This window comes from Pseudomonas sp. RL_105y_Pfl2_101 (assembly GCF_963970585.1).
GTDB lineage: Bacteria > Pseudomonadota > Gammaproteobacteria > Pseudomonadales > Pseudomonadaceae > Aquipseudomonas.
Window position 1 is genome coordinate 57,004 of record NZ_CAXAPG010000006.1, and the last position, 55,424, is coordinate 112,427.

Genomic DNA, 55,424 nt, shown 5'->3' on the forward strand with positions numbered 1-55,424 from the left:
GCGATCAGGACTTCGAAGTCGTCCTTGGCGCTGAGGATCGAGGCCACGTGCAGGTTATTGGTGATGACCTTCAGGTGGTTGTGATTGAGCAGCGCCCGGGCGATGGATTCGGTGGTGGTGCCGATGTTGATGAACAGCGAGGCGTGATCAGGGATCTGGGCGGCGATGGTTTCGGCGATGCGTTGTTTCTCGTCGCGCATCTGATCGGCGCGCATGGCGTAGGCGGTGTTTTCCACGCTTGAATCGTAGGCGGCGCCGCCATGGTAGCGGCGCAGCAGGTTCACTTCCGCCAGCTGATTGATGTCGCGGCGGATGGTTTGCGGGGTGACGACGAATAGCTGCGCCATTTCCTCGATGCTGACATAGCCGCGTTCGCGGACCAGTTCGAGGATTTGCTGCTGGCGGGGAGGCAGATTCATGGGGCTTCCTTTGGGCTGCCATACAAAATTTGCCCATGATGCCGCAGGAATCTGCTCCCGACCAGTTTCAGAACCTTGTCAGGCTCTATTCAGCGTCTTCATGGGGTTCCCAGTCACGGGTGCGGCTGACCGCTTTCTGCCAACCGGCGTAGAGTTTTTCCTTCGCCTGCTCGTCCAGCTGCGGTTCGAATTCACGCTCGATCACCGCTTTGCCGCGCAGTTCTTCCAGACTGCCCCAGAAACCGCACGCCAGTCCGGCCAGGTACGCAGCACCCAGGGCAGTGGTTTCACGCATTTTCGGGCGCTCGACCTGGGTACCCAGGATGTCGGCCTGGAATTGCATGAGGAAGTTGTTAGCCACCGCGCCACCGTCGACGCGCAGGGCCTTGAGGCGTTCACCTGAGTCCTGCTGCATGGCGTCGAGTACGTCGCGGGTCTGGTAGGCAATCGACTCCAGCGCTGCACGAATGATGTGATCGACCCGTACGCCGCGGGTCAGGCCAAACAGTGCGCCGCGGGCATAGGGGTCCCAATACGGAGCGCCCAGGCCGGTGAAGGCGGGCACCAGATACACGCCGTTGCTGTCCTTGACCTTATTGGCGAAGTATTCGGTATCCAGTGCGTCGTTGATGATCTTCAGTTCATCGCGCAGCCACTGGACCGTGGAGCCGCCATTGAATACGGCGCCTTCCAGGGCGTAGGCGACTTCGCCGCGCGGGCCGCAGGCGATGGTGGTGAGCATGCCGTGATTGGATTTTACGGCTTTGTTGCCGGTGTTCATCAGCAGGAAACAGCCGGTGCCGTAAGTGTTTTTCGCCTGGCCTGGCTCCACACACATTTGGCCGAACAGGGCCGCCTGCTGGTCGCCGGCGATGCCACCGATGGCGATGCCGCTCTTGGTGCGGCCATAGATCTGCGAGGAGGGCTTCACTTGCGGGAGCATTTCGCGGGGGATGTCGAGGATGTCGAGCATCTTCGCATCCCATTCCAGCGAGTGAATGTTGAAGAGCAGGGTGCGCGAGGCGTTGGTGTAGTCGGTGACGTGGACCTTGCCGCCGGTGAATTTCCAGATCAGCCAGCTGTCGACGGTGCCGAACAGCAGTTCACCGTTGCGCGCACGCTCGCGGCTGCCTTCGACGTTGTCCAGGATCCACTTGAGCTTGGTGCCGGAAAAGTACGGGTCGGTGACCAGACCGGTGGTTTGGCTGATGTATTGCTCGTGGCCATCGCGCTTGAGCTGCTGGCAGATTTCGGTACTGCGGCGGCATTGCCAGACGATGGCGTTGTAGATCGGCCGGCCGGTGATCTTGTCCCAGACCACGGTGGTTTCACGCTGGTTGGTGATGCCGATGGCGGCCACCTGGTCATGGTGCAGGCCGGCCTGGGCGAGGGCTTCGACCATGACCGCGCTCTGGGTGGCGAATATTTCCATCGGGTCGTGTTCGACCCAGCCGGCCTGTGGGTAATGCTGGGCAAATTCGCGCTGGGCGGTGCAGACCACGTTGGCGTCACGGTCGAAGATGATCGCCCGCGAGCTGGTCGTACCCTGGTCGAGGGCAATGATGTAGTTCTTGTTCTGTATGTCGGTCATGTCGATTGCCTTGGGACGTAAAAGGAAGAAGCCACGGCGCAGGCTGGAGTGGCAGGAGCCTGCGCCGACTGTTTCAGGATGTTCTGGGCTTGCCGTCAATGGCCGGTTCTGCATCCTTTGTAGCAGTTATGGCGCTGGGCAGGTGCCGGGCAATCAAGCCGCGATAGGCCGCGGCACCGAGGCATGCACCCACAATCGGGGCAAAAATCGGAACCAGGAAGTAGGGGATGTCGCGTCCACCCGTGAGGGAAATTTCACCCCAGCCAGCGAAGAAAGTCATCAGTTTAGGACCGAAGTCTCGCGCCGGGTTCATCGCAAAACCCGTCAGCGGCCCCATGGAGCTGCCGATCACCGCAATCAGCAGGCCGATCAGCAGTGGTGCCAGAGGGCCACGGGGTAAGCCATTGTTGTCATCGGTCAGGGACATGATCACCCCCATCAGGATGGCCGTGATGATCACCTCCACGAGGAAGGCTTGGCCGGTGGAGAGCGCTGCGTGCGGGTAGGTGGAAAACACCGAGGCGAGTTCGAGGCTCGCTTCGGTGCCGCGGATCATGTGTCGGGACTGTTCGAAATCGAAGAATAGGTTGCTGTACAGCGTGTAGACCAGGAGGGCGCCGCAGAAGGCGCCAGCCACCTGGGAAATCATGTAGAGAGGCAGCTTGAGCTTTTCGAAGTCAGCGAAAATGCACAGGGCAATGCTGACGGCGGGGTTGAGATGGGCGCCGGAAATGCCCGCGCTCAGATAGATCGCCATGCTGACGCCGACACCCCAGATGAGGCTGATTTCCCACAAACCGAAGCTGGCACCCGCAACCTTGAGCGCCGCGACGCAACCGGTGCCAAAAAAAATCAGCAGGGCAGTGCCCAGGAATTCAGCCAGGCATTGGCTGGACAGGGATGGCTGTTGTAAAGCAGTTGTCATTCAAACCTCGGTTTTTTGTTCTTTTGCTGCGCCTTCGATAAAGCTCAATTGCGCGATCTCCACCGAGGCAGGATCCCCATCCTGATCTCGGGTTGCTGCTTGAGGCATGTGATACGACTTTCAGTTTCGAAAAAATATAGACAAGAAACGCTGGTGTCAAAGGTCGAAAGTGAACCATCGGTCACATTTCAACTATTCGTGGCGTGAATGACTCTTCCTCTGGCGGTGGGTCACCGCTACTCCTGACCCCCGTCCCAAGCCTTTTCGCTGGCGATGGCTTAGAATCCGGCCACTCTTTTTTTTTGATTTCCTTGCCAGGAGCAGTCATGACACCCGCGTTGGATCTGCTTAAGAAAGTGCGCGCCGAACATCGCATCCACAGTTACGAACACGATCCCAAGGCCGCGTCCTACGGTTTGGAAGCGGCGGAAAAGCTCGGGCTGGATCCGACGCAGGTGTTCAAGACGTTGTTGGCGGCCAGTGAGAAGGGTGAACTGTTGGTGGCGGTAGTGCCCGTAGCCGGAAGCCTGGACTTGAAAGGCCTGGCCCATGCGGCCGGGGTGAAGAAGGTCGAGATGGCCGACCCAACTGCGGCGCAGCGTTCGACCGGCTATTTACTTGGCGGGATCAGCCCGCTGGGGCAGAAGAAGCGCTTGCGCACTTTTATCGACAGTTCCGCACAGCCGCTCGTCAGTATGTTTGTCAGTGCGGGAAGGCGCGGCTTGGAAGTCGAGTTGGCGCCTTCGGTATTGAAGGCGCACACCGGGGCGACGTTTGCTGATATTGGGCGTGCTTGAATAAAGCCAGGCACGAGCAAGTCTCGCCACAAGGGTGTGAATGGCTAAGCTGTGCGTCAGTTCTTCCATCCCACGCTGTAGGGTGAAAATGCTGCTGATCTGTCACTGGATAAGCCGTGCCGCTGCCCCGGATACTGGCGCCTCAAGAAAAGGAGAAGTGCCATGCAGCTTGCGTTTCATCAGGTCGATGCATTCAGTGACCGCCCGTTCGGCGGTAACCCGGCGATGGTCTATCGACTCGACGGCTGGCTTGCCGATGACTTGATGCAGAAGATCGCCGCCGAACATAATCTGGCGGAAACCGCGTTTCTGGTACGTGAAGACCAGCATTGGCATATCCGCTGGTTCACGCCCACCACCGAAGTCCCGCTGTGCGGACACGCCACGTTGGCCGCCGCTTATGTACTGTTCGAGGTCTACCGCGAAACCGCCGAGCGGCTGGACTTCATCTGCCAGTCCGGTTCATTGAGCGTTACCCGCGAGGGCGATCGGCTGTGGCTGGATTTTCCGGCCGTCGTGCCTGCCGGGTTGGGGGCGTCCTTGGCCGTCCAGAGTGCCCTGGGTGTCGCAGCTGTGGATGTGCTGAGTTCCAATGAGCTGTTCGTGGTGCTGGAGTCGGAGCAAGCGGTGCTCGATTGCAAGCCGGACATGGCGGCCCTGGCAAAACTGCCTTGGCCCGGCGCTATCGTGACCGCGCCGGGGAGCAAGCATGATTTTGTCTCACGCTATTTTGCCCCGGCGATCGGGATCCACGAAGACCCAGTGACCGGCTCGACCCACTGCAGTCTGATTCCCTATTGGTCCAAGCGCTTGGGCAAGCACAGCCTGACGGCTTACCAATGCTCGAGCCGGGGCGGGGCGTTGTTCTGCCGGTTGGAGGGTGAGCGGGTGAAGATCGGCGGGAATGCGACGTTGGTGGCCAGTGGGACGTTGATGCTGGGGTGATGGTATTCCCTGCTGGTTTGCGCCCTGCAGGAGCTGGCGAAGCCTGCGATCTGTTGATCTTTTGATCTTTCGCTTGAGATTCAAGTGGCTGGGCAAAGATCGCAGCCTCGTTCCACTCGTCAGATCCTACAGGCTATAGCGCCGCACACCACTGTCCACCGGCGGGATGTGCGCCGCGGTGCTGCCCGAGGCCTGGAACAGCACCAAGTGTTCAGCGGCGACGCGGATACCGACACTGTCCCCGAGCTGATGGTCGGCGTGGCTGGGGAAGATCGATTCCAGTTGCGCGCCAGTCGGCAATTGCAGGCGATACAAGGTTGAAGCGCCCAGGAAGGTCTTGCCGACAATACTGGCGGTGAGCGGGCTGTCCGGTGCGTAGACGATATCGTCTGGGCGCAGCAAGACATCCACCGCACCGCCGATGGGCCAGGTGTAGGCCCGGTTACCGCGCAGGGTGCCCAACTCGGTTTGCACCGATTCCGGGCTGTCGAGCCGGCCGCGAATGAAGTAACCCTGGCCAATGAAGCTGGCGACGAATGGCGTCAGCGGTTCGTGATACAGGTTGTAGGGCGTGTCCCACTGTTCCAGTCGACCTTCCTTGAATACCCCGACATGGTCACTCACGGCGAAGGCTTCTTCCTGGTCGTGAGTGACCAGGATCGCGCTGGTGCCGCGGGCCTTGAGAATATCCCGCACTTCGTGGCTGAGCTTGCGTCGCAGCTCGCCATCGAGGTTGGAGAACGGCTCATCGAGCAACAGCAGTTGTGGTTCGGGTGCCAGCGCGCGGGCCAGCGCTACGCGCTGTTGCTGGCCGCCGGACAACTCATGGGGAAAACGCTTGCCCAGGTGCTTCAGGTTGACCAGTTCCAGCAACTCTTCGACGACGCGATCCTTGTCGGGATGCTTGCGAATGCCAAAGGCGATGTTCTCGGCCACGCTCAGGTGGGGAAACAGGGCATAGTCCTGGAACACCATGCCGATACGGCGTTTTTCCGGGGCGAGGGTGAAACCGGCACGGGAAATGGTTTCCCCGGCCAGTTGGATTTCACCCTCGTGCACCGGTTCGAAGCCGGCGATGGCGCGCAACGTGGTGGTCTTGCCGCACCCGGACGAACCGAGCAGGCAACCGATATCGCCGGCATTGAGGTGCAGGTTGAGGTTTTGCACGACCCGCTGGTTTTGGTAGCCGCAGGCCAGGTCATGCAAATTCAGCAGCAGCGAATGGCTCATGCGTGGTGATACGCCGGCTCGACAAGGAATTCGAGCAGTGCCTTTTGCGCGTGAAGTCGATTTTCTGCCTGGTCCCAGGCCACCGAGCGCGGGTCGTCCAGCAAGTCGAGGCTGATCTCCTCGCCACGGTGGGCCGGCAGGCAGTGCATGAACAGCACGTCGGCATCCGCCAGGTCGAGCAAGGCCCGGTTAACCTGGAGCGGCGCGAACAGCTTGAGACGCTTGGCGGTTTCTTCTTCCTGGCCCATGGAGGTCCAGACGTCGGTGCTCACCAGGTGCGCACCGGCCACGGCCTGTTTCGGATCACGCACAATGGTCACCCGGTCCCCGGCCTTGGCGAGCAGCTCGGCATTGGGGTCATAACCTTCAGGGCAGGCAATGCGCAGTTGGAAGTCGAATTGCATCGCCGCTTCTATGTAGCTGTTGCACATGTTGTTGCCGTCGCCGATCCAGGCCACGGTCTTGCCCTGGATCGAGCCGCGCTGCTCGAGGAAGGTCTGCATGTCGGCCAGCAACTGGCAGGGGTGCAGGTCATCGGACAGGCCATTGATGACGGGGACGCGGGAATGGGCCGCGAACTCGGTCAGGGTGCTGTGGGCAAAGGTACGGATCATCACGGCGTCGAGCATGCTCGACATGACGATGGCGCAATCGCTGACCGGTTCACCACGGCCTAGCTGGGTGTCGCGCGGCGATAGGAAGATCGCCTGGCCGCCCAGCTGGATCATGCCGGCTTCGAAAGAGATGCGGGTGCGGGTCGATGACTTTTCGAAGATCATCCCCAGCACGCGGTTTTTCAAGGGCTCGAACAGTACGCCGCGGTTACGCAGGTGCTTGAGCTCCACGCCTCGACGGATCACACCGAGCAACTCATCGGGCGTTAAATCCATCAGGGAGAGAAAGTGCCTAGCGCTCATGATTGACTACCTTTTTGTAACTGACCGCAGATGCTCAAAGCCTTGTTTATTCAAAAAACGGGCGAGACCTGCGGCAAAAGCCGCACGGGGCGACGAAATAGGGGAAGGCGCGATCTTATAATTAAATGTCGCGTCTTACCAATAGGGCTACGGTTTTTGGGGATTTCAGCGAGGCCATCCCGCGAATGCGATGGCATGTTCGTGGCCGGTTTCCTGACAGCAGCGACCCATTTGTACACTGGCGTTGCTTGGCTTGGCAATCAAGTGTGGCGGGCGTGCCATGGATGGAGGGCGTTTTACGCCGTGGTATCTCATTCTTTCGCTGGTCTGCCGGTGGTTGTGAAACATTTCCTAATGCAAAGGCCTGGGTTATAAATGAGCCACAGCGGCACAGGAGCCTGAAATGGATTCGAAAGAGCAACAATTGATGGAATTGCTGGGGCTGACTGCACGCTCGCTGACGCACCTGACGGCTTCGATGACTTCCATGTCATTCGAATTGCTGCGCAGCGATGATGAGGTGACCAAGGCCGCGGGCCGCCGGATGATCGATCGCATGGCCACTATCAGCAGCGGCCTCGATGAACATTGGCGGCTGATTGGCGAGCTCACGGGGGTGCCCATTGCTCAGGAGCAGGTGGAAACCGTCGAAGAAGTTCAGATGCTGGCGCCGCCTCCCGGCCAGCCTTGACGCGCTGTCATCGGTGGGCCTGATGCCCGGCAATTCACAGGACGAACGTCGCTGGCGCTGCCGGGAGTCACGCGCCATAGTTTTGTTCCCGCGGCCGAAAGCGCCCGCCACGAATAAAACAGAGACTGGCCATGACCAAGACTCTCCACCACCGTGCGTGCCACCTGTGTGAAGCCATCTGCGGCTTGACCCTCGAAACCACTGAAACCGACGGCCAGGGCATGGCGATCACCTCGATCAAGGGCGATGCACTGGACACCTTCAGTCGCGGTCACATCTGCCCCAAGGCGGTGGCCCTGCAAGATATCCAGAACGATCCGGATCGCTTGCGCCAGCCTATGCAGCGCGTTGGCAATGAATGGCAACCCATTGCCTGGGACGATGCCTTCGCGTTGGTGGCCGAGCGCCTGGCGGATATCCAGGCGCGCCACGGCCAGAACGCGGTGGCGGTCTACCAGGGCAACCCCAGCGTGCATAACTATGGGCTGATGACCCACAGCAACTATTTCCTGGGCCTGCTGAAAACCCGCAGCCGTTTCTCGGCGACCTCGGTAGACCAACTGCCCCATCACCTGACCAGCTACCTGATGTACGGTCACGGCCTGCTGCTGCCGATTCCGGACATCGACCAAACCGACTTCATGCTGATCCTGGGCGGCAACCCACTGGCTTCCAACGGCAGCATCATGACCGTGCCAGACGTGGAGAAGCGCCTCAAGGCGATCCAGGCCCGTGGCGGCAAGGTGGTGGTGGTTGATCCGCGCCGCAGCGAAACGGCGGCCATTGCCGACCAGCATGTCTTTGTACGCCCTGGCGGTGATGCTGCGATGCTGTTTGGTTTGCTCAATACATTGTTCAGCGAAGGCTTGACCCGAGACAGTCACCTGCCGGTGGACGGCCTGGACGAGGTGCGTGAGGCCGTCACCACGTTTACGGCTGAAGCCATGAGCCCGCTCTGTGCGGTGCCGGCAGCGCAGATCCGGCAATTGGCCCGGGACTTCGCCGCCGCGCCGTCAGCGGTGTGCTATGGGCGGATGGGGGTGTCGACCCAGGCGTTTGGCACGCTGTGCCATTGGCTGATCCAGGTGATCAACCTGGTCACCGGTAATCTTGATCGGGTGGGCGGGGCACTGTGCACCGAGCCGGCGGTGGATCTGGTGGCTACCACCTCGGGCGGGCATTTCAACCGTTGGCAGAGCCGGGTGTCCGGACGTCCCGAGTATGCAGGGGAGTTGCCGGTATCGGCCCTGGCCGAGGAGATGCTCACCGAGGGCGAAGGCCAGATCCGTGCGCTGGTTACCGTGGCCGGCAACCCGGTGCTGTCTACACCCAACGGGCGGCAACTGGAGCAGGCCCTGGACGGGTTGGCGTTCATGGTCAGCCTCGATTTGTACATCAACGAAACCACGCGTTATGCCGACCTGATCCTGCCCTCGACCTCGGCCCTGGAGAACGATCATTACGACACCACGTTCAACCTGTTCGCGGTGCGCAACGTGACCCGTTTCAACCGGGCGATCCTGCCCAAGCCCGAGGGCGCGCTGCACGACTGGGAAATCTTCGTCGGCCTGGCCAAGGCTTTTGCCGCCCGAACCGGCAAGGAACTCAAGCCGACCATGCCGCCGGCGCAGATGATCGATTTCGGCCTGCGTAGCGGGGCGTATGGCGACGCCTCGCCGCATAAGCTGTCCCTGACGACCCTGTTCGATCATCCCCATGGCATCGACCTCGGCGCACTCAAGCCCAACCTGGCTGCGCGCCTGAAAACCGAAAACCAACGGGTGCAAGCCGCGCCAGCGGTGATTCTTGCCGACCTTGCGCGCTTTGCCGCGTTGCAGGCGCCAAAACCGGATGAGTTGCTGATGATTGGCCGTCGCCATGTGCGCAGTAACAACTCCTGGATGCATAACTTCCATCGACTGGTGAAGGGCAAGCCGCGTCATCAGTTGCTGATGCACCCGGATGACCTCACCTATCGGGGCCTTGTCGACGGGCAACGGGTCACGGTCAGTTCGCGGGTGGGCGTCATCGAGGTCGAGGTGCTGGGCAGCCTGGACATGATGAAAGGCGTGGTCAGCCTGCCCCACGGCTGGGGCCATGCCCGGCCGGGCGTGCAGATGACCATTGCCAGCGGACAGCCGGGCTCCAGCGCCAACGACCTGACCGATGATTGTCAGCTCGATGAGTTGTCCGGCAACGCGGCGCTTAACGGCGTACCGGTGAAGGTGGCGGCTGCGTAAAATTGTCTCTGGAGCAGGTTCGGCTTTCCGTTACAATGCGTCACCGTGTCGACAACTTAAGTCGCAAAAGTTTTAAGCCGAGGTGCTCCATGGATATCATCGAAACGATTAAAGACCAGATTGCCAACAACACCATCCTGCTTTACATGAAAGGCTCGCCGAACGCGCCACAGTGCGGTTTCTCGGCCAAGGCTGCTCAGGCTGTGATGGCGTGTGGCGAGAAGTTTGCCTACGTGGACATCCTGCAGAACCCGGAAATCCGCGCCAACCTGCCCAAGTACGCCAACTGGCCAACCTTCCCACAGCTGTGGGTGGGTGGTGAACTGATCGGCGGTAGCGACATCATGACCGAGATGGCCGCTGACGGCTCTCTGCAGGCCACGATCAAGGAAGCGGTAGAAAAAGTGGCGGCGAACAAGACCGAAGCCTGATCTACACATTCGTATTCACCACGTAGGTTGTGGCTGAATGCGGACACACAGGGATAGGCAATAAAAAGCCCCGCCTCTCGAAAGAGGGCGGGGCTTTTTAGTGGCTTGCTTTCGGGGAAGCTTACTCTTCACCCATCTGCGATTGCAGGTAATTCTCAAGACCGACTTTGTCGATCAGGCCCAATTGGGTTTCCAGCCAGTCGATGTGCTCTTCCTCGGATTCGAGGATGTCTTCCAGCAGTTCGCGGCTACCGAAGTCGCCAACGCTTTCGCAGTGGGCAATAGCGGCCTTCAGGTCAGCATGGCCGGTACGTTCGATACGCAGGTCGCACTCAAGCATCTCGCGGGTGTGTTCGCCGATGTGCAGCTTGCCCAGGTCCTGGACGTTTGGCAGGCCTTCGAGGAACAGGATGCGCTTGATCAGCTTGTCCGCGTGCTTCATCTCGTCGATGGATTCGTGATACTCATGCTTGCCCAGTTTGTTCAGGCCCCAATCCTCATACATGCGTGCATGCAGGAAGTATTGATTGATCGCGACCAGCTCATTGGCAAGGATCTTGTTGAGATGCTGGATGACTGTAATGTCGCCTTTCATGATGAGGCCTGCCCTGTAATAGCTGTGTATAGGGCTGAGTTTGAGCCGCGCATTTACGAGTGTCAAACCTAAGTTATTGAATAATAAATGAAAATTAATCGGAATAAGAATGTTTGTGTTCCGCGTCTGGACGCTAAGCATTTGATTTACAGGCATAAAAAAACCGGACGCTGGGTCCGGTTCTTTGAAAACTGTTTATTACGCGTTATTACGCGGCGCTAAATTCTACCGGGTAAGGGATCGAGGCCTGTGCCGTTTGCACTTTGGCGAGGGTTTCACGAACCACTTCCTTGGCCAGGCAGGCACATTTGCCGCATTGGCTGGCTACGCCGGTGGCATGGCGGACTTCGCGATAGCTGCAGCAACCTTCGTAGATCGCTTCGCGGATTTGCCCGTCGGTGACGCCAGTGCAGAGGCATACGTACATAAGTAAGAACCGTCGCTGGTTGTGACTCAATTGGGATGGATCTTAATGTTAACGAGAATGATTGTCAAAGTTGTTTCTCAAGGTCTTGCGCCAGAGCGTTGCCAGGCTGACGAACGGTTTATCCAGGACGGCTGATGCGGCATGCAACCGGATGGCGATTTTTTGATGCCACCGAAAAACCGTTGAAGACAGTCCAAATGCGCGGTGTATGATGGTCGGCCCTTGCAAGCGGGTTCGTGTCACAGGGCTGTCGCCTGAGGGTGACAGGCTGGCCCGGACCTTGTTCTCACGCTATTACATCAGGAGATATCCAATGAGCGTACTCGTAGGCAAACAAGCCCCAGACTTCACCGTTCCAGCCGTCCTCGGCAACGGCGAAATCGTTGATAGCTTCACCCTGTCCTCGGCCATCAAAGGCAAATACGGCCTGGTGTTCTTCTATCCACTGGACTTCACCTTCGTCTGCCCGTCCGAGCTGATCGCACTGGATCACCGCATGGATGATTTCAAGGCGCGCAACGTCGAAGTGGTCGCTGTTTCGATCGACTCGCACTTCACCCACAACGCCTGGCGCAACACCCCGATCAACAATGGCGGTATCGGTCAGGTGAAATACACCATGGCTGCCGACATGAAGCACGAAATCGCCAAGGCCTATGATGTTGAGTCCGAAGGCGGCGTAGCCTTCCGTGGCGCGTTTCTGATCGACGACAAAGGCGTTGTCCGTTCGCAGATCATCAACGACCTGCCACTGGGTCGTAACATGGAAGAACTGATCCGTCTGGTCGACGCGCTGCAATTCCACGAAGAGCACGGCGAAGTCTGCCCGGCCAACTGGAAAAAAGGCGACAAGGGCATGACCGCTTCGCCTGAAGGCGTTGCTGCTTACCTGGGCGAGCACAGCGGCAAGCTGTAAGCGCACCCTGGCATAAAAAAACCGGCCCACGATGGCCGGTTTTTTTATGGGTGTGTAGGAGCTGCCGAGTGCAACGAGGCTGCGATTTTTCCTAAGCCAGTGAGTCCTGGGTGCAAGCCTAGATCAAAAGATCGCAGCCTGCGGCACTTCCTACAGGGCAGTCCCGCCTCGCCACAGCTGCGCTCTCTTAGTCGTCGAAATCCTGCCAGCCACCCATCTCTTTCCACCGGTTGACGATGCCGCAGAACAGCTCGGCGGTCTTCTCGGTGTCGTAACGGGCCGAGTGGGCTTCACGGCCATCGAAATCGATGTCGGCTGCCTGGCAGGCCTTGGCCAGGACGGTCTGGCCGTACGCCAGACCAGCCAGGGTCGCGGTGTCGAAGCTGGAGAACGGGTGGAACGGGTTGCGCTTCATGTCCAGGCGCGCGACGGCGGCGTTGAGGAAGCCCAGGTCGAAGCTGCTGTTGTGGCCGACCAGGATCGCTCGCTTGCACCCATTGGCCTTGAGCGCCTTGCGCACGCCACGGAAGATGTCGGTCAGGGCCGTTTCTTCGCTAACCGCCATGCGCAACGGGTGATCGAGCTTGATCCCGGTGAACTCCAGGGCTGCCGCTTCGACGTTGGCGCCTTCGAACGGTTCGACACGGAAGAAATAGGTGTGGTCGGGGAACACAAAGCCTTTTTCGTCCATACCAATGGTGGTCGCGGCGATTTCCAGCAAGGCGTCGGTGGCGGAGTTGAAACCGCCGGTTTCTACGTCGACGACCACCGGCAGGTAGCCACGGAACCGAGCAGCCATGGGGTGACGGGCGCCGCCCGAACCACCGTTGCCGTCCAGTTCGTCGTCGAAATGATCTTCACTCACGCGTTTTCCTCCAGCAGGCGCCAGCGCAGTTTTTCACCGGCGCGCAGCGGGATAACAGCCAGATCGCCGAGAGGCAGGCTGGCGGGGGCGGTCCACTCATCGCGGACCAGGGTAATACGATCGGTGTTCACCGGCAGGCCGTAGAAACGGGGGCCGTGCAGGCTGGCAAAACCTTCGAGTTTGTCCAGCGCGTTGCGCTGTTCGAACGCCTCGGCGTACATCTCGATGGCGGCATAGGCGGTGTAGCAACCGGCGCAACCGCAGGCCGCTTCCTTGGCGTGCTGGGCGTGGGGTGCCGAGTCGGTGCCGAGGAAAAACTTGGCGCTGCCGCTGGTGGCGGCGTCCAGCAGGGCTTCCTGGTGAGTGTTGCGCTTGAGGATCGGCAGGCAATAGAAGTGCGGCCGGATCCCGCCCACCAGCATGTGGTTGCGGTTGTATAACAGGTGATGGGCTGTAATGGTCGCGCCGACGTTGGCCGGGGCCTCGTTGACGAACTGCACGGCGTCGCCGGTGGTGATGTGTTCGAACACCACCTTGAGGGTCGGGAAGCGCTCCACGACGCGGCGCATGTGCTCGTCGATGAAGATTTTCTCGCGGTCGAACACGTCGACGTCGCCCCGGGTGACTTCACCGTGGATCAACAACGGCATGCCGACTTCGGCCATGGCCTCCAGCGCCGGGAAGATCTTGTCGATGCTGGTGACGCCGGAATCGGAGTTGGTGGTCGCGCCGGCCGGGTACAGCTTGGCGGCGTGGATGAAGCCGCTGGCCTTGGCCTCGCGGATCTCTTCGGGCTGGGTGCGGTCGGTGAGGTACAGCACCATCAGCGGTTCGAAGCGGCTGCCAGCCGGGCGTGCGGCGAGGATGCGCTGGCGATAGCCGTCGGCCTCAGCGGCATTGCGCACTGGCGGAACCAGGTTAGGCATGATGATTGCGCGCCCGAAGGTGCGCGCGACATCGGCGACGGTATGGGTCAACACAGCACCATCGCGAAGATGAATATGCCAGTCGTCGGGACGCAGCAGGGTCAGGCGGTCGGACATTGGGGGTCTTCCAGGCGGGTCAAACTGTGGGAATGCTACCGGAAAAGACCGATTCAGGCACCCGCTATCAAGTTCTGGCGCAACTTACCGATAGCTCCTACAGGTGTGCCACGAATCCGTGCAGTGCGCCGGACAGGCGTCATGCCCACAGCATGCGTCGATCTTTGTATAAAAGTCAGTGGAGCCTCCCGTGCGCCAGCGTTATCTAGCCTTGCTCAGTGTGTTTGCCAGCCTTCCCGCCATGGCGCTCACTTTCCAGACCCGTCTGGAGAGCATTGAGTGGACGGTCGAAGGCGACAAGTTCGAGTGCCGGTTGAGCCAGCCGGTCACTGATTTTGGCAGTGGCGAATTCGTACGCCGGGCGGGCGAACAGGCTACGTTTCGCCTCAAGACCTACAACCCGATGCTTGGCGGCGGTTCGGCAACCTTGCTGGCGGCCGCCGCACCGTGGCAACCGGGGCGGGGTGATGTCAACCTGGGTTCGGTCAGGATCGGTAGCGGTGACGTACTGTTCAACAGCTCCCAGGTCCAGGCCGGTCGCTTGATCAGTGGACTGATGGAAGGTCGCAGCCCTGTGGTGCGCCGCAACACCGAGGACGGGCGGGTTTCGGAAGTACGCCTGCTGCCGGTGCATTTCAGCAAGGCGTTCAATGACTACCAAGGCTGCGTGGCGAAACTGTTGCCGAAAAATTTCGAGCAGGTGAAGCTGACACATATCGGTTTCCCCGGCGAATCGGTCGAGCTCGATGCCCAGGCCAAGGCTCAGTTGCAGGTGATGCTCGACTTCATCAAGGCCGATCCGAGCGTCAATCATGTTGAGCTTGACGGCCACTCCGACAACAGCGGCAATCGCCTGACCAACCGTGAGCTGTCACGCCGACGGGCCCTGGCGGTCCAGGACTTCTTCAAGGCCAATGGCTTCCAGGAGTCGCAGATTACCCTGCGCTTCCACGGCGAGCGTTATCCCATGGTGCGGAACAGCAATGCCGCCAACCGTGCCAAGAATCGTCGTGTGGTCGTGCGCCTGGAGCGCGTGGCGCCGACCGAAGCGCCAGCACCGCAGGCACCTGCCGTGCAGCCCGCACCCACTGCGGCGCCTACCAAGGCTCCGGCGTCCACCGCGACGCCGGCCAAGTCACCCGCCGTCACGCCCGCTGGGACGACAGCGCGAACGTCCTGAGTCGATTTTTATCGTCGCACGCTCGACATAATCTGTCGCTTCGTCGTCATAAGCTGTCGCGCCCCTGTAAATTATTTGCGTTGGACGTTAGACTTCCCGGCTTTCCGTACAACCCGTGGAGTGATGGCATGGCGGACGTAAACAAGGTCGTTCTGGCGTATTCCGGCGGCCTGGACACTTCGGTGATCCTCAAGTGGCTGCAGGACACTTATAACTGCGAAGTGGTGACCTTCACCGCTGACCTGGGGCAGGGCGAAGAAGTCGAGCCTGCACGCGCCAAGGCCCAGGCCATGGGCGTCAAAGAGATCTACATCGATGACCTGCGCGAAGAATTCGTCCGCGACTTCGTGTTCCCGATGTTCCGCGCCAACACCGTTTACGAAGGCGAGTACCTGCTGGGTACGTCCATCGCCCGTCCGTTAATCGCCAAGCGCCTGATCGAAATCGCCAACGAAACCGGCGCCGATGCCATTTCCCATGGCGCCACCGGCAAAGGCAACGACCAGGTGCGTTTCGAACTGGGTGCCTATGCCCTCAAGCCGGGCGTGAAAGTCATTGCCCCGTGGCGTGAATGGGACTTGCTGTCCCGTGAAAAACTGATGGACTACGCCGAGAAGCACGCGATTCCGATCGAGCGCCACGGCAAGAAAAAATCCCCGTACTCGATGGATGCCAACCTGCTGCACATCTCCTATGAAGGCGGCGTGCTGGAAGACACCTGGACCGAGCACGAAGAAGACATGTGGCGCTGGACCGTCTCCCCGGAGAAGGCTCCTGATACCCCGCAATACCTGGAGTTGACCTATCGCAATGGCGATATCGTCGCACTCGACGGCGTGGACATGAGCCCGGCCACCGTGCTGGCGACTCTGAACCGCATCGGTGGCGAACACGGCATCGGTCGCCTGGACATCGTCGAGAACCGCTATGTGGGCATGAAGTCCCGCGGCTGCTACGAAACCCCGGGCGGCACCATCATGCTGCGCGCCCACCGGGCGATCGAGTCGATCACCCTGGACCGCGAAGTGGCTCACCTCAAAGACGAGTTGATGCCCAAGTACGCCAGCCTGATCTACACCGGCTACTGGTGGAGCCCAGAGCGTCTGATGCTGCAACAGATGATCGACGCCTCCCAGACCAACGTGAACGGTGTCGTGCGCCTGAAGCTGTACAAGGGCAACGTGATTGTGACCGGACGCAAGTCCGACGACTCGCTGTTCGATGCCAACATCGCGACCTTCGAAGAAGACGGCGGTGCCTACAACCAGGCTGACGCGGCCGGCTTCATCAAGCTCAATGCGCTGCGCATGCGCATCGCGGCGAACAAGGGTCGCAAGCTGTTCTGACCCTGATGACGTGAAAACGGCCTGCCATGAGCAGGCCGTTTTTTTTTGCGCTTTTTTTGTGTGTGGCCTTTGCTGCGGCGCTGCCCCCGATCGCTCATTCATCCTGTCCGCGCGTTGCCTGGTCTGCGTTGCTGTAGATGATGTACACGACGATGCTGGCTTGTTTCAAATGTCTTGATCGACAGGTCTCGATCGGGCGTTTCGATTGGCTGCATACGATACAGAGGGTGTCTGGTTCGCGCCTGCGTCGATGAAAGCGTATCACCAGCAGTGCGTTGGCCTCGTCCGTCCGACCTAGCTGTCGTTTGCGTCGACAGGGCGAATCATTCATGGACTTTATGAAGTGTTTGCTCTTGCTAAAATCCGACGGTGAATACAAGGAACGATAATTGAAGTTGAGCGTTATGAAAAAAAGCAGCAGTAGATAAAAAGGAAAGCTGATCAGGAACCAGAGATAATATTCACGATCCTGATCATCCAGAAAGGGCAGGGAAATCGCTGCGGAAGTTTCGGATAAAGTTGCGAATATGGCGATGAGGGTCATGGGGTTGGTTATGGTCTTCAAAGGTTTGTTCATGGTTAATGCTCATGGAGTGTTTGTGCTCGGTGAGTGGGTTGGAAAGTAGTTGTCCATGCCAAATAAAATATTGGCGCGGTCCAGTGGCTGCCCATGTTGGATGTCAGGTGCCTGAGTGTGTTTTATATATGATTCCCCCGCCCTAAGTGAGTGGAAGGCAGTTTTAAGAGTAAATAATTCAGTTACTTTCTATGAGTGAGGAGATTTTCAAAGGGTTGGCCATAGGTGGGTGTGGCGGTGAAAGAACGCATTGTTCACAGGGTTGTCGGATTGTTAAGAAAGGTCATTCCTTCTCTGTAAAAAATCCATGACACATTTTTTCTGCGGCGATTTGTAGGAATTTTCTGTATAGCTTGTAGGTTCTGTCTCTCGGTGCAAGTGTTCAGGGGGGGGCGGCATGCCAAGGTAGAAATGACTAGGCTATTGTGCGTGCTCTAAAAATTCGAACAGCGAAGTTGGATTTGCCCATGAATAAAGTGCTGATCGTGGATGATCATCCCGTCATTCGTCTTGCTGTACGTTTGCTGATGGAGCGTCATGGTTATGAAGTCGTTGCCGAAACCGATAATGGCGTCGATGCGTTACAGTTTGCTCGCGAACTTATGCCCGATATTGTCATTCTTGATATCGGTATTCCGAAGTTGGACGGATTGGAAGTCATTGCTCGCCTGACGGCCATTCCATCACCCATGAAAGTGTTGGTGCTGACTTCCCAGGCGCCGGGACATTTTTCGATGCGTTGCATGCAGACGGGGGCGGCGGGGTATGTATGCAAGCAACAGGATCTTACCGAGTTACTGAGTGCAATAAAGGCGGTACTGTCCGGTTACAGTTACTTTCCCAACCAGGCATTGCATACGGTGCGGTCGAGTCTGGGTAATGCCAGTGAGTCGGATATGGTCGATCGACTATCAGGGCGGGAAATGATGGTCTTGCAGCAACTGGCGCGCGGAAAGACCAACAAGGAGATCGCCGATGGAATGTTCTTGAGCAACAAGACCGTCAGTACCTACAAGACGCGCCTGTTATTGAAACTCAATGCCCGTTCGCTGGTCGACCTGATCGAACTGGCGCAGCGCAATGGGTTGGTGTGAGGTTTCGGGTCACGCGTACTCAGTAAAAAGCCTCCATCAGGGAGGCTTTTACGTGTCAGAGGTCAAAGTCATAATCGGCCAGTTGCTTCTGCAGGCGACGCTCTTCCAGCAGGTTATCAATGGTGCGGCGCTTGCTCAGGTTGGTTTTCGCCACTTCCGCGACCACAGGTTCGACGTCGTCGGCCTCAGCGGCGATGAATTCGTCTTCTACATCCAGTTGTTCTTTGCCAGCACTCATGGGTTCGACTCCAGGCTAAGACTGCCATTGGCGCTCCTTATATCGATAAACCACGGGCGGGTAAAAAAGATTTTTTCAATCGAAGGATCGATAAAAGCAATGGCGCCTCAATCGTCGGAGGTCTTGTGCTTGTATTCGCATAAATCTTCGATTCGGCAGCTGCCGCAGCGAGGCTTGCGCGCCAGGCAAACGTAGCGCCCGTGAAGGATGAGCCAGTGATGGGAGTCCAGCAGGAAATCCTTGGGAACAAATTTCATCAGTTTATTCTCGACCTCCACCACGTTTTTACCGGGGGCCAGCCCGGTGCGGTTGCTGACGCGGAAAATGTGGGTGTCGACCGCCATGGTCAACTGCCGAAACGCGGTATTGAGCACGACGTTGGCGGTTTTGCGGCCGACCCCCGGAAGGGCTTCCAGCGCCTCACGAGTCTGAGGGACCTCACTGCCGTGGCGCTCGATCAGCAGGCGGCAGGTTTCGATCACGTTTTTGGCCTTACTGTTGAACAGCCCGATGGTCTTGATGTAGTCGGACAGTCCTTCGACGCCCAAGGCGTAGATCGCCTCCGGCGTATTGGCCACCGGATAAAGTTTGGCCGTGGCTTTATTGACGCCGACGTCGGTGGACTGGGCTGACAGGATGACTGCGATCAGCAACTCGAACGGCGAGGAATAGGCCAGTTCGGTTTTCGGTTCCGGGTTGTCTTCGTGAAGGCGACGAAATATTTCCAGGCGTTTTGCGGCGTTCATGGGCGCGGCGTTTCCTCAACGGATGAATGGGGTTTGGCGACCGTCCAGGCCTGCCGGGCCGCCAACAGCAGCCCGAGCAGAATGAACCCGCCTGGGGCGAGCAGGGCCAGGGGCAGGCCGCTGCCAATCAGCCCACGCATGGCACCCAGACTGATCATCAAAAGGCCAAACTGCCCGGCCAGTCTGAGGCGTCCGGGCCAGCGAGACTCAACGAAGAAACCCTCATGCTCCAGTGCTACGCAGCTCAGGGCGGTCCAGCCAACGTAAAGGCTCAACGGTCGATACAACTCCAGCGCCCAAGCCTGGGCGACAAGGCCAATGCAGGTGGTCAGGGTCGCGGCCAATACGATGGAGGCGAGCAGCCGTTGACCGACTGTCAGGCGTTGCCGGACAAGCCCCATTGCCAAGCCATGGCTGAAAAGAACCAAAGCCCAGGCCAGCCATAACCCCAGCGCGCCAACCAGCGAATCGCTCGCGCCGACCAATGGGACGAGCAGCAGGCCGTGTGTCAGCCCCCATGGCTTATTCATTCGCAGCCACCCCCATCAACTGAGCCTTGTGCTCGTCGAAGTAACGCAGCGCATCGTGAACAGCCTGGAGGACCGCCCGGGACGTCACTGTCGCGCCTGCCAGTTGATCGAACTGCCCCTGGTCCTTTTTCAAGGCCCAGCCGCTGTCATCAGGCGCCTGGCGTGATTTACCCGTGAAGGTTTGCAACCAGGCGTTCGGCCAGCCGGCAATCGCCGCGCCCAATCCGGGTGTCTCGGATTGGCGCAGGGTCTTGACGCCCAGCAACCGGCCCTGTGGATCGATGGCGACCAGCAATTCGATGCTGCCTTCATAGCCCAGCGCTTGGCTACGCAGCAGCACGGCGCTGGGTTGGCCGCTGCGAGTCGCCAGGTAGCCACCCAGCAGCGTGCTATGGGCCAGGGGCACCGAGGCTGTGACAACGGGGTGCGTCAATGGCTGGTTATCATAGTGGTCGGTGGGCAGCACCTCGAGCAAGGCCCTGTTCGCCAGCGTTTGCTGCTGGGCCTCGATGCGCCCGGCCGTGCCGAGGTGGGTGAGGTAAGTGGCACCGATACCCAGGCCGATCAACAAGGTCAGGATTGCGACGCCGAGGGGATTGTTCATGTCAGTGGCCGCCGTTGTCGCGCTTCGGCAAACCGGTCCAGCGCCGGCACGCCGAGGTTCATCAACAACACCGCGAATGCCACGCCGTCCGGGTAGCCACCCCAGGTGCGTATCAGATAGACCAGCAATCCCATGCCCGCGCCAAACAGCAGGCGAGCGAGAGGCACCTTGGCACCCGAGACCGGTTCGGTCGCGATAAAAAACGCGCCGAGCATGGTTGCGCCGCTGAACAGATGAAACAGCGGCGAGCCATGGGAGTCCGAACCCGAACCGTTCCAACACAGCAGGCTGGCGATGGACAGGCTCACCAGCATGCCCACGGGTGCATGCCAACTGAACACCCGTTGTTGCAGCAGAAACAGACCGCCCGCCAGGAAGGCCAGGTTGACCCATTCGACACCCCGGCCACCGAAACGCCCGAACGCCGGATTGTCGGCGAACAGTTCATCGACGGTCAGGTTCGTGTTGATTCGCAGGCTGTCCAGTGCGGTCGCCCCGGCCCAGGCGTCGGGCTCCGGATGAACGCCGAATACCTGCTGCAGGCCTTCAGACAGGCCCATGCCATGGAGGGCCGGCCAGTGGCTCATCTGGGACGGAAACGCCACCAGTACCAGGGCATACCCGAGCATCGCCGGGTTGAACGGGTTGCTGCCGACGCCGCCCCACAGGTGCTTGCCCAACAGCAAGGCGCAGGCGGCCGCCGTGACGGTCAGCCACCAGGGGCAATAGGCCGGCAGGGCCAGAGCCAGCAGCGTGGCGCTGACCAGGGCGCTGCCATCGTTCAGGTCGGGCTTGAATGGTCGGCGTCGCAGACGCAGCACCAACGCTTCGACTGCTAGCGCCGTAACGCCGGACAACAGCAGGTTGAGCGCCACGCCCCAGCCATGGAACCACAGCAACGCCAACACGCCGGGCAGCGTCGCCAGCAACACTCGCATCATTGCTTGGCGCAACCGGTCGTCCATGGGCTCAAGAGGCGGCATGGGCGTCCACCTGGCGTTCGGCATCCGTCACCGCTTGTTCCAATGCCTGCAGTTGTTCATCCGATGCCGTAGCTGCCCGGGCTTTGCTGAGTTCAGCGCGACGCATCGCCAGTTGGATCTTGGCCCGCTTCAGCTCGGCGCTTTGCGTCGGTGCAGGGGCTGGCGCGGTCGCGGGTATGGCATTTTCCAGTTGGCTCAGGGCCTGCTCGGCCGCTTCGAACTGGCGTTGCAGCACGATCAGTTGCGATTGCTGCTCGAAGGTTGGCGGGTGGCCGAACGCTTTCAAGGATTTGTTCAACTGCGCCCGGCTCATGGCCAGGTCGACCTTGGCTTTTTTCAAGGCGGCATCGGCCGTGGCGTTTTTTTGCGCACGCACGCGCTCCAGTGCCGCTTGTACGGGGTCGAGTGCCGGGTCCTGGGTTTGAGCCTGGGCCTGCGCTGCTCGTTGGGTTCGAGCCAGGCGTTCAGCCTGGCGCTGCTCTTCTTCGCGGCGCAGGCGGACATTGCGTTGTTCGAAGCGGCGCCGGGCATGATTGCGCTTGGCGGTTCGCGCCTGCTGTTCTTCGGCGCTGAAGGCCAGGTCGCCGACGATCGGCAGCACGTTTGCCGTCGGCAGCGGGTGCATTTCAATGCAATCGACCGGGCAGGGCGCCACGCACAGATCGCAGCCTGTGCATTCGTCGATGAGGACGGTGTGCATCAGCTTGGCGGCGCCGATAATCGCATCCACCGGACAGGCCTGGATGCATTTGGTGCAGCCGATGCATTCGGCTTCACGGATAAAAGCGATTTGCGCTGGGGCCACGCCGCGGCTGGTGTCCAGCTCCAGCACCGGTATTTTCATCAGCTCGGCCAGGGCGGCGATGGTTTCGCGGCCCCCGGGCGGACATTTATTGATCGGCTCGCCCTGGGCGATGCCTTCGGCGTAGGGCTTACACCCGGGATGGCCGCACTTGCCACATTGGGTCTGCGGCAGCAGGGCGTCGATACGTTGAATCAGGCTCATGTTTTGACCAGCCCGCGCAATCCGAGAAAGGCCACCGCCATCAGTCCGGCGCTGATCAACTGAATCGGCAGGCCCCGAAAGGGCAAGGGAATATCATTATTAAAGGTGCGCTGGCGCAGATCGTCGAACAGGCTCAGCACCAGCCAGAACCCCAGCCCGGCACCCAGACTCAGGGCAATGGCATGGCTCAGGCCTCGCTCATCCTGGCCGTTGAGCAGCGTGACGCTCAGTATGCCGGCATTACCCAGCAACAGCGGCCACAACCCCTCGAACGACATTGCCGGCCGCCAGCGTGCCAGCAGGCGCAGCAAGGGGCCAATTAGCAAAACACTCAAGGACAGCCAGGCCAACAGGCGCAGCGAGACCAGGTTTGTCGGCGCCAACAGCCCATGATCGATCAGATAGCCCAGGGTGCCAACGATCAGCATCAGGCATGCCGTCGCCAGCCCCAAGGCGTGTACCTGCGTCCTGCCATTGGCCGCCAGCAGCGGATTGACGCCCAGCGGCCAGTGCAACACCAGGTTGTTGATCAGGGCAGCGCTGAACAGCGTGAGGACGATTTCGGTCATGGGCGTGTTGGCGACAAAGGGCCTGTTACAAGATTAGGCATTATCTGGCACGCCGGGGGCGTGGGCCAGATATGAAAATCCCACAGTCACCTGCAAGGCAACTGTGGGATCGGTGCCGCAAGCGCTCGTGTTACTTGATCCGCTGGCCCGGCTTGGCACCGCTGTCAGGGCTCAAGAGGTAGATTTCCTCGCCGCCAGGGCCTGCCGCCATCACCATGCCTTCGGAGATACCAAAGCGCATTTTTCGCGGCTTGAGGTTGGCGATCATCATCGTCAACCGACCTTCGAGCTTGGCCGGGTCCGGGTAGGCACTCTTGATGCCGGAGAACACGTTGCGTTGTTCGTCGCCAATGTCCAGGGTCAGGCGCAGCAGCTTGTCGGCGCCTTCGACGGCCTCGGCCTTGACGATCAGCGCCACACGCAGGTCAACGGCGGCAAAGGCGTCGAATTCGATTTCCGGCGACAGCGGGTCCTTGGCCAGTTCGCCGTTCCCGGCAGGCGCGCCGGTGTCGGTCTGGCTGGCGGCCAGGTCTTCCTTGGAGGCGTCGGTCATGGCTTGCACCTTGGTGGCGTCGATACGGGTCATCAACGGCTTGAACGCGTTCAACTGATGGTTGCTCAGCAGCGTCTGATGATCATTCCAGGTCAGCGGCGCGACGTTGAGGAACGCCTCGGCATCGGCGGCCAGCAGCGGCAGCACCGGCTTGAGGAAAATCACCAGTTGGCGGAACAGGTTGATGCCCAGGGCGCAGATCGCCTGGACTTCGTCCTGTTTGCCTTCCTGCTTGGCCAGGGACCAGGGCGCCTTGTCGGCGATCCAGGCATTGGCGCGGTCGGCCAGGGCCATGATTTCGCGCATGGCACGGGCAAAGTCGCGGGACTCGTAGGCCTCGGCGATGCTTGGCGCCGCCGCCAGGAAGGCGTCGGTCAGTTCCGGCGCGGCGTTGCCAGCGACCAGGACTCCGGCGTTGCCCTTGTGGATGAAGCCGGCGCAACGGCTGGCAATGTTGACGACCTTGCCCACCAGGTCGGAGTTGACCTTCTGTACGAAGTCTTCGAGGTTCAGGTCCAGGTCGTCGACGCCGCGGCCGAGCTTGGCCGCGTAGTAGTAGCGTAGGTATTCCGGGGACAGGTGGTCCAGGTAGGTCCGGGCCTTGATGAAGGTGCCGCGGGACTTGGACATTTTCTGGCCGTTGACGGTCAGGTAGCCGTGGACATTGATGCCGGTCGGTTTACGGAAGCCGGCACCTTCGAGCATGGCGGGCCAGAACAGCGCGTGGAAGTTGACGATGTCCTTGCCGATGAAGTGATACAGCTCGGCGCTGGAGTCCTTGCTCCAGAACGCGTCGAAGTCCAGCTCCGGCGTGCGGTCGCACAGGTTCTTGAAACTCGCCATGTAGCCGATCGGGGCGTCCAGCCACACATAGAAATACTTGCCGGGTTCGTCGGGGATCTCGAAGCCGAAGTACGGCGCATCGCGGGAAATGTCCCACTGTTGCAGGCCGGCATCGAGCCATTCGGCGATCTTGTTGGCGACGGCGTCCTGCAGGGTGCCGCTGCGGGTCCAGGCTTGCAGCATCTGCTGGAAGTCCGGCAGCTTGAAGAAGAAGTGCTGGGAGTCCTTGAGCACCGGTGTCGCCCCGGAAATCGCCGATTTCGGGTCCTTCAGGTCGGTCGGTGCGTAGGTGGCGCCGCATTTTTCGCAGTTATCGCCGTACTGGTCTTCAGTGCCGCATTTCGGGCAGGTGCCCTTGATGAAGCGGTCGGCCAGGAACATTTTCTTTTCCGGGTCGAAATACTGGGTGATCGAACGGGTGGCGATGTGTCCGGCGTCACGCAGTTTCAGGTAGATCTGGCTCGACAGCTCACGGTTTTCTTCGGCGTGAGTGGAGTGGAAGTTGTCGAAGTCCACCAGGAACTCGGCAAAGTCGGCGCTGTGTTCAGCCTGGACGTTGGCGATCAGTTGTTCCGGGGTGATGCCTTCCTTTTCTGCGCGCAGCATGATGGCCGAACCGTGGGCGTCGTCGGCGCAGACATAAATGCATTGATTGCCGCGATGCTTCTGGAAGCGCACCCACATATCGGTCTGGATGTACTCCAGCATATGGCCGAGGTGAATCGAACCATTGGCATAGGGCAGGGCGCTGGTGACGAGGATCTTGCGTGGCTCGGACATGGGGCTCGGCTACTTGATGAAACGGAGGTCGGCCACTATAAAGCGCTGGGAAATATATTTCACCCTGCCGGCCTGTTTCCCACCGAATCCGTGGCGAGGGAGCTTGCTCCCGCTGGGCCCTGTAGGAGCTGGCGAAGCCTGCGATCTTTTGATCTTTGATCTTTCGCTTGGGATTCAATTGGCTGGGGAAAGATCGCAGCCTCGTTGCACTCGACAGCTCCACAGCTTCTACAGGGTCGAGCGGGGGCAAGCTCCCTCGTCACAAGAGGGTTCGTCGCCCTTAATCGGGTCGCCACGCGGGAGCGCGCGGCGTAGGATAGCGGCCTGTTTTCAAGTCTTGCTATCGGAGTTGCCCATGAGCGCCGTCAATCGCGCAGCGGTAGAAACCGTCCTTCGCCAGTACACCGACCCTTACCTGAACCAGGACCCGGTCAGCGCCGGATGCGTGCGCGCCATCGACATCCAGGGCGATCGCGTCAGTGTCCAGTTGGAAATCGGCTACGCCGCCGACCTGTTCAAGAGCGGCTGGGCGCAGATGCTGCAAATGGCGATCGAGGCCCTGGACGGGGTGAGCGCCGCCAAAGTCGACATTACCTGTGTGATCGCCGCTCACAAGGCTCAGGCTCAGGTCCCGGGGCTGGCGAACGTCAAGAACGTGATCGCTGTGGCCTCGGGCAAGGGCGGCGTGGGCAAGTCCACTACCGCGGCCAACCTGGCCCTGGCGCTGGCCCGTGAAGGGGCGAAGGTCGGGATTCTCGATGCCGACATTTACGGTCCGAGCCAGGGCATCATGTTCGGTGTTGCCGAGGGCACCCGGCCGCAGGTCAAGGACCAGAAGTGGTTCGTGCCGATCCAGTCCCATGGCGTGGAGGTCATGTCCATGGCCTTCCTGACCGACGACAACACGCCGATGGTCTGGCGTGGGCCGATGGTTTCCGGTGCCTTGCTGCAACTGGTCACGCAAACCGCGTGGGGCGACCTGGATTACCTGGTGATCGACATGCCACCGGGCACCGGCGATATCCAACTGACCCTGGCGCAGAAAGTCCCGGTGGCCGGTGCGGTGATCGTTACCACGCCTCAAGACCTGGCCTTGCTGGACGCGCGCAAGGGTGTGGAGATGTTCCGCAAGGTCAACATCCCGGTGTTGGGCGTGGTGGAGAACATGGCCGTGCACATCTGCTCGAACTGCGGGCATGCCGAGCACTTGTTCGGCGAAGGCGGCGGGGAAAAACTGGCGAGCCAATACGGCGTCGAATTGCTGGCTTCGCTGCCGCTGTCGATGCTGATCCGCGAACAGGCCGATGGCGGCAAGCCGACGGTCATCGCTGAACCGGACAGCCAGATCGCCATGGTCTATCAGGAATTGGCCCGCCACGTGGGCGCGCGGATCGTGTTGCAAGAGGCTGCGTCACCGGCGATGCCGAACATCACTATGAGCGACGATTGATCGACTGAACTGCAATTCCATGTGGGAGCAAGCCTGTGCTCCCACATTTGTTATGCGCTGGGTTTAGATCCGCAACCCGCCATCCATCTCCAGGATCCGACCGGTGTAATAGTCGTTCTCGAAAATATACGCCGCCGAATGAGCAATCTCCTCAGGTTTGCCCATGCGCTTGAGCGGGATCCCCGAGGTCATTTTTTCCAGGGCCTCGGGCTTCATGCCCAGGGTCATCTCGGTTTCGATGAAACCCGGTGCGATGCCGGCGACACGGATGCCGTAGCGTGCCAGTTCCTTGGCCCAGGTCACGGTGGCAGCGGCTACACCGGCCTTGGCCGCCGAGTAGTTAGTCTGGCCGACGTTGCCGGCGCGGGAGATCGACGAGATATTGATGATGGCGCCGCTGTTCTTCAGCTCGACCATTTTCGCCGCCACTTCACGGGTGCACAGGAATACACCGGTGAGGTTGACGTCGATCACGGCCTGCCACTGGGCCAGGCTCATCTTGGTCATTTCGCCGTCCTTGACCTTGAGCAGCAGGCCGTCACGCAGGATCCCGGCGTTGTTGATCAGGCCGTGGATCGCGCCGAAGTCCTCGGCGACCCGGGCGACCATGTCGCTGACCTGCTCCTCACTGGCAACGTTGCACAGGTACGCCTGGGCTTCGACGCCCTTGGCTACACACGCAGCAACCGCCTGGTCGAGTTTTTCCTGGTTGAGGTCCACCAGGGCGAGCTTCGCACCTTTGCCCGCGAGATACTCGGCCATGGAGCGGCCCAGGCCCTGGCAACCGCCGGTGATAATGATTACTTTGTCAGTGAGTTGCATGCTCATGTCCAGGTGGCGCAGCGGTGGAGGGGGACCTTTTGGGAGGTCTCTCGATTTGCAACGGTGTAGCCCGACTGCACGCGAGAACTGTCCCATAGGCGTACCGGAACATTACTCCAGTCTCCTGACCGTTTTCTAGACGAATTTCATAAAAGGAGTCATAAATTGAGCGTTGAAGCTGACAAGCACGCCCGGGAACTGCTGCTCAAGGAGTACCGTGGAGTGCTCGCCACTCATTCCAAATCCATGCCTGGCTTCCCGTTCGGCTCCGTGGTGCCCTATTGCCTGGACGAACAAGGCCGACCACTGATCCTGATCAGCCGTATCGCCCAGCACACTCATAATCTGCAAAAAGACCCTAAGTGTTCGATGCTGGTGGGCGAGCGGGGCGCCGAGGATGTACAAGCCGTGGGGCGCCTGACCTACCTGGCCGAGGCCCGCCAACTCGAAGACAGTACCGCCATCGAGGCTGCCGCCGAGCGTTACTACCGCTATTTCCCTGATTCGCAGAACTACCACAAGGCCCATGATTTCGATTTCTGGGTGCTCGACCCGGTGCGTCATCGCTACATTGGCGGCTTTGGCGCTATCCACTGGATCGACCAGCTCACCCTGGCCAATCCTTTCGCCAACAAAGCCGAAACCAGCATGATCGAGCACATGAATGCCGATCACGCCAAGGCCATTGCCCATTACGTGGAGCTGGCCGGCCTGCCGAAAAGCGAACCGGCGCAATTGGTGGGCATCGACAGCGAAGGCATGCACCTGCGTATAGGCCAAGGCCTGTACTGGCTGGCTTTTCCGACGCCTTGCAACACCCCGACACAAGTGCGCGAAGCCTTGGTTTATCTGGCTCACGCCGAGCAATGGCCGAAAAATGCCGAGCTCGACGCTTGAATTCACGAAAGGGCGACGTCATTTAGGGTTTCATAGCAAGGCATTCTTGCGTTGAGGAACCATTTGATGCGCCCTTTTTTGTTGCTCTTTCTGCTGTTCCCGGTGTTGGAGCTGTTCGTATTCGTCAAGGTCAGCGGTGCGATCGGGTTTTTCCCGGCGCTGCTGCTGGTCATTCTCGGCTCGATGCTCGGCGTGCTCGTGCTGCGCATTGCCGGCCTGGCCACGGCGTTGCGTGCCCGTGAAAGCCTGAACCGTGGCGAGCTGCCCGCCCAGACCATGCTCGAAGGCCTGATGCTGGCCCTGGGTGGCGGCCTGTTGATCCTTCCAGGTTTTATCAGCGACGTGCTGGGCCTGGTCATGCTGTTGCCGTTCACCCGTCGGTTGCTGGCCAATAAAATGCGCCAGCGCGCCGAAGAGCAGGCGATGCGTCAGCGCGCCTTCGCCGATGACCTCCAGCCCCGCGGCGGTCCGGCCCCGCGCGAGCCTTTGGGCCGCGAGCCCAACGTGATCGAAGGCGAATTCGAACACCGCGACTCCAAGTAAAATCCTCACCACGGCGCCATCGGGCGCCGTGTTCGTTTTGGCTGCGTGAAGTAAAAAAAATTCTACCCCCACCCTTGTAATTCACTTGTACGCCCTTATGTAACGGTCACCGCAAGGTTTCCGGTGGCGACACCGGACAGACTTCTGCGGTTCGACTGACGAACCGCACCCGGCTCTGCCGGCTTTGTTAAACCCGCCGGGACTACACCGGCCGATGAAAACCAAAAATTAGGAGAGATCGACAATGAAGCTTCGTCCTCTGCATGACCGCGTCGTCATCCGTCGCAGCGAAGAAGAGAAGAAAACCGCTGGCGGTATCGTCCTGCCAGGTTCGGCTGCTGAAAAAGCCAACCACGGTGAAGTTCTCGCTGTAGGCCCAGGCAAGGCACTGGAAAACGGTGAAGTGCGTGCACTGGCCGTGAAAGTGGGTGACAAGGTTGTGTTCGGCCCTTACTCCGGCAGCAACACAGTGAAAGTCGACGGCGAAGACCTGCTGGTGATGAGCGAGAACGAAATCCTCGCTGTCCTGGAAGGCTGATTCCCCCGCTCATTTTCCCGTTACTACAAAGTATTTAAGGATTATCGATCATGGCTGCTAAAGAAGTTAAATTCGGCGATTCCGCCCGCAAGAAAATGCTCGCCGGTGTCAACGTCCTGGCTGACGCAGTAAAAGCGACCCTGGGCCCTAAAGGTCGTAACGTGATCATCGAGAAGAGCTTCGGCGCTCCGACCATCACCAAGGACGGCGTTTCCGTAGCCAAAGAAATCGAGCTGAAAGACCGTTTCGAAAACATGGGCGCGCAGCTGGTCAAAGACGTTGCCTCCCGTGCCAACGACGACGCCGGTGACGGCACCACCACCGCGACCGTTCTGGCTCAATCGATCGTCAACGAAGGCCTCAAGGCTGTCGCTGCCGGCATGAACCCGATGGACCTCAAGCGCGGCATCGACAAGGCGACCATCGCCATCGTCAAAGAGCTTAAAGCCCTGTCCAAGCCATGCGCTGACACCAAGGCCATCGCTCAGGTCGGCACCATCTCGGCCAACTCCGACAACTCCATCGGCGACATCATTGCCGAAGCCATGGAAAAAGTCGGTAAAGAAGGCGTGATCACCGTTGAAGAAGGCTCGGGCCTGGAAAACGAACTGTCGGTTGTAGAAGGCATGCAGTTCGACCGTGGCTACCTGTCGCCGTACTTCGTCAACAAGCCGGACACCATGGTTGCCGAGCTTGAGAGCCCGCTGATCCTGCTGGTCGACAAAAAAATCTCCAACATCCGCGAAATGCTGCCAGTGCTGGAAGCCGTTGCCAAAGCCGGCCGCCCACTGCTGATCGTGGCTGAAGACGTTGAAGGCGAAGCCCTGGCGACCCTGGTCGTGAACAACATGCGTGGCATCGTTAAAGTCGCTGCCGTCAAGGCACCAGGCTTCGGCGACCGTCGCAAGGCCATGCTGCAGGACATCGCCGTACTGACCGGCGGTACCGTTATCTCCGAAGAGATCGGCCTGAGCCTGGAAAGCACCACCCTGGAGCACCTGGGTAACGCCAAGCGCGTGATCCTGTCCAAGGAAAACACCACCGTCATCGACGGTGCCGGCGTCGAGTCTGATATCCAGGCTCGCGTGACTCAGATCCGCGCACAAGTGGCCGAGACTTCGTCCGACTACGACCGTGAAAAACTGCAAGAGCGCCTGGCCAAGCTGTCTGGCGGCGTTGCAGTGATCAAGGTTGGCGCTGGTTCCGAAGTTGAAATGAAAGAGAAGAAAGCCCGCGTTGAAGACGCCCTGCACGCTACCCGCGCAGCCGTCGAAGAAGGCGTGGTACCTGGCGGTGGCGTGGCACTGGTTCGTGCCCTGCAAGCCATCAGCGAACTCAAAGGCGACAACGATGACCAGAACGTGGGCATCCAGTTGCTGCGTCGTGCTGTTGAAGCACCGCTGCGCCAGATCGTTGCAAACTCCGGCGACGAGCCAAGCGTTGTGGTCGACAAGGTCAAGCAGGGTTCGGGTAACTACGGTTACAACGCTGCTACCGGCGAATACGGCGACATGATCGAAATGGGTATCCTGGACCCAGCCAAAGTGACTCGTTCGGCTCTGCAAGCGGCTTCGTCGATTGCCAGCCTGATGATCACCACCGAGGCGATGATCGCTGAAATCAAGGAAGACGCTCCAGCTGGCGGCGGTATGCCAGACATGGGCGGCATGGGTGGCATGGGCGGCATGATGTAAGCCAGCCTTACCCCTGTAGCGAAAAACCCCGCCTGCGAAAGCAAGCGGGGTTTTTTTTGCCTTGGGTTTATCCCAGCATTGAGCTGGACCCAACTGCCACAGGGTTTGTCCGGGGCGCTTTTCAGGCGTCGACGGGCTGGCTCAATGCTACGCGATCAGCCATGACGGCCGGTCGGTACAGGATGTAGTAGTAACACCCCAGGCAGATCAGCCAACAGAACACCGCCGTCCACACATTGTGGGAAAAGAAGTGCGCCCCTTGCATCATCCGACCCACGGAGAAGACTGTTCCCAAAGTAAAAGCGAATACTAGGACCTGACGGGCCAGGCGCGGGCGGCGGTCGCGCAGGACGAAGAACAGCGCAAACAGCGTGAACCCGGTGGCGGCGTGACCGCCGGGCCAGCATCGACCGGGTTTGTTCGTGGCCGGACGTGGGCTCAGCAGCTCGCTATAGGTTTCCTTGCCGCCGAATTCTTTCAGGCTCCAGGGGCATTGCACCGCCGTCACCGCTTTCATCGGCGTGACGAAGGACGTCGCCAGTGCCAGGGACAGCACCAGGCAACCGAGTTCGCGCTTGAACGGTTTGAGCCGGGTGATGAAGAACGAGCTGATGAGTCCCACGACCGCCAGCACGGAGAATACGATAACCACCTGTTTGGCTCGATCGTGCAGGATGTCTTCCAGAAAAAAACTGTGCCGACCGATGAATCCACCCGACATCGGGTCGTAAAACAGCTTGGCCACGTCCATGTCCAGCGTGGTCAACTCCAGCAACACCAGCGTCGCTGCGACAACGGCAGGCAGGCCCAGGGCAACCCAGAAATTCAGGGGTCTGGAAGCAGGGCGGATGGCGGTGGAGACCATGGCAGTACCTTTGGTGGAGGTTTTCGTAAGCAACGCGTCGCGCAGTCTGGTCTGCGTTGCGTCGGGGCGGTGTGAATGTTGGGTGAAAAACTCGTCAATGCCCGCACAGTCTTGCTCCTGGGCTCACTCAACCTTTGTGGGCGCTTGCTCGCGAAAGCGTCGATCCAGCATTGATGCCGGCTGACCCACCGCTATCGCGAGCAAGCTCGCGCCTACAGCCGATACAATCCTAGCCGTAAGCCAGACTTGGCCGTAAGCTGCGCGGGCCAAGATGGCCGTTAACTGTGTACGCAGAGGTGCCCATGCGAATTTTATTGGTCGAAGACAACCGAGACATCCTGGCCAACCTGGCCGATTACCTGGGGCTCAAGGGCTACACCGTCGATTGTGCCCAGGACGGTTTGTCGGGGTTGCACCTGGCCGCGACCGAACACTACGACCTGATCGTGCTCGACATCATGCTGCCGGGCATCGACGGCTACACCTTGTGCAAGCGCCTGCGCGAAGACGCCCGGCGTGATACGCCGGTGATCATGCTCACCGCCCGGGATCAGTTGGACGATCGTCTGCAGGGCTTCAAGTCCGGGGCCGATGACTACCTGATCAAACCGTTTGCCCTGTCGGAGCTGGCGGCGCGGATCGAAGCCGTCATGCGTCGGGCCCAGGGCGGTGGCCGCCGAGCCTTGCAGGTCGGCGACCTGAGCTACGACCTCGATACCCTGGAAGTGACGCGTGAAGGCAAGCTGCTCAAGCTCAACCCTGTAGGCCTCAAGCTGCTGGCGGTACTGATGCAGAAAAGTCCTCACGTGCTGCGTCGAGAAATCCTCGAAGAAGCGTTGTGGGGCGATGATTGCCCGGACAGCGACAGCCTGCGCAGCCACGTCCATCAACTGCGCCAGGTAATCGACAAGCCGTTCGACAAACCGTTATTGCACACCGTACATGGCGTCGGCTATCGCTTGGCCGAGGGTCGGGATGGAGTTTAAGCAGAGCCTCGCCCAACGGATCATCATCGCCTTTGCGCTGATGAGCGCATTGGTGGCTGGCGCTTTCGCCATGGGTATCGTAGCGACGGTCCACTTGGTTGAAGAGAAACTGATTTCTGCCGGGCTTGGCGGCGATCTGCAACGCTTGCTGTTGATGGACAGTGTCTCGGACTGGAACCATCGCCCGGAACCCGACCAATTGTTTTATTTCAGCGGTGGTCCAGGTGACTTCGAGTTGCCCAAGGACCTGCGCCATCTGGAGCGTGGTTTCCACGAAGTGTTTCGCGATCAGTTGTCGTATCACGCCATGGTCGAGATCGTTGACGGTCGGCATTACGTGTTGCTGCAGGACCAGAGCGACTTCGAAGAGCGCGAGCGGGTGCTGTTCGCCGTGGTGCTGGTGGGCTTTGTGCTCAGCCTGGCACTGGCGGTATTTTTAGGCTGGGTCCTGGCACGCCGGGTGATAGCGCCGGTGGTTCGCCTGGCCCGGCAAGTGCGCCATCGCGATCAGCTCCTGGGTTTGGCTCCGCCGCTGGCCCCGGATTATGCTGCCGATGAAGTCGGTGAACTGGCCGTGGCATTCGACGCAACACTGGGGCGCTTGCGCCAGGCCCTGAGCCGTGAACGACTGTTCACCAGCGACGTGAGTCACGAGTTGCGCACGCCCTTGATGGTCCTGGCGACTTCTTGCGAACTGCTGCTGGAAAACCCAGCACTGGACCCGCGCGGCCGCACGCAGGTCGAGCGTATCAATCGGGCCAGTGAAGAAATGCGCGAACTGGTGCAAACCTTCCTGATGCTCGCCAGGGCCCAGCGCGAAGACAACGGCATGTCGCCTCGGCTGAGCCTTGCACCGGTGGCTGAAAATCTCCTCGGGGTGTGGCGCGACCCCATCGAATCCAAAGGCTTGACGCTGATCTTCGAACCGGGGGAAACCCTCGACACCCTGTATAACGCCACGTTCCTGACCGCCGTCATGGGCAACCTGCTGCGAAATGCCTTGCACTACACCGACCGGGGGTTCATCCGTCTCTCGTTGTCTGCTACCGGCTTCGTGGTCGAGGACAGCGGCGTAGGCATCCCGGAGGAGAAGCGCGAGGCGATGTTCGAGCCATTCGTGCGCGGCAACGAAAAGCGCGGCGAGGGGCTGGGGTTGGGGCTGTCACTGGTGCAACGGATTTGCGAGAACCAGGGCTGGACGGTGAGTCTCAGCACGATGGAGCCCAATGGTTGCCGTTTCGAGGTGGAGCTGAATCCGAAGGCATGATCGCTCAGGTTGGAAAAATCCTGTAAAGACTCGGTCATTTACATGACAAAGTTTTCACAACGAGATGACCTGACCCTGACATGTGGATTCATAAGGTGGGAGCTATTCACTCATGGAGGCTCCCATCGATGCCCGACCCTATCAAACTCGATTTCTCCGAAAAGTACGATGAGCAGCATGCCCAGAGGTACTTCGATAAACATCGAAGCAGCTTGAGTCGCCGTCTTTCCAACCGGCGAGACCAGCAACTGGCACGACGCGCATTGGCACTCGTGGGTGATCCAGGCTTGGTGTTGGATTTGCCGTGCGGTGCCGGGCGCTTCTGGCCCTTGTTGGCCGAAAAACTGAACCGGGTCATCATTGGCGCGGACAATTCCGAGGCCATGCTCAAGACCGCAATGGAGGCTCAACCGGCCGATGTTGTGAAACGGGTACAACCCTTGCACACTTCTGCGTTCGACATCGCCTTGCCTGATAACGCCGTCGACAGCATTTTTTGCATGCGCCTGTTGCACCACATTGGTGAACCCGCGCATCGACGGGCGATTCTTAGGGAATTCCAGCGTGTCAGCCGCGACAGCGTGATCGTTTCGTTGTGGGTCGATGGCAATTTCAAGGCCTGGAAGCGCAAGCGCCAGGAACGCACTCGTGGGCAAAAAGGCTACCAGAATCGATTTGTGTTACCGGTGGCTACAATAGAGGAGGAGTTTCGGCAGGCAGGGTTTCGCATTCAGGAACGACTGGATTTTCTACCGCTCTATGCCATGTGGCGAGTTTATGTATTACGCAAGAGGTAAAGGCATGGGTGTGCAGGCAGTAGAGGGATCAACGGTTTTCCCCGGTGACTTTGAACATTTCTGGAGTCAGCAGGGTGAGTGGGTGGAAGAGCCCAATGTACGTCGCGGCGGTGAAAGCGGCGTACAACGTATCAAGAGCAAGGACGGCAAACTGCTTTATGCCAAGCGTCAGACCGGACATATTTATCGCAGCTGGTTGCACCCATTCGGTAGACCGACGGTGCTGCGCGAGCAAGACGCACTTCTGGCGTTGACCCGATTGGGTGTTCGCGTCCCCCAGCTCATTTTCTGTAGCGCCCAGCGGGACCCGGTTCACAAGTGGCGTGCGCTGCTGGTGACCCAGGCACTGGAAGGATTTGAAGAGATCGAGCACTGGTATGCCGGGGGAGGGCGCGAGCGCCATGGCGAAGCCGTGCATGATCAAATCCTCCTGGCGCTGGCTGAAAACCTGGCGCGCATGCACAAGGGCCGTTGGCAACATGGCTGTATCTACATCAAACATGTCTTTGTACGCGTGACCGGGGAAGGCGAGGCGGCCAAGGCCGAAGTGGCTTTGCTCGATTTTGAGAAGTGTCGCCAGCGCCTGACCGCCCAGCGTGCAGCCTCCCATGACCTGAAGCAGTTGCGGCGCCACTCGTCGTTTAGCGACGTTGACTGGAAAAAACTCGTCTACTTTTACGAGGCGGCGTTTGGCAGCGCTATCAAAGGTTTATAGCGATGAAATTAGAAATTGCTAGAGGTTTGTTTTTAGTTGGAGCCCTGGCAGTTGCATCGATGGCGGTGGCTGTGTGGGAGCAGCCACGCTCGCAGATCCTCAGTGCGTCCAGTGCGGGGGCGCATTGTCCCCTGCCGCGCGTGGCCAAGGCCAGCGAGGCGATCCGACCGGACGATGATCTGCTGCTGTTCATGTTCAGCCTGTCCCAAGGGATGAGGCCGCAGAGTTGAGCGACATGAAGCCAAGATAAAGGCCTCGCTTGTGCGAGGCCTTTTTTTTTGGATTCCAAACCACACAGCGTCAGGCCTTGTCCGGCTTGGCCAGCAGCGTGTAGACGCAAGGCAACACGAACAACGTGAACAAGGTGCCAATCGACATTCCGGTAGCGATCACCGTGCCGATGTCGAAACGGCTCACCGCCCCGGCGCCTGTGGCGAAGATGAGCGGCACCATGCCGAACACCATTGCAGCGGTGGTCATCAGTACTGGCCGCAGACGAATCGACGCGGCTTGTTCCACGGCTTCCCGAGGTGTCAGGTTCTGTTCCCTGCGCAGCTGGTTGGCGAATTCGACAATCAGGATCCCATGCTTGCTGATCAGGCCAATCAGCGTCACCAGCCCCACCTGGGTATAGATGTTCATGCTCGACCAGCCGAGGAACAGCGGAATCAAGGCGCCGCAAATCGACAGCGGCACGGTCACCAGGATCACCAGCGGGTCCCGGAAGCTTTCGAACTGCGCGGCCAGTACCAGGAAGATGATCGCCAGTGCCAGGGCAAAGGTCACCCACAACGCGCTGCCTTCCTGTACGAATTGGCGCGACGCCCCGGCGTAATCGAAGGCGAACCCCACCGGCGCTTCCTCCCGGGCGATCTGGCGGACGGTCTCGATCGCCTCGCCCATGCTCACGACAGGGAAGCCCGAAATCGTCACCGCATTGAGCTGCTGGAACTGGTTCAGTTGTCGCGGTCGCGCCCGGTCGCTGACCTTGATCAGGGTCGACAGGGGGAGTGATTCACCTTTGGCATTTTTCACGTAGTAGTTGTTCAACCAGTCCGGGTTGTCCCGGAAGGGGCGTTCGACCTGGGCAATGACCTTGTAGCTGCGGCCTTCGAGGGTGAAGCGGTTGATCTCGGCCTCACCCAGCAGTGTCGCCAGGGTACCGCCCAGGTCCTGCATCGATACGCCCATCTGGGCGGCCTTGGCGCGATCGATATCCACCACGACTTCGGGCTTGTCGAACGCCAGGTCAATGTCCATGAAGGCGAACTTGCCGGATTCCAATGCGCGCTTTTTGACCCGGTCGGCAATTTCCAGCAGCGTCGCATAGTCCTTCGGCGAGTTGATCACGAACGCAAACGGCAGGCCTTCGCCGGTGCCCGGCAGCGAGGGCAGGTTGAAGCCGAAGATCTGCAAGCCCGGCACGCTTTCCAGCTTGGCCTGGACCTCTGGCAGGATTTCCATTTGGGTGCGGCTGCGTTCGTTCCAGGGCTTGAGCAGGAAGCCACCGATGCCCGACTGCACGCCGTTGTAGCCGTTGATCTGGAACGAGGAGTAGTACTCCGGGAACTCCTTGAAGATGGTAATGAAGTGATCGGTGTACGTGTTCAGGTAGTTGAGGTTGGTGGGTTGCGGGGCGTTGGCCATCATGAAGATGATGCCCTGGTCCTCGTCGGGGGCCAGTTCGGACTTGGTGAACATGATCAGCACCGGGATCAGCAGCAGGACAATCACGGCGAACACCAGTACCACCGGGCGGGTGTTGAGCGTGCCGTGAAGCATGCGCTGGTAACGGCGCTTCAGGCGCTCGAAAACCATGTCCAGCCGATGGGCCAGCCCCGAGGGGTTCTCATCGTGGCGCAGGAGCATGGCGCACATCATGGGTGACAAGGTCAGGGCGACGATCCCGGAGATCACCACCGCGCCGGCCAGGGTCAATGCGAACTCCTTGAACAAAGCGCCCGTCAGGCCCTCGAGCAAGCCGATCGGCGCGTAAACCGCCGCCAGGGTGATGGTCATCGAGACCACCGGCATGGCGATTTCCCGGGCTCCTTCTATCGCGGCGTCGAACGGGGTCTTGCCTTCCTCGATGTGCCGGTGAATGTTTTCCACCACCACGATGGCGTCGTCCACCACCAGACCGATGGCGAGCACCATGGCCAGCAGGGTCAGGAGGTTCATCGAGTAGCCCATCAACTGCATGAAGAACATCACGCCGATCATCGACAGGGGGATGGTCACCACCGGGATGACCACCGAACGCAGGGCACCGAGGAACAGGAACACCACGACAATGACGATCAGCACCGCCTCGAACAGGGTTTTCACCACCTCGTCGATGGAGGCCTGGATGAACAGGGTAGCGTCGTAGGCGATCTCGGCCTTGAGGTTGGCCGGGAGCTGGGCCTCTATGTCCGGCATGATCTTGCGCACTTCCTTGATCACATCCAGCGGGTTCGCGCCGGGCGTGGCCTTGATCCCGATGTACACCGAGGGTGTGCCACCAAAGGAGCTGATGCTGTCGTAGTTCTCGGCGCCCATTTCCACGCGGGCCACGTCCCGCAGCAACACGCGGCTGTCGCCGTCGGTCTTGAGCGGGATCGCGCCGAAGGCCTCGGCGGATTTGAGTTCCGTATTGGCGTTGATGCTGGTGACCACATACTCGCCTTTCACTTCGCCGGCAGCGGAGAGGAAGTTGTGCTGACGCACGGCATTGGTCACGTCGGCGGCAGTCAGGCCGAAGCCGGCGAGCTTGACCGGGTCCAGCCACAGGCGCATGGCAAAGACCTGGTTGCCGAGGATCTCCGCCTCAGCCATGCCAGGCAGGGTCGCCAGTTTGGGCTGGATCACCCGTGACAGGTAATCGGTGATCTGTGGGTTGCTCAGTTCCTTGCTGAAGAAGCTGATGTACATCAGTGCCGAGGCATCGGCGGCCTCGCGGCTGAGGACGGGGTCCTCGGCATCCTGGGGCAGTTGGTTCTTGACCTCGTTGGCCTTGGCCAGCAGTTCGGTAAAGAGCCGGTCGCTGTTGGAGCCGATGCGGGCATAGACCGAAATCACCGAGAAGTTCTGGCGGCTGACCGAGGTCATGTAGTCGATGCCCTCGGCACTGGCCAGGCTTTGCTGCATCGGCTGGGTGATGTAGCCCTGGATGGTTTCGGCGTTGGCCCCGGGGTAGGCGGTGGTCACCGTGATCAGGGCGTTCTCCATTTGTGGATACTGGCGCAAGGGCAACTTGCTCCAGGCCTGGAAGCCCAGTAGCACGATCAACAGGCTGACCACGGTGGCGAGCACCGGACGGCGGATGAACGGATCGGTAAAAGCCATGGGGGTTCCTTGATCAGTCCGCGCGCGGCGGGCTGTTCTGTTCGGTCAGGGTCTTGTCGTCGCTGATGGCGATCGGCGTACCGTTATCGAGCTTGAGCTGGCCGGCGATCACGACTTGCTCGCCGCTCTGCACGCCTTTGGTAACCAGCACCTGTCCGTCGCGTCGCTCGCCGGTTTCTACGAAACGCCGTTCAGCGATCAGGACCGGCTGGCCCTTGTCGTCGTTCTCGACATTGCCGTCGGCGGTTTTCTTCTGGCTCACCACGTACATGGAGTTGCCGTAAAGGGTGTAGGTCACGGCGCTTTCCGGCACGACGATGCCGGCGGCCCCGTCCGGCAGGATCACCTGCAGGTTGGCGAACATCCCGGGCAGCAGCTTGCCGTCGGGGTTAGCCAGGGTGGCGCGCACCAGTACGTTGCGGGTGCTGTCCTCGACCTTGGGGTTGATCGCGCTGATGGTGGCGACGAAGTTTTGCTCGGGATAGGCCGAGACGCTGACGTTGACCGACTGGGCAACGGCGAGCCTGGGCACGGTTTGCTCAGGGACGTAGAAGTCTACGTAAAGGCTGCTGAGGTCCTGCAGGGTGGCGATCACCGTGCCGCTGGCCAGGTAGTCGCCCACGTCCACCTGACGAATGCCGATGGTGCCGCTGAAGGGTGCCAGAATCTGTTTTTTGGCCAGCGAAGCCTTGAGCTGGTTGACCGTGGCCCGGCTCTTCTTCAGTTGCGCCGAAAGCCGGTCGAACTCGCCCTTGGAGATCGCCTGGCTGCCCACCAGTTGTCGGCCGCGACCGAAATCCAGTTGCGCCAGGCCAAGGTCGGCCTCGGCGGTTTCCAGCAGGGCGCTTTCGACTTCACTGTCCAGTTGCAGGAGCGGCTGGCCGGCCTTGACCTTCTGCCCAGACTGGAACTGCAGCTTTTGCACGGTCCCGGCGATTTCCAGGCTCAGGTCCACGCCTTGCAGCGCCTTGAGGCTGCCAACGGTGGGCAGACGAGCCTGCCAGGGTTGCTGGGCGGCCGTGGCCACGGCCACGCTCACCGGCGGTTTGGGTGCAGAAAACATCTGGATCTGCTGGTAGACGGAGAAGGCCTTGTAGCCGGCGAGCAACAGCACCACCAGCAGGACAACACCCAACATGATCAGCATGCGGCGTCGCAGCATGTTCCACTTCCTTGGAAAAGAGCTGAGAGAAAATACAGATAGACGGGCACATTACTCCGAGTGTGCGGGCTATTCCAGATCTTGGCGGGCGCGTGGCGCGGGGGATTTTTTTGAAAAAACAGGGTGCTCGGCACCGAGGGTGCTTTGCTCCCTGGCTCAGGCCAGATGCAAATGGTTGTCCCAGAGCCCTGCCGGCAGATCCAGTGGTTTTGCAACCAGTTGTGTCTGTCGGCAATCGTAATAGCGGCAACGCCCTTGGCCCGACGTCACGACAAACCCGTCACCCACCGCGCCCACGCCGGCACAGTCCGGCAGCGGCGCATCCAGGCGTACTTCGCCGCTGTCCAGGTCCCAGATGAAGAAGCGGTTGCCACGAGGAGCGGTCAGGGCCACCAGGCGCAGATCGCTGTGCACGGCGACGCTGGCGGTGTAGTGCCCCATGGCCTGCAATTGATCTTCGGGCACCGGGAACGCATGGAATGGCTGGCCCGGCCGCTTGATCGCCAGCAGTTCCGAGGACTCGTGGGCCGCGCCCATGAACTGCTGGCCGGAGACGATGGTGCCGTCGCTGGCGATGCCCAGGTGGCGCACGCTGTTCATCGACTGGGTGAGGGTTTCCTTGCTCAGCAGGGTGGCGTCACGTTGCATCAGTACCAGGCTCGGCTCCATGGCGTCGAGGTTCATTTCGACCCGGCTTTCGGCCTCGGTGCGAATGCCGCCATTGGCCACCACCAGCGTTTCGCCATCGGGCATCCATGAGACTTGGTGCGGACCGATACCGTGGGTGGACATCTCGCCGCTGTGCACCAGCCGCTCGCCTTCGAAACGGTACACGCCCAACAGGCCGCGTCCCGGGTCGGTGGTGTCGTTCTCAGTGGCATACAGCCATTCGCCGCTTTTGTGGATCACCGCGTGGCCATAGAAATGCCGGTTCGGCAACGAGGTGATGGTTTGCAGCAGCGTCCCGTCGCGCAGGTTGATCAGGTAGCTTTCGGTACCTGGGCGACGGGCGACGAACAGCGCAATCGGCTGGGTCGGATGATTGATGATGTCATGGCAACGCTGGCCGACCTGGGTGGCGAACACCCGGGTGCCATCCAGCCGATAGCCGACGGCGTAGTGCTTGCCGTCGCCATCGTCCCGTGCCGAAAGCAAGAGTGGGTGTTTGTCCTTTTGCTTGAACAGCGTCCAGCCGCCCAGAGTGACGGCGCCGAGCAGCAAGCTGCCCAGTGCCAGGACCTGACGTCGAAACATGATCAGTCACCGTCGTTGGCATTGAAGCCCAGTTGAATACCCAGCGCCTTGGCCAGTTCACCTTCGTGCAGGCGATGGACGACGTTGAGGCTGTCATACAAATCGTTGAGTTGCTGGCGCCCGGCATCGTCGTTGAGCATTTCGGTCAATGAGCGCTGACTGCTGGTAAACAGTTTCAACGAGGCATCGTAGGCGGCGTCGATCTTGTCCGCCAACGGCTTCTGGTCGCTGGGCAGCAGGCCGCGCAGGCCCTTGTTGTCCACGCCCACCCAGACGGTCCTGGCCGCGCTCAGGCTGGCCTCCAGGCCTTGCAACGACGACTGGCTGCGCCAGGCATCGGCCTGGAACGGCTGTGGTACGCCTTTGCTCTGGCGGCCCATCGGTGTGCCGAGTTTTTTCTTCAGCGTATCCAGGGCGGTGACCTGGACGCGCAGCAGATCGGCGATGGCCTCGTGGGAGTCGGCGTAGCGCTGGTTGGGGAATTTGCTCATCTGGGCGAGCATGCCGTCGTGGGTGTTCCAGCGCGACAGGATCTCTTCGGCCAGTTGTTTCTGGCGTTCGCCGATGGCGCTGAGTAGCGGGCAATACTTGGCTTTTTGCGCACTGTCGGCCATGTCGATCTTGGCGTCGAACAGCAGGTATTCATAGGCCGAGAGGCCCTGGACCACGACACTGGACTTGGCCAGGCCGGCGGCGTCGATCTGTGGCTCGCCGTTGACCAATTGCTCGACCTGACGGCCCACCAGGTTTTTCTTGTCCGGCCAGAACTGCACCTGCCAGGCGCGGTTGCCCTCGGCCAGCGGACCGATCAGCAACGGTTGCAGTTCGGCCCAGGCTTTTTGCGCCTTGAGGAAGTTGGCGCGGGCAGTTTCCAGGTTTTCCTTGCCTTGGCAGAACGCCAGGGCGCTGGTCGCCAGTTGCCGGTCGGCCTCGACCCAGCGGCTGTAGGTCGGCAGGATCACTTGCTTGGCGATAGCCGCCGAGGTTACGGCTTGTGGATCCTGGGGCGAGCAGGCAGCGAGGGCGATGGCGGCGAGGCTGGTGAACAACAGCTTGGGACGGAACATGTCGTGCTCCCACTTCTGGAAAGGGCGTTTAAAGGGAATTCAGGAAGGCCAGCAAAGCAGTGCGCTGCTCGGCATTGAACGCTAAAACCTGGCGCTGCGCCGCGTGTGCTTCGCCACCATGCCACAGCACGGCTTCGAGCAGGTTGCGGGCCCGTCCGTCATGCAGGAACTGGGTGTGGCCGTTGACGGCTTCGGTCAGGCCGATGCCCCACAGTGGCGGGGTTCGCCAGTCACGGCCGCTGGCCTTGAATTCGCTGCGGTTGTCCGCCAGGCCTTCGCCCATGTCGTGCAACAGCAGGTCGGTGTAAGGGCGGATGACCTGGTTCGCCAACTCCGGTTCGGCGGCGTTGGCGGAGGTGGTGTATTTCGGTGTGTGGCAGGACTGGCACCCGGCCTGGAAGAACAGGTTCTTGCCCGCCAGCACCTGGGGTGAATTCACGTCGCGTCGGGCCGGTACGGCGAGGTTTCGACTATAGAACAGCACCAATCGCAGGATGTTGTCGCTGACTTCCGGTTCGCCGTTCGGGCCATTACCGCTGGGCGCACGCTTGCAGTCGAGCTGGGTCTGGGTGCAGTCGTCGAAGGGCCGCAGGCTTGTCGTCAGGCCCATGTCGCCGGCGAACGCGTGGACGTTCTGCTGGTTGAGGTTGGGCTGTCCGGCCTTCCAGCCGAACCGTCCCAGGGCGGTTTTTTGCTGGACGTCGTCCCAGACCTGATTGGGACGCCCGGCGATGCCGTTTTTCTCCCGGGCCTGGTTTTCGGCGTTTGCCAGGATGGCTTCGTCGGGGATGGCCTCGAGCAACCCCAGGCCGATCATCGGCGGGGCGACGCGGGCGGAAAAACGCGTGTCCGGGTGCATTGGCCCATAGGCCAGCTGGGTGATCTGCAGATCCGGCTTGCGCAGTTCCACGACGGTGCCGTCCTTGAAGCGCACCGGGACCGGCGTGTAATCGACCCGCACCTTGCCTTCGGGGGCAACGCCGGGTACGGACATGTCCTGCAACTGCCCGCCGTAAACCGGTTCCGGCACGACCCCCAATTGTTCGATGAGCTTGGCATAGGGCGGTGCGTCGGGGATCGACAGGCGCACCAGCATCGATACCGCGCTGATCGCGTCTGGTGCTGGCGGGTGGCCGCGACCGTCCTTGATGTGGCAGTTCTGGCAGGCGTTGGTGTTGAACAGGGGGCCGAGGCCGTCGCGGGCAGTGGTGGTCGAGGGGGCGATCACCCAGGGGCTGCGGAAGAAACTGTTGCCGACGCTGAAATCCACACGTCGCGAGGGCGGCAGGTTGGCCGAGGGCAGGGAAAAGGCGTTCTGATCCGTCTTGCGTACCGTCGCGGCGCCACCGGAACGGGCTTCACCCGGTTCGGCCTGGGTAAAACGCGGGGCATCATCGCAGGCACTCAGGCCCAGGGCCATGAACAGCGCACATAAACGAAGAGGCAACGACGGCATCGGGCGTCCTGGGAGATGAGTGAAAACGAGGGCGCAAAGTCTAACAGGGCGGGGCAGTTTGAATAAGAGGAATTATCGTTTGGTTTGAAGGCAGACTGCATGATTCTGACGCCGCGTAGAAACGGTGTAGGAGGTGTGGGCCCTGTGTAGGAGCTGTCGAGTGCAACGAGGCTGCGATCTTGTCCCAGACAATTGAATCTGGAGCGAAAGATCAAAAGATCGCAGCCTTCGGCAGCTCCTACAGTGGGGGGCTTACGGCTGGATCACAGCCCCCGGCACCAACGGCAATTCCAGCGTCGCGATGAACCCGCCGCCAGGATGATTATCCAGCACCAACGCGCCGCCATGGCGTTCGGCGGCTCGGCGTGCGATGGCCAGGCCTAGGCCATGGCCGGCGGCGGTCTGGCCGGGCGCGCGGTAGAACGGCTCGCCCAATTGCCCGAGGTGTTCGGCCTCCACGCCTGGCCCGTGGTCGCGCACGCTGATCAGGATTCGTTCGCCCTGGCGCACCGCGCGCATCTCGATCGATTGCCCGGCCGGATTGAAGCGCTGGGCGTTGCGCAGCAGATTGTCCACCGCTCGCTCGATCATGGTCGGCCAGCCCTTGAGTGTCAGGTCCGCCTCGGTTTCGAGTTGCACGGTTTGTTCCGGTGAGGCCAGTCGCGCATCTTTTTGCAGGGTGACCAGCAAGCCGTTGAGTTCCACCTCTTCGGCGCCGGCGTTGTCGGCATCGACCCGGGCCAACACCAGGATTTCACTGATCAGCGCTTCCAGGCGATCGCATTCGCGGGTCAGGCGCGGCCAGAGCCTTTCACGCTCCTCGGGGCTGGCCCGCTCAGCCAATGCCAAGGCAATGCGCAGCCGGGCCAGGGGCGAGCGCAGTTCGTGGGACACGTCGCGCAGCAGTTGTCGCTGGCTGGCGATCAAGCTTTGCAGGCGCGCGCCCATGCGGTTGAAGTCAGTGGCCAGTACGCCGAACTCGTCCCGCCGGTTGGCCAGCTTGGCGAGGCTGTTCTGCTGATAGGCGGCCTGGCCCAAGTCATGCACCGCGCCGCGCAGGCGACTCAACGGGCGGGTGATCGAAAGCGTCACCAACAGGCTGAACAAGGTCAGCACCACCAGCGCGATCCCCAGTGCACTGAGGGGCCAGAGCAGGCTGTCGCGATGCCAGGCGTCCAGTTCGGGATGGGGGATGCGGTAGATGAACAAATACGTGTCACCGGTTTTGGCGCTGGTGACCTCGTCGGTCAGCCGCCGCCAGGGCAGGCGTCGCTCGTTGCTGTTCTGCCGAGCCTCGAAGGCTGCGGCGCGATGCGGGAAGGTGCCGCGCACCACGGGGTCGCCGCTTTCATTGAACACTTGGACGTCGACGTGATACTGACGCTTGCGCTGTTGCAGGATGTCCTGGGCGGCGTCCTCACCCTGGCTTTCGTAGGTTTGTGTCCACTCTTCGGGCAGGGTGTTGAGGCCTGGATGGCGGCTGAGGATCCAGGCGTCCTGATTGAGCATGTGGCCCATCAGGAGCGAAAGCCCTGCAACCAGAGCGATGGCCAGCCAGAAACTGGCCAGGATGCGCCAGAACAATGAACGCACGCTAAATCCTCGAAAACAAAGAAAGCCCAACGGCGACGTGCCGTTGGGCTGGGGGCTTCAGTGCATTATTGCGCTTTTTGCGGCTGTTGCGCTTTCCAGGCCTTGAACTCAGCCCACTCGGCGCGACGCTCGGCCCGTTTCTTCTGGATCACGTCGAACTCTTTTTGCTGCTCAGGCTTCAACAGCCCGCGGATCTGGGCATCGACCTTCTGATGCCGGGCTTGCATTTCGTCCTGCATGGCTTTCTGGTCGGCTGGCGACAGCTTGGCCAGGTACTTGTCTACCAGTTCGCGTTGTTCGTGGCGCTGTTCGCCCATGATCTGGCGAATCTGCTGGCGCTGTTCACGGCTCAGGTCCAGTTGGCTGTACGGACCTTTGTCGTGCATCTGGCCGCCGTGGCGTGGGCCGTCCATAGGTCCCATCGGGCCGGTACCTTCGGGCATGGCCATGGCGACGGTTGGCAGGGCTGCAGCGAACATCAGAGCGATAAGGGTCTTGCGCATGGTGTGTCTCCTTGTCTCATTCCCGGTCAGTTCCGGATGTGTGCAGATTACGGAGATCAAGGTCAGCGGCGGTCAGGGGGGCGTAAAGCTTGAGTAAAGACGTTTTGGTGCAGACCTGACAAATCTGCTGGGAAGGACACTCAGTCCTGTGGGAGCAAAGCTTGCCCGCGATGAAGATAACGCGGTCTCTGGGGGAACCGAGGCGCCTGCATCGCGAGCAAGCTTTGCTCCCACAGCCCAGCGGCGCAGTGCTTAGGGGCTGTAGTAATAGCCACGGCTACGCAGCGCCACGATGCGCGGGCGGCCGTCGGGGTGGGGGCCGATTTTTTTGCGCAGGTTGCTCACGTGCATATCGAGGCTGCGGTCGTACAGGGTCAGCTTGCGGCCCAGAGCGATCTGCGCCAGTTCCTGCTTCTCCAGCGGCTCGCCCGGCTGCTTGAGCAAGGCTTCGAGCAGGCGACTTTCGGAAACGGTGAGGGCCTGTTCCTGTTCGTCGATGCTGACCACGCCACGCACCGGGCTGAAAGTCAGGTCACCCAGTTCGATCTGGCTGGACACGGCCGTCGGGTGACTGCGGCGCAGCACGGCGCGCAGGCGGGCGGTCAGTTCGCGTGGGTCGCAGGGTTTGGCCAGGTAGTCATCGGCGCCCAGCTCCAGGCCGAGGATCCGGTCCAGCGGTTCACCCCGGGCCGACAGCATCAGCACCGGCAGCTCCGGGTGATCGCTGCGCAATTGCTTGAGCAGTTCCAGGCCACTGCCGTCGGGCAGCATCACGTCCAGTACCACGGCTGCCGGGGCAGTTTCGGCCAGGGCCCTGCGGGCACTTTGGCCATCGTGACAGGCCCGGACCTGAAAACCCTCCTGGCTCAACCAGCTTACGAGGAGCTCGCACAGCTCCTGGTCATCGTCTATCAGTAACAGCTCGCTCATGACTCACTCAATTTAGCCATTGCCGACGTTGTCTACGTCCACCGCTGGCAAAGATACCGCAGAGCAGGGCCAATAGCGCTACCCCGGCACCGATGACAAACCATTGCTGTTGATCGGTCAACAGGCGTGGCAGCGGGCTTGCCTGGGCCTCCTTGAGTTGCAGCTTCAGGCGCTGGTTCTCCTGGCGCAGTCGCGCCAGCAATGCGCTCTCGCGTGAGCTGTCGGCGCTTTGTAATTGCTTGCTCAATGCTTCACGCTGGCGCTCGCTGTCTTTCAAACGTTGCTGCAGTTCGGCGATCTGGCTGCCGGCGCTCAGGGACAAGGGCGCCGAATGACTGCCCTCGGTGCTCTCCTCGCCATGGGCGGGTGCCCCGATCGCCAACGTGACCAATAACAGGCACAACGGACTTTTGCGCATTGCAACTCCTGAATTCCAATCGAGATTAGACAGGTTGTCGGCAGGCAAACGAGAACAATGAGCAATTGAACGCAACGAGCCGCGAAGGCTCATCGCGCCAGGGGTATTTACGGCATGACTTGCTTGAATGGCTTGACCACGACATGGGCATAGACGCCGGCCGCAACGAACGGGTCGGCCTCGGCCCATTGCTGGGCAGCGGCCAGGGAGTCGAATTCGACCACCATCAGGCTGCCACTGAAACCGGCGGCGCCAGGGTCATTGCTGTCCACCGCCGGATGCGGGCCGGCCAGCACTACGCGGCCTTCGTCCTGGAGTTTTTGCAGGCGCTCCAGGTGCGCGGGGCGAGCGGCCTGGCGTTTTTCCAGGGAGTTGGCGACGTCGGTAGCAATGATTGCGTAGAGCATGTCAGTCCTCGGTTTTTGGCGTGGTGGGGTCGGCATCATGCAGATGACGGGACAGGTAGATACCCTGGCCAATCAGGAACAACAGCGTCAAGCCCAGGCTACCGAAGACCTTGAAGTCGACCCAGTAGTCCTGAAACGTGAAGGCAACGAACAGGTTGGCGGCGCCGCAGAACAGGAAGAACGCGATCCAGGCGATGTTCAGGCGGGTCCAGATCAGGTCCGGCAGGCTCACGGCATGGCCCATGATGCGCTTGATCAGCAGGCGGTCACCGACGAAGTGGCTGCCGATGAAGGCCAGGGCGAACAGCCAGTTGACCACCGGGGCCTTCCATTTGAGGAAGGTTTCGCTGTGGAACGCCAAGGTCAGGCTGCCGAAGACAAGGCAGGCGATCAGGGTCAGCCACTGGCTCTTCTCCAGTTTGCGCTGGGATACGAACAGCGCGCCGTAGACCACCAGGGAGCTGATGATCAGCACTGCCGTGGCGCTGTAAATACCGCCTACAGTCAAGGAATGACCGGCGAAGTCGACGGCCCGGGGATCAAGTTTGTAGACGATGAAAAACAGCAGGAGCGGGATGAAGTCGATGAATTGTTTCACAGTGGCAGCCAGAAGCAGGATGTGGCGGCATAATAACAAACATCCTTGGCCGCGATAGGGCCAGCTGATTTGAGGTAACAAACTCTCGTGAATGTTGATTTGCACTGCCATAGCACGGCCTCCGATGGCGCCCTGGCGCCCGCGGTTCTGGTGGCGCGGGCGTTCGAGCACGGCGTGCGAGTCCTGGCCCTGACCGATCACGACACCCTCGAAGGCCTCGACGAGGCCCGCAGCGCCGCCACGGCGCTGGGCATGCAGCTGGTCAATGGGGTCGAGTTGTCCTGTACCTGGGGCGGGGCGACCATCCATGTGCTGGGCTACGGTTTCGATGTGAATGCGCCCGCGCTGGTCCAGGCCATCGCGCAACTGCATGACGGGCGCTGGCTGCGGTCCGAAGAGATCAGCCGCAAGCTGGCCCTCAAGGGCATGCCCGGTGCGCTGGACGGCGCCCGGCAGATCCAGCAGGAACTGGGCGACAGCGGCAACGCACCGGCCCGGCCACACTTCGCCGACTGGATGGTGCGCGAAGGGTTCGTCAAGGACCGCGCCGAAGCGTTCCGCAAATGGTTAGGGGCCGGCAAGCTGGGGGACGTCAAGCAGCACTGGCCGACGCTGGAAGACACCGTCCAGACCCTGCGGGCCGCTGGCGCCTGGGTCAGCCTGGCACATCCATGGCATTATGACTTCACTCGCAGCAAGCGCCGCCGCCTGGTTGCCGACTATATTCAAGCGGGGGGGCATGCCATTGAGGTGGTCAACGGCCATCAGCCTGCCGAGCAGGTCGGTAGCCTGGCAATCCTGGCCCGTGAATTCGGCCTGCTGGTCACCGCCGGCAGTGATTTCCATGGCCCTGGGGGCTGGTCCGAGATTGGCGAATACCGCCCGTTGCCGGAAGATCTGCCACCACTCTGGTGTAGATTCAAACATGATCCCGTTACCGCCGCCGTCTGAACAGGTAGAACACGTGAGTCAATTTTTCCAGATTCATCCGGAAAACCCGCAAGCGCGCCTGATCAAACAGGCCGTGGAAATCATTCGCGGTGGAGGCGTGGTGGTCTATCCCACCGACTCCTCCTACGCCATCGGTTGCCAGATCGGCGACAAGAATGCCGTGGAGCGAGTAAGACGCCTGCGTCAACTGGACGACAAGCACAACTTTGCGCTCATCTGCAGTGACCTGTCGCAGTTGGGCCTGTTCGCCAAGATCGACACCGGCACCTTTCGCCTGCTTAAGGCGCATTTGCCGGGGCCGTACACATTCATTCTCAACGCCACGCGAGAAGTCCCGCGGCTGTTGCTGCACCCCAAAAAACGCACCATCGGCCTGCGGGTGCCAAGCCATCCCATTGCCCTGGCGCTGCTGGCGGAACTGGGTGAGCCGCTGATGAGCGTCACGCTGATCATGCCCGGCGAGACCGAGCCTCTGACCGATCCCTATGAGATGCGCCAGATTCTCGAGCATCAGGTGGACTTGATCATCGACGGCGGTTTCGGCGGCATGTCGGCGTCTACGGTGATCAACCTGGCCGATGACGAGCCCCAGGTGGTGCGCGTCGGTTGTGGCGATCCGACGCCGTTCATGGTCGAGGCCTGAATGTCCGCCGTGGAAACCGCCGTGGACAATGCCGACAGCCAGGCCGGCGCGCAGCAGGAGCTGCCGTTCGCCATGGTCTATGGCCAGGCGGTCATGGAAATGCCCCTGGACCTGTACATTCCGCCGGATGCGCTGGAAGTGTTCCTCGAAGCTTTCGAGGGCCCGCTTGACCTGCTGCTGTACCTGATCCGCAAACAGAACATCAATATCCTCGACATCCCCGTGGCGGAGATCACCCGTCAGTACATGGGCTACGTCGAGTTGATGCAGTCGGTGCGCCTGGAACTGGCGGCCGAGTACCTGGTGATGGCGGCCATGCTCGCCGAGATCAAGTCAAGGATGCTGCTGCCGCGCTCGGCAGCGGTCGAAGAGGAAGAGGACGACCCGCGGGCCGAGCTTATCCGGCGCTTGCAGGAGTACGAGCGTTTCAAGGTCGCGGCCGAAGGCCTCGATGGCTTGAACCGGGTCGGGCGCGATGTGGTGGTGCCCAAGCTCGATGCCCCCGAGGCGCGGGCGCGAAAGCTGCTGCCAGATGTGAGCCTGGAAGAGTTGCTGGTGTCCATGGCCGAGGTCCTGCGCCGAGGTGATATGTTTGAAAGTCACCAGGTCAGCCGCGAAGCGCTGTCCACCCGCGAGCGCATGAGCGATGTGCTGGAGCGGCTCAAGGGCGGCGGTTTCGTGCCGTTCGTCGAGCTGTTCACCGCCGAGGAAGGGCGCTTGGGGGTCGTCGTGACGTTTATGGCGGTCCTGGAATTGGTCAAGGAATCCTTGGTCGAGCTGGTGCAGAATGAGCCGTTCGCAGCGATCCACGTGCGGGCACGAGCCGAATAACGAGCAAATCAATGAATCTGACTGAACCCCGCGAGCTGGCCCCCTTGCTTGAAGCTTTCCTGCTGGCCTCGGGAAAGCCGCAATCGATGGAGCGCCTGTTCGAACTCTTCGAAGAAGGCGAGCGGCCTGAGCCGGCCGTGTTCAAGAAGGCCCTGACGCTGTTGGGCAAATCTTGCGAGGGGCGGGCCTTCGAACTCAAGGAAGTGGCGTCCGGTTATCGCCTGCAGATCCGCGAGAAGTTCGCACCATGGGTCGGGCGCCTGTGGGAGGAGCGGCCGCAGCGCTACTCCCGCGCCATGCTCGAAACCATGGCATTGATTGCCTATCGCCAACCGATCACCCGCGGCGAGATCGAAGATGTGCGCGGCGTGGCGGTCAACAGCCATATCGTCAAGACGCTGTTGGAGCGCGAGTGGATCCGTGTCGTAGGCTATCGCGATGTGCCGGGCAAACCGGCGATGTTCGCCACCACCAAGGCCTTTCTCGATCACTTCAACCTGAAGAACCTGGATGACCTGCCGCCGTTGGCCGAACTGCGGGAGCTGGAACCCGAACCGATGCTGGCGTTCGACGATGCCCCGGTGCCCCAGGGGCTGCAGGAACTGGCCGACGCCAGTGCCGAGCCTGAGGAACCGAAGGAAGAGACCAGTTTCCACTCGTTGTTGCTGGAGCTGGACACCATGGAGGAGGGCTTGAAGACCGATTTCGACGACCTGCTACGTGAGGGGCCGGGGCCGGACGGCGAGACGGATGAGTTGCCGGAGCCTGACAGCGAGTCGGAGCCTGAGCCTGAGCCCGAACCTGAAGAGGACATCCTCGGCGTTGCCGAAGCCCGGGAAAAACTGCTGGCCGCCGTCGCCGCCCTCCAACCGCCGGAACCCGAACTGAGTGACGAAGAAGCCGAAGCCCGCGCCCTGGCCGAAGCGATCGAAAACGAACGGCGTCAGTTCGACGATTGATCCAGCTGACACCACAACACCCCTGTGGGAGCGAGCCTGCTCGCGATAGCGGTCTGTCAACTGACATTGTTGTGGATGTGAAATCGCTATCGCGAGCAGGCTCGCTCCCACACTAGATAATGAATTCCACCCCGTTACGCGCCACCGGTCGGCGGAAAAAGCGCCGGGCGCGCGTCGATCAGCTAGTCTCTGATGCGCAATCGCCTCAACGAGCGTATGATTCGCGACCCTTTGGCGATCCCTTCGTCAAAGACCCGTTTTCAAAGCGTCAGGCCAAGCCTGGCTCGACCACACCGGGAGGTGCCCAGAATGAAAGACCAAGACCAGAACGACAGCCAGGAAATTGGCCCAGCAGGCGAGAAGCTGCAAAAAGTCCTCGCCCGTATCGGCGTCGGTTCGCGCCGCGACGTGGAAGCCTGGATCACCCAGGGCCGAATCAAGGTCAACGGCAAAGATGCCACCTTGGGCCTGCGTGTCGACATGCACGACGCCATCACCATCGATGGCAAGGTGATCAAGCGCGAAGAGGCCGCCGAAACGGTGCGCCGCGTGATCATGTACAACAAACCCGACGGCGAGATCTGCACCCGTGACGACCCGGAAGGCCGTCCGACCGTGTTCGACAAGATGCCACGCCCCAAAGAAGGCCGCTGGATCAACATCGGTCGCCTGGACATCAACACCACCGGTTTGCTGATGTTCACCACTGACGGTGAACTGGCTAACCGTTTGATGCACCCGTCCTATGAGATGGACCGCGAATACGCCGTGCGTGTGCGTGGCGAAGTCGACGACGAGATGATCGAGCGCCTCAAGGCTGGCGTTGTGCTGGAAGACGGCCCGGCGCGTTTCACCGACATCAAGCAGGCTCCCGGCGGTGAAGGCTTCAACCACTGGTACCACTGCGTGGTGATGGAAGGCCGCAACCGTGAAGTGCGTCGTTTGTGGGAATCCCAGGGGTTGGTGGTCAGCCGCCTCAAGCGCGTGCGTTTCGGTCCGGTGTTCCTCAATTCCGACCTGCCGATGGGCCGCTGGCGCGAAATGAGCCAGTACGAAGTCGACATCCTGGCGGCCGAAGTGGGCCTCAAGCCGGTGGCAATGCCGCAGATGACCGCCAAGAGCAAGGACAAGCTGGAACGGATGCAGCGTAAATCCTCGCGTCCGATGGGCAAGACCGAGCGCGTGCGTACGCTGCGTCCGGCTGCCGAAGGCGCGCCGACGGGGCCGCGTCCTTCGCGCGAGCCGCAGATCGAAGGCGAACGCCCGGCCCGCAAGCCTGCCCCGCGTCCGGCCAACGGTCGGACTGAACGTGGTGAAGGGCGCGGTGCTCCGGCTGGTCGAGGTACGCCAGTCGCCGATCGCCCGGTCGACACCAAGCGTCCGGCCAAGCCAGCACCGAAAAAGCGTCCGGGTATCGTCCTGGCCGACCGCGACACGCCATCGGGCAAGCGCCGTGGCGCACCGGCAGGTTCGGGACAGCGTCCTGGGTTTGGGCGTCGTAAGCCGGAGTGATCGGCAACCGCCCATGAAAAAAAGCCAACTTTCGAGTTGGCTTTTTTTTGCGCTGGCTTTAGTGATGGGGCGCAAGTGAGTCCGCCTTCGCGAGCAGGTTCGCTCCCACAGTTAGATCTTTAGTGAATGGGAGATGCGTGTTCGGCGCCGTTCCATTGTGGGAGCGAGCCTGCTCGCGAAGAGGTCAGTAGCATCACCGCCATCTCTAAAGCACAAACCGCCCATCAAACATCGGCTCATTATCCAGCGCCAACATCCCCTTCTCGAAAATCAGATCCAGGTGATGGCTGCCCTTGGCCCCGCCGCCGAGCCCCAAGTGCAGGCCGCAATGACGCTCCTCGAAACCGGCATTGCGGGCGTACAGGCTCTTGACCCCTTCGTTGGTGCCAATCCCCAGCTCCTCGATGCGGCGGTTGGACGGGTTGGCGTCCAGGTATTTGTTGAAGTCGTGTTCCAGGCCTGGCACGTCGGTGGCGATTTTCTGGATGGTGGAGTCTTCGATCCACAGCTCCAGCGGCGATTGCAGCACACCATATTTGCGTGCGAACGGGATGGTGCTCAGGAACGTGCCGACGAAATTCACTCGGCCATTGATGGTGTCGCTGTGGGTGGCGATTTCGCCGGGGGCCAGGTCGTAGTTGCCGAGGCCGTTGATGTCGGTCCACTTCTTAACGCCGCCCAGGGCGGTGTCGAAATACGAACCGTGGTCATCCTGGAAACTCAAGCTCGTCGCCTGGGACATGCGCCGGATCAGGTGGCTGTTGAGCCCGGCGATACGCTGGGGAATCACGCTGAAAGTGTCGTAGAAGTAGTCGCCGTAGTCCTTGAACAGCAGCGATTTTTTCCAGTTGTCGGCCATCACGCCTTGCAGTGCGCGGACAAAGTCCGGGCCGTCGGGACGAGGGTTGGGCAGGGTGGAGGAGTCGTAGAAGAAAATATACAGATCGCTGTCGGCAATGGCCTTGGACAGGCGCTCCGTGGGCTCAAGGTCCAGGCGCATGACGCTGAACCGGAAGGGCGAGTCGCTGCCCGCCTGTTCGGCAATGGCACTGGTCAGCGCTTCATAGTCAGCGGTATGGCCGAGCAGCACCTTGGCGGGCTGGATGCCGACCAGGGCGGGATGGTGTTCGAGGTAGTAAAGGAAATGTGAGATGGCTCGTTGTGTGTCCATGCTTATTCTTCCCTGACAAGTGCATTAAACGTCCCTGGCAACCGGCAAAAGTGGCGGAGTCGACCGGCCGGATCGCCTCCGCCGGGCGCTGCCTACAGAGGCCACATCGCCGTGCCGAACGGAACGACGGCATCGGCCTGCATCATTTCAACGGCGGCTTCATGGGTTGGGGCTTCAAACCATTCGTCCAGTTGCAGTTCGGTTTCCAAGTCTTTGTCCAGTGCTTGCATAGTGAATCTCCTAGATGACTTTTACGGAAATCAGCGGTTCGGTTCGGCAAGTGAAAACAGACCGGCAACGGCACCGCAGAACTTGTCGGCACGATGCCTTGGCAAGTCGCTGAAAACCTAGTCGAGGGTTTTTTGGATTGCAAAAAATAATTTCATTATTTTCGTTTGAACTTTTTGTTCCATTTTTGGCGACAACATTACTCATTCAAAAACAGCTGCCTGGGTGTTTTTTTTAATAGGTAGCTACCTACCGTCAATTTGCAGTCAGCCCGCAAAAGATTGCTGCATGGCAACTCTTCGTTACGTGTTGTAAAGAAATGCTGACGAAAAATGCCCATCGCGGTGGCCGGAAACCGGGTCGCTCCGGGGTGTAAGGAAAATCTTCCGCAAGGCCTGTCCAAGCGGGCTTTCAAAGGCTCTGGCCCGCTTGTTTCCAGTCGACCAGAAGGGTGAGATGCGCCTCATGCCTGTCGTGCAGGTGAATAACAAGAAGGAGGCGCAATGAACGCCGTAGCTCACATGCTTTTCTCCCGTCGTGGCGTTTTTCACGCTACACCCTTCAGGGACTCGCGAGAGTCTGGACACTTTTTTGCAGCCGCCCGGCAGGTTCGAGGCGGCCCCATGCAATCCCGGCAAATGACACGCTGATCCGGTGGTGTCTGGCAGCAGGGGGTCAGCGGTGTACAATGCGCCGCGTTTTACTGTGACCCTTCGCGTACCCACGCACTTTCAAGGTTATCCGCCTTGTTCACTCCGC

General features: G+C 60.5%; 56 protein-coding genes and 1 pseudogene (1 of these 57 running past the window's edge). 24 read left to right on the forward strand and 33 right to left on the reverse strand.

All coding sequences use genetic code 11. The annotated features are described in order from the left end of the window. The 3 genes from AACY31_RS09385 to AACY31_RS09395 form a co-directional block, all read right to left on the reverse strand. Nucleotides 1–419 carry the 5' portion of a DeoR/GlpR family transcriptional regulator gene (locus AACY31_RS09385; protein ID WP_339504364.1) on the reverse strand. 337 nt of this gene lie to the left of the window's left edge, so 419 of the gene's 756 nt are visible here — the first part of the coding sequence; it begins with the start codon at nt 417–419; its stop codon lies off the left edge, out of view. An 85-nt stretch (nt 420–504) separates the two neighbouring features. Next, the gene (glpK, locus tag AACY31_RS09390) at nt 505–2,010 is read right to left on the reverse strand and encodes a glycerol kinase GlpK (RefSeq protein WP_339475461.1); all 1,506 of its coding nucleotides are present in this window, start codon (nt 2,008–2,010) and stop codon (nt 505–507) included. Between the two features lie 73 nt (nt 2,011–2,083). Then, complete coding sequence (locus AACY31_RS09395; RefSeq protein WP_339504366.1) at nt 2,084–2,935, reverse strand: MIP/aquaporin family protein; 852 nt, start codon at nt 2,933–2,935, stop codon at nt 2,084–2,086. 326 nt (nt 2,936–3,261) lie between these two features. On the opposite strand from AACY31_RS09395, the gene ybaK reads away from it, so the two are divergent. Both ybaK and AACY31_RS09405 read left to right on the forward strand, forming a co-directional pair. Then, on the forward strand, nt 3,262–3,732 hold the full coding sequence (gene ybaK / locus AACY31_RS09400) for a Cys-tRNA(Pro) deacylase (protein WP_339475456.1): 471 nt from the start codon (nt 3,262–3,264) through the stop codon (nt 3,730–3,732). A 162-nt stretch (nt 3,733–3,894) separates the two neighbouring features. Continuing rightward, entirely contained in the window at nt 3,895–4,677 is a 783-nt protein-coding gene (locus tag AACY31_RS09405; protein WP_339475454.1) for a PhzF family phenazine biosynthesis protein, read from the forward strand. Between the two features lie 126 nt (nt 4,678–4,803). Here AACY31_RS09405 and AACY31_RS09410 read toward each other — a convergent pair whose 3' ends face one another. Both AACY31_RS09410 and argF read right to left on the reverse strand, forming a co-directional pair. Next, nucleotides 4,804–5,907, reverse strand: a complete 1,104-nt coding sequence (locus tag AACY31_RS09410; RefSeq protein ID WP_339475452.1) for an ABC transporter ATP-binding protein — start codon at nt 5,905–5,907, stop codon at nt 4,804–4,806. Then, on the reverse strand, nt 5,904–6,824 hold the full coding sequence (gene argF / locus AACY31_RS09415) for an ornithine carbamoyltransferase (RefSeq protein ID WP_339475451.1): 921 nt from the start codon (nt 6,822–6,824) through the stop codon (nt 5,904–5,906). Before argF ends, AACY31_RS09410 begins: the two co-directional genes overlap by 4 nt. Before the next feature lie 403 nt (nt 6,825–7,227). Here argF and AACY31_RS09420 point away from each other — a divergent pair, with 403 nt between their 5' ends. From AACY31_RS09420 to grxD, 3 genes are all read left to right on the forward strand, one after another. Next, nucleotides 7,228–7,515, forward strand: a complete 288-nt coding sequence (locus tag AACY31_RS09420; protein WP_339475449.1) for a hypothetical protein — start codon at nt 7,228–7,230, stop codon at nt 7,513–7,515. 131 nt (nt 7,516–7,646) lie between these two features. Further along, nucleotides 7,647–9,755, forward strand: coding sequence for a molybdopterin oxidoreductase family protein (locus AACY31_RS09425; protein ID WP_339475447.1), 2,109 nt, complete (start codon nt 7,647–7,649; stop codon nt 9,753–9,755). A gap of 89 nt (nt 9,756–9,844) precedes the next feature. Continuing rightward, a complete protein-coding gene (gene grxD, locus AACY31_RS09430; RefSeq protein ID WP_339475446.1) occupies nt 9,845–10,186 on the forward strand; it encodes a Grx4 family monothiol glutaredoxin in 342 nt (113 codons plus the stop codon). Between the two features lie 121 nt (nt 10,187–10,307). On the opposite strand, the gene bfr is transcribed toward grxD, so the two are convergent. Both bfr and AACY31_RS09440 read right to left on the reverse strand, forming a co-directional pair. Further along, complete coding sequence (gene bfr / locus AACY31_RS09435; RefSeq protein WP_003178701.1) at nt 10,308–10,781, reverse strand: bacterioferritin; 474 nt, start codon at nt 10,779–10,781, stop codon at nt 10,308–10,310. Between the two features lie 208 nt (nt 10,782–10,989). Then, a complete protein-coding gene (locus AACY31_RS09440) occupies nt 10,990–11,208 on the reverse strand; it encodes a bacterioferritin-associated ferredoxin (protein ID WP_339475443.1) in 219 nt (72 codons plus the stop codon). A gap of 313 nt (nt 11,209–11,521) precedes the next feature. On the opposite strand from AACY31_RS09440, the gene AACY31_RS09445 reads away from it, so the two are divergent. Next, nucleotides 11,522–12,124 (forward strand): peroxiredoxin, encoded by a 603-nt coding sequence (locus AACY31_RS09445; protein ID WP_339475442.1) that lies wholly within the window; start codon nt 11,522–11,524, stop codon nt 12,122–12,124. Between the two features lie 187 nt (nt 12,125–12,311). Here the strand turns inward: AACY31_RS09445 and rnt are convergent, their stop codons facing one another. Beyond that, the gene (gene rnt / locus AACY31_RS09450) at nt 12,312–12,989 is read right to left on the reverse strand and encodes a ribonuclease T (RefSeq protein ID WP_003204947.1); all 678 of its coding nucleotides are present in this window, start codon (nt 12,987–12,989) and stop codon (nt 12,312–12,314) included. Further along, a complete protein-coding gene (pyrC, locus tag AACY31_RS09455) occupies nt 12,986–14,032 on the reverse strand; it encodes a dihydroorotase (RefSeq protein ID WP_339475439.1) in 1,047 nt (348 codons plus the stop codon). Before pyrC ends, rnt begins: the two co-directional genes overlap by 4 nt. A gap of 190 nt (nt 14,033–14,222) precedes the next feature. Here pyrC and AACY31_RS09460 point away from each other — a divergent pair, with 190 nt between their 5' ends. Together AACY31_RS09460 and AACY31_RS09465 are read left to right on the forward strand one after the other, a co-directional pair. After that, on the forward strand, nt 14,223–15,212 hold the full coding sequence (locus tag AACY31_RS09460; RefSeq protein ID WP_339475436.1) for a flagellar protein MotY: 990 nt from the start codon (nt 14,223–14,225) through the stop codon (nt 15,210–15,212). A 128-nt stretch (nt 15,213–15,340) separates the two neighbouring features. Further along, nucleotides 15,341–16,558, forward strand: a complete 1,218-nt coding sequence (locus AACY31_RS09465) for an argininosuccinate synthase (protein ID WP_339475434.1) — start codon at nt 15,341–15,343, stop codon at nt 16,556–16,558. Between the two features lie 319 nt (nt 16,559–16,877). Here AACY31_RS09465 and AACY31_RS09470 read toward each other — a convergent pair. Continuing rightward, a pseudogene (locus AACY31_RS09470) lies at nt 16,878–17,135 on the reverse strand (hypothetical protein); the annotation flags it as partial. A gap of 467 nt (nt 17,136–17,602) precedes the next feature. Here AACY31_RS09470 and AACY31_RS09475 point away from each other — a divergent pair. After that, nucleotides 17,603–18,229 carry a response regulator transcription factor gene (locus AACY31_RS09475; protein WP_003204939.1) on the forward strand — a complete coding sequence of 209 codons (627 nt, stop codon included), beginning with the start codon at nt 17,603–17,605 and terminating at the stop codon, nt 18,227–18,229. Between the two features lie 55 nt (nt 18,230–18,284). On the opposite strand, the gene AACY31_RS09480 is transcribed toward AACY31_RS09475, so the two are convergent. The 8 genes from AACY31_RS09480 to metG form a co-directional block, all read right to left on the reverse strand. Then, on the reverse strand, nt 18,285–18,467 hold the full coding sequence (locus AACY31_RS09480) for a PA3496 family putative envelope integrity protein (RefSeq protein ID WP_339475430.1): 183 nt from the start codon (nt 18,465–18,467) through the stop codon (nt 18,285–18,287). A 107-nt stretch (nt 18,468–18,574) separates the two neighbouring features. Then, nucleotides 18,575–19,213, reverse strand: coding sequence for an endonuclease III (nth, locus tag AACY31_RS09485; protein WP_339475428.1), 639 nt, complete (start codon nt 19,211–19,213; stop codon nt 18,575–18,577). Beyond that, nucleotides 19,210–19,743 carry an Rnf-Nqr domain containing protein gene (locus AACY31_RS09490; RefSeq protein WP_339475426.1) on the reverse strand — a complete coding sequence of 178 codons (534 nt, stop codon included), beginning with the start codon at nt 19,741–19,743 and terminating at the stop codon, nt 19,210–19,212. Before AACY31_RS09490 ends, nth begins: the two co-directional genes overlap by 4 nt. After that, complete coding sequence (locus AACY31_RS09495; RefSeq protein WP_339491634.1) at nt 19,736–20,347, reverse strand: RnfABCDGE type electron transport complex subunit G; 612 nt, start codon at nt 20,345–20,347, stop codon at nt 19,736–19,738. Before AACY31_RS09495 ends, AACY31_RS09490 begins: the two co-directional genes overlap by 8 nt. Continuing rightward, nucleotides 20,344–21,330: an RnfABCDGE type electron transport complex subunit D gene (locus tag AACY31_RS09500; protein WP_339475421.1), complete on the reverse strand. Its 987-nt coding sequence runs from the start codon at nt 21,328–21,330 to the stop codon at nt 20,344–20,346. The genes AACY31_RS09495 and AACY31_RS09500 overlap by 4 nt, the downstream gene beginning before the upstream one ends. Further along, entirely contained in the window at nt 21,317–22,336 is a 1,020-nt protein-coding gene (gene rsxB, locus AACY31_RS09505; protein ID WP_339504368.1) for an electron transport complex subunit RsxB, read from the reverse strand. The genes AACY31_RS09500 and rsxB overlap by 14 nt, the downstream gene beginning before the upstream one ends. Beyond that, entirely contained in the window at nt 22,333–22,905 is a 573-nt protein-coding gene (locus AACY31_RS09510) for an Rnf-Nqr domain containing protein (RefSeq protein WP_339475415.1), read from the reverse strand. Before AACY31_RS09510 ends, rsxB begins: the two co-directional genes overlap by 4 nt. Nucleotides 22,906–23,035: 130 nt before the next feature. After that, entirely contained in the window at nt 23,036–25,081 is a 2,046-nt protein-coding gene (metG, locus tag AACY31_RS09515; RefSeq protein WP_339475412.1) for a methionine--tRNA ligase, read from the reverse strand. Nucleotides 25,082–25,436: 355 nt separating this feature from the next. Between metG and apbC the strand changes: the two genes are divergently transcribed. Next, complete coding sequence (gene apbC / locus AACY31_RS09520) at nt 25,437–26,531, forward strand: iron-sulfur cluster carrier protein ApbC (RefSeq protein WP_339475409.1); 1,095 nt, start codon at nt 25,437–25,439, stop codon at nt 26,529–26,531. A gap of 63 nt (nt 26,532–26,594) precedes the next feature. Here the strand turns inward: apbC and AACY31_RS09525 are convergent, their stop codons facing one another. Then, complete coding sequence (locus AACY31_RS09525; RefSeq protein ID WP_339475405.1) at nt 26,595–27,353, reverse strand: SDR family oxidoreductase; 759 nt, start codon at nt 27,351–27,353, stop codon at nt 26,595–26,597. A gap of 165 nt (nt 27,354–27,518) precedes the next feature. On the opposite strand from AACY31_RS09525, the gene AACY31_RS09530 reads away from it, so the two are divergent. The 4 genes from AACY31_RS09530 (at nt 27,519) to groL (ending at nt 31,025) form a co-directional block, all read left to right on the forward strand. Further along, a complete protein-coding gene (locus AACY31_RS09530; protein WP_339475402.1) occupies nt 27,519–28,250 on the forward strand; it encodes a HugZ family pyridoxamine 5'-phosphate oxidase in 732 nt (243 codons plus the stop codon). Nucleotides 28,251–28,316: 66 nt separating this feature from the next. After that, on the forward strand, nt 28,317–28,793 hold the full coding sequence (locus tag AACY31_RS09535; RefSeq protein ID WP_339475399.1) for an FxsA family protein: 477 nt from the start codon (nt 28,317–28,319) through the stop codon (nt 28,791–28,793). A 244-nt stretch (nt 28,794–29,037) separates the two neighbouring features. Continuing rightward, nucleotides 29,038–29,331, forward strand: a complete 294-nt coding sequence (locus AACY31_RS09540; RefSeq protein WP_003204913.1) for a co-chaperone GroES — start codon at nt 29,038–29,040, stop codon at nt 29,329–29,331. A gap of 50 nt (nt 29,332–29,381) precedes the next feature. Further along, nucleotides 29,382–31,025 carry a chaperonin GroEL gene (gene groL / locus AACY31_RS09545; RefSeq protein WP_339475396.1) on the forward strand — a complete coding sequence of 548 codons (1,644 nt, stop codon included), beginning with the start codon at nt 29,382–29,384 and terminating at the stop codon, nt 31,023–31,025. Nucleotides 31,026–31,146: 121 nt separating this feature from the next. Here groL and AACY31_RS09550 read toward each other — a convergent pair whose 3' ends face one another. Further along, nucleotides 31,147–31,890 (reverse strand): phosphatase PAP2 family protein, encoded by a 744-nt coding sequence (locus AACY31_RS09550; protein WP_339475394.1) that lies wholly within the window; start codon nt 31,888–31,890, stop codon nt 31,147–31,149. 302 nt (nt 31,891–32,192) lie between these two features. On the opposite strand from AACY31_RS09550, the gene colR reads away from it, so the two are divergent. The 5 genes from colR (at nt 32,193) to AACY31_RS09575 (ending at nt 35,885) form a co-directional block, all read left to right on the forward strand. Beyond that, nucleotides 32,193–32,876, forward strand: a complete 684-nt coding sequence (gene colR / locus AACY31_RS09555; RefSeq protein WP_025215158.1) for a two-component system response regulator ColR — start codon at nt 32,193–32,195, stop codon at nt 32,874–32,876. Next, entirely contained in the window at nt 32,866–34,143 is a 1,278-nt protein-coding gene (locus AACY31_RS09560) for a sensor histidine kinase (protein ID WP_339504369.1), read from the forward strand. Before colR ends, AACY31_RS09560 begins: the two co-directional genes overlap by 11 nt. Nucleotides 34,144–34,271: 128 nt before the next feature. Beyond that, nucleotides 34,272–34,940, forward strand: coding sequence for a class I SAM-dependent methyltransferase (locus AACY31_RS09565; RefSeq protein ID WP_339475713.1), 669 nt, complete (start codon nt 34,272–34,274; stop codon nt 34,938–34,940). Nucleotides 34,941–34,944: 4 nt separating this feature from the next. Continuing rightward, a complete protein-coding gene (locus AACY31_RS09570) occupies nt 34,945–35,655 on the forward strand; it encodes a lipopolysaccharide kinase InaA family protein (protein WP_339475390.1) in 711 nt (236 codons plus the stop codon). Between the two features lie 2 nt (nt 35,656–35,657). Beyond that, nucleotides 35,658–35,885 carry a hypothetical protein gene (locus AACY31_RS09575; protein ID WP_072408671.1) on the forward strand — a complete coding sequence of 76 codons (228 nt, stop codon included), beginning with the start codon at nt 35,658–35,660 and terminating at the stop codon, nt 35,883–35,885. Nucleotides 35,886–35,955: 70 nt separating this feature from the next. On the opposite strand, the gene AACY31_RS09580 is transcribed toward AACY31_RS09575, so the two are convergent. The 11 genes from AACY31_RS09580 to AACY31_RS09630 all read right to left on the reverse strand — a co-directional run bounded on the left by AACY31_RS09580 (nt 35,956) and on the right by AACY31_RS09630 (nt 48,370). After that, the gene (locus tag AACY31_RS09580; RefSeq protein ID WP_339475384.1) at nt 35,956–38,982 is read right to left on the reverse strand and encodes a multidrug efflux RND transporter permease subunit; all 3,027 of its coding nucleotides are present in this window, start codon (nt 38,980–38,982) and stop codon (nt 35,956–35,958) included. A 13-nt stretch (nt 38,983–38,995) separates the two neighbouring features. Beyond that, entirely contained in the window at nt 38,996–40,144 is a 1,149-nt protein-coding gene (locus AACY31_RS09585; RefSeq protein ID WP_339491629.1) for an efflux RND transporter periplasmic adaptor subunit, read from the reverse strand. Nucleotides 40,145–40,300: 156 nt separating this feature from the next. Then, nucleotides 40,301–41,398 carry a DUF1513 domain-containing protein gene (locus tag AACY31_RS09590; protein WP_339475379.1) on the reverse strand — a complete coding sequence of 366 codons (1,098 nt, stop codon included), beginning with the start codon at nt 41,396–41,398 and terminating at the stop codon, nt 40,301–40,303. A 2-nt stretch (nt 41,399–41,400) separates the two neighbouring features. Further along, nucleotides 41,401–42,465, reverse strand: a complete 1,065-nt coding sequence (locus AACY31_RS09595; RefSeq protein WP_339475377.1) for an imelysin family protein — start codon at nt 42,463–42,465, stop codon at nt 41,401–41,403. A 28-nt stretch (nt 42,466–42,493) separates the two neighbouring features. Continuing rightward, nucleotides 42,494–43,921 (reverse strand): di-heme oxidoreductase family protein, encoded by a 1,428-nt coding sequence (locus tag AACY31_RS09600; RefSeq protein WP_339475375.1) that lies wholly within the window; start codon nt 43,919–43,921, stop codon nt 42,494–42,496. A 252-nt stretch (nt 43,922–44,173) separates the two neighbouring features. Next, entirely contained in the window at nt 44,174–45,514 is a 1,341-nt protein-coding gene (locus AACY31_RS09605) for a sensor histidine kinase (protein WP_339475372.1), read from the reverse strand. 65 nt (nt 45,515–45,579) lie between these two features. Continuing rightward, nucleotides 45,580–46,017: a Spy/CpxP family protein refolding chaperone gene (locus AACY31_RS09610; RefSeq protein WP_339475370.1), complete on the reverse strand. Its 438-nt coding sequence runs from the start codon at nt 46,015–46,017 to the stop codon at nt 45,580–45,582. Nucleotides 46,018–46,269: 252 nt separating this feature from the next. Further along, complete coding sequence (locus AACY31_RS09615; protein ID WP_339475368.1) at nt 46,270–46,947, reverse strand: response regulator transcription factor; 678 nt, start codon at nt 46,945–46,947, stop codon at nt 46,270–46,272. Nucleotides 46,948–46,954: 7 nt separating this feature from the next. Then, nucleotides 46,955–47,365, reverse strand: coding sequence for a translation initiation factor 2 (locus AACY31_RS09620; protein ID WP_339491627.1), 411 nt, complete (start codon nt 47,363–47,365; stop codon nt 46,955–46,957). A gap of 107 nt (nt 47,366–47,472) precedes the next feature. Further along, nucleotides 47,473–47,772: a YciI family protein gene (locus tag AACY31_RS09625; RefSeq protein ID WP_339475364.1), complete on the reverse strand. Its 300-nt coding sequence runs from the start codon at nt 47,770–47,772 to the stop codon at nt 47,473–47,475. Between the two features lies 1 nt (nt 47,773). Beyond that, nucleotides 47,774–48,370 carry a septation protein A gene (locus tag AACY31_RS09630; RefSeq protein WP_339475362.1) on the reverse strand — a complete coding sequence of 199 codons (597 nt, stop codon included), beginning with the start codon at nt 48,368–48,370 and terminating at the stop codon, nt 47,774–47,776. 87 nt (nt 48,371–48,457) lie between these two features. On the opposite strand from AACY31_RS09630, the gene AACY31_RS09635 reads away from it, so the two are divergent. From AACY31_RS09635 to rluB, 5 genes are all read left to right on the forward strand, one after another. Beyond that, nucleotides 48,458–49,321: a PHP domain-containing protein gene (locus tag AACY31_RS09635; protein ID WP_339475360.1), complete on the forward strand. Its 864-nt coding sequence runs from the start codon at nt 48,458–48,460 to the stop codon at nt 49,319–49,321. Between the two features lie 13 nt (nt 49,322–49,334). After that, nucleotides 49,335–49,964, forward strand: a complete 630-nt coding sequence (locus AACY31_RS09640) for an L-threonylcarbamoyladenylate synthase (RefSeq protein ID WP_339475358.1) — start codon at nt 49,335–49,337, stop codon at nt 49,962–49,964. A gap of 132 nt (nt 49,965–50,096) precedes the next feature. Continuing rightward, nucleotides 50,097–50,795, forward strand: coding sequence for a segregation and condensation protein A (locus AACY31_RS09645; protein ID WP_339475711.1), 699 nt, complete (start codon nt 50,097–50,099; stop codon nt 50,793–50,795). 11 nt (nt 50,796–50,806) lie between these two features. Then, nucleotides 50,807–51,754 (forward strand): SMC-Scp complex subunit ScpB, encoded by a 948-nt coding sequence (gene scpB, locus AACY31_RS09650; RefSeq protein WP_339475356.1) that lies wholly within the window; start codon nt 50,807–50,809, stop codon nt 51,752–51,754. Between the two features lie 309 nt (nt 51,755–52,063). Next, nucleotides 52,064–53,266, forward strand: a complete 1,203-nt coding sequence (gene rluB / locus AACY31_RS09655) for a 23S rRNA pseudouridine(2605) synthase RluB (RefSeq protein WP_339475354.1) — start codon at nt 52,064–52,066, stop codon at nt 53,264–53,266. Between the two features lie 205 nt (nt 53,267–53,471). Here rluB and AACY31_RS09660 read toward each other — a convergent pair whose 3' ends face one another. Beyond that, nucleotides 53,472–54,437 carry a leucyl aminopeptidase gene (locus AACY31_RS09660; protein WP_339475351.1) on the reverse strand — a complete coding sequence of 322 codons (966 nt, stop codon included), beginning with the start codon at nt 54,435–54,437 and terminating at the stop codon, nt 53,472–53,474. A gap of 92 nt (nt 54,438–54,529) precedes the next feature. Beyond that, the gene (locus AACY31_RS09665; protein WP_003178782.1) at nt 54,530–54,667 is read right to left on the reverse strand and encodes a hypothetical protein; all 138 of its coding nucleotides are present in this window, start codon (nt 54,665–54,667) and stop codon (nt 54,530–54,532) included. Nucleotides 54,668–55,424 lie beyond the last annotated feature (757 nt).

Excerpts from the sequence above, each read along its gene's own strand:
- glpK (WP_339475461.1), bottom strand. The coding sequence starts at position 2,010 with ATGACCGACATACAGAACAAGAACTACATCATTGCCCTCGACCAGGGT.
- AACY31_RS09395 (WP_339504366.1), bottom strand. The coding sequence starts at position 2,935 with ATGACAACTGCTTTACAACAGCCATCCCTGTCCAGCCAATGCCTGGCT.
- ybaK (WP_339475456.1), top strand. The coding sequence starts at position 3,262 with ATGACACCCGCGTTGGATCTGCTTAAGAAAGTGCGCGCCGAACATCGC.
- AACY31_RS09405 (WP_339475454.1), top strand. The coding sequence starts at position 3,895 with ATGCAGCTTGCGTTTCATCAGGTCGATGCATTCAGTGACCGCCCGTTC.
- AACY31_RS09410 (WP_339475452.1), bottom strand. The coding sequence starts at position 5,907 with ATGAGCCATTCGCTGCTGCTGAATTTGCATGACCTGGCCTGCGGCTAC.
- argF (WP_339475451.1), bottom strand. The coding sequence starts at position 6,824 with ATGAGCGCTAGGCACTTTCTCTCCCTGATGGATTTAACGCCCGATGAG.
- AACY31_RS09420 (WP_339475449.1), top strand. The coding sequence starts at position 7,228 with ATGGATTCGAAAGAGCAACAATTGATGGAATTGCTGGGGCTGACTGCA.
- AACY31_RS09425 (WP_339475447.1), top strand. The coding sequence starts at position 7,647 with ATGACCAAGACTCTCCACCACCGTGCGTGCCACCTGTGTGAAGCCATC.
- grxD (WP_339475446.1), top strand. The coding sequence starts at position 9,845 with ATGGATATCATCGAAACGATTAAAGACCAGATTGCCAACAACACCATC.
- bfr (WP_003178701.1), bottom strand. The coding sequence starts at position 10,781 with ATGAAAGGCGACATTACAGTCATCCAGCATCTCAACAAGATCCTTGCC.
- AACY31_RS09440 (WP_339475443.1), bottom strand. The coding sequence starts at position 11,208 with ATGTACGTATGCCTCTGCACTGGCGTCACCGACGGGCAAATCCGCGAA.
- AACY31_RS09445 (WP_339475442.1), top strand. The coding sequence starts at position 11,522 with ATGAGCGTACTCGTAGGCAAACAAGCCCCAGACTTCACCGTTCCAGCC.
- pyrC (WP_339475439.1), bottom strand. The coding sequence starts at position 14,032 with ATGTCCGACCGCCTGACCCTGCTGCGTCCCGACGACTGGCATATTCAT.
- AACY31_RS09465 (WP_339475434.1), top strand. The coding sequence starts at position 15,341 with ATGGCGGACGTAAACAAGGTCGTTCTGGCGTATTCCGGCGGCCTGGAC.
- AACY31_RS09475 (WP_003204939.1), top strand. The coding sequence starts at position 17,603 with ATGAATAAAGTGCTGATCGTGGATGATCATCCCGTCATTCGTCTTGCT.
- AACY31_RS09480 (WP_339475430.1), bottom strand. The coding sequence starts at position 18,467 with ATGAGTGCTGGCAAAGAACAACTGGATGTAGAAGACGAATTCATCGCC.
- nth (WP_339475428.1), bottom strand. The coding sequence starts at position 19,213 with ATGAACGCCGCAAAACGCCTGGAAATATTTCGTCGCCTTCACGAAGAC.
- AACY31_RS09490 (WP_339475426.1), bottom strand. The coding sequence starts at position 19,743 with ATGAATAAGCCATGGGGGCTGACACACGGCCTGCTGCTCGTCCCATTG.
- AACY31_RS09495 (WP_339491634.1), bottom strand. The coding sequence starts at position 20,347 with ATGAACAATCCCCTCGGCGTCGCAATCCTGACCTTGTTGATCGGCCTG.
- AACY31_RS09500 (WP_339475421.1), bottom strand. The coding sequence starts at position 21,330 with ATGCCGCCTCTTGAGCCCATGGACGACCGGTTGCGCCAAGCAATGATG.
- rsxB (WP_339504368.1), bottom strand. The coding sequence starts at position 22,336 with ATGAGCCTGATTCAACGTATCGACGCCCTGCTGCCGCAGACCCAATGT.
- AACY31_RS09510 (WP_339475415.1), bottom strand. The coding sequence starts at position 22,905 with ATGACCGAAATCGTCCTCACGCTGTTCAGCGCTGCCCTGATCAACAAC.
- metG (WP_339475412.1), bottom strand. The coding sequence starts at position 25,081 with ATGTCCGAGCCACGCAAGATCCTCGTCACCAGCGCCCTGCCCTATGCC.
- apbC (WP_339475409.1), top strand. The coding sequence starts at position 25,437 with ATGAGCGCCGTCAATCGCGCAGCGGTAGAAACCGTCCTTCGCCAGTAC.
- AACY31_RS09525 (WP_339475405.1), bottom strand. The coding sequence starts at position 27,353 with ATGCAACTCACTGACAAAGTAATCATTATCACCGGCGGTTGCCAGGGC.
- AACY31_RS09535 (WP_339475399.1), top strand. The coding sequence starts at position 28,317 with ATGCGCCCTTTTTTGTTGCTCTTTCTGCTGTTCCCGGTGTTGGAGCTG.
- AACY31_RS09540 (WP_003204913.1), top strand. The coding sequence starts at position 29,038 with ATGAAGCTTCGTCCTCTGCATGACCGCGTCGTCATCCGTCGCAGCGAA.
- groL (WP_339475396.1), top strand. The coding sequence starts at position 29,382 with ATGGCTGCTAAAGAAGTTAAATTCGGCGATTCCGCCCGCAAGAAAATG.
- AACY31_RS09550 (WP_339475394.1), bottom strand. The coding sequence starts at position 31,890 with ATGGTCTCCACCGCCATCCGCCCTGCTTCCAGACCCCTGAATTTCTGG.
- colR (WP_025215158.1), top strand. The coding sequence starts at position 32,193 with ATGCGAATTTTATTGGTCGAAGACAACCGAGACATCCTGGCCAACCTG.
- AACY31_RS09560 (WP_339504369.1), top strand. The coding sequence starts at position 32,866 with ATGGAGTTTAAGCAGAGCCTCGCCCAACGGATCATCATCGCCTTTGCG.
- AACY31_RS09565 (WP_339475713.1), top strand. The coding sequence starts at position 34,272 with ATGCCCGACCCTATCAAACTCGATTTCTCCGAAAAGTACGATGAGCAG.
- AACY31_RS09570 (WP_339475390.1), top strand. The coding sequence starts at position 34,945 with ATGGGTGTGCAGGCAGTAGAGGGATCAACGGTTTTCCCCGGTGACTTT.
- AACY31_RS09575 (WP_072408671.1), top strand. The coding sequence starts at position 35,658 with ATGAAATTAGAAATTGCTAGAGGTTTGTTTTTAGTTGGAGCCCTGGCA.
- AACY31_RS09580 (WP_339475384.1), bottom strand. The coding sequence starts at position 38,982 with ATGGCTTTTACCGATCCGTTCATCCGCCGTCCGGTGCTCGCCACCGTG.
- AACY31_RS09585 (WP_339491629.1), bottom strand. The coding sequence starts at position 40,144 with ATGCTGCGACGCCGCATGCTGATCATGTTGGGTGTTGTCCTGCTGGTG.
- AACY31_RS09590 (WP_339475379.1), bottom strand. The coding sequence starts at position 41,398 with ATGTTTCGACGTCAGGTCCTGGCACTGGGCAGCTTGCTGCTCGGCGCC.
- AACY31_RS09595 (WP_339475377.1), bottom strand. The coding sequence starts at position 42,465 with ATGTTCCGTCCCAAGCTGTTGTTCACCAGCCTCGCCGCCATCGCCCTC.
- AACY31_RS09600 (WP_339475375.1), bottom strand. The coding sequence starts at position 43,921 with ATGCCGTCGTTGCCTCTTCGTTTATGTGCGCTGTTCATGGCCCTGGGC.
- AACY31_RS09610 (WP_339475370.1), bottom strand. The coding sequence starts at position 46,017 with ATGCGCAAGACCCTTATCGCTCTGATGTTCGCTGCAGCCCTGCCAACC.
- AACY31_RS09615 (WP_339475368.1), bottom strand. The coding sequence starts at position 46,947 with ATGAGCGAGCTGTTACTGATAGACGATGACCAGGAGCTGTGCGAGCTC.
- AACY31_RS09620 (WP_339491627.1), bottom strand. The coding sequence starts at position 47,365 with ATGCGCAAAAGTCCGTTGTGCCTGTTATTGGTCACGTTGGCGATCGGG.
- AACY31_RS09625 (WP_339475364.1), bottom strand. The coding sequence starts at position 47,772 with ATGCTCTACGCAATCATTGCTACCGACGTCGCCAACTCCCTGGAAAAA.
- scpB (WP_339475356.1), top strand. The coding sequence starts at position 50,807 with ATGAATCTGACTGAACCCCGCGAGCTGGCCCCCTTGCTTGAAGCTTTC.
- rluB (WP_339475354.1), top strand. The coding sequence starts at position 52,064 with ATGAAAGACCAAGACCAGAACGACAGCCAGGAAATTGGCCCAGCAGGC.
- AACY31_RS09660 (WP_339475351.1), bottom strand. The coding sequence starts at position 54,437 with ATGGACACACAACGAGCCATCTCACATTTCCTTTACTACCTCGAACAC.
- AACY31_RS09665 (WP_003178782.1), bottom strand. The coding sequence starts at position 54,667 with ATGCAAGCACTGGACAAAGACTTGGAAACCGAACTGCAACTGGACGAA.